This is a genomic window from Pseudomonas parasichuanensis, assembly GCF_021601385.1.
GTDB lineage: Bacteria > Pseudomonadota > Gammaproteobacteria > Pseudomonadales > Pseudomonadaceae > Aquipseudomonas > Aquipseudomonas parasichuanensis.
Window position 1 is genome coordinate 1 of the sequence record NZ_BQHO01000014.1, and the last position, 55,829, is coordinate 55,829.

Consider the following 55,829-nt stretch of genomic DNA (forward strand, 5'->3'; position numbering starts at 1 on the left):
CTCAGTAGTGAAACGATGCATCGCCGATGGTAGTGTGGGGTTTCCCCATGTGAGAGTAGGTCATCGTCAAGATTCATTTCGCAAAACCCCTATCTGCGCATGCAGGTAGGGGTTTTGTCTTTTCCGGCAGAACATTGTGCTGTGCCGGGCGAACGTTTCCTCTCTAGGGGTGGCCCTTTTCCTATGCAAGGCTTCGGGGCGTGGCTATCATGCCAGCCTTATTCCGAGTCGAGACTGGCATGCTGAAGTTGTTGAATCTCCTCAAGGATGGCCGGTTCCATTCCGGAGAAGCGCTGGGGGCTGCCCTTGGCATAAGTCGCAGTGCCGTATGGAAACAGCTGCAGCATCTTGAGAGTGAGCTGAGCCTGACCATTCACAAGGTCCGTGGGCGCGGTTATCAGCTGGCTGCGCCGCTGAATCTGCTGGAATCGCAAGCGATTGCTGCGTTCGTACAGGGCGAGCAATGGCCTGTGTTCATCCATGAAAGTATCGACTCGACCAATGCCGAGGGCTTACGGCTCGCGTCGCAAGGGCAGGCTGCCCCATTCCTGGTGCTTGCCGAGCGCCAGACTGCCGGTCGCGGTCGTCGCGGGCGGCAATGGGTGAGCCCGTTTGCTGAAAATCTCTACTTCAGTCTGGTGTTGCGGGTTGAGGGTGGCATGCGTCAGCTTGAAGGGCTGAGCCTGGTAGTTGGCCTGGCGGTGATGCGTACCCTGCAGGCTTTTGGGCTCAAGGATGTGGGGCTCAAATGGCCTAACGATGTCCTGGTAAGGGGGCGCAAGATTACCGGGATCCTGCTGGAGTTGGTTGGTGACCCGGCCGACGTCTGTCATGTGGTGCTGGGTATCGGTATTAATGTGAACATGCAGTCCAGCGAGCAGATCGACCAGCAATGGACCTCCATGCGTAGTGAGGTTGGTTTGGCAGTTGATCGTAATCAGTTGGTCGCGTTGCTCAGTCAACAACTGCAACACGAGCTGGCGCGTCATCGCCGCTACGGCTTTGCAGCATTCCAGGAGGAGTGGGAGCAGGCGCACCTGTGGCAGGGGCGCAAGGTTTCGCTCGTTGCCGGCAATACCCGGATTGATGGCGTAGCGCTTGGCGTGGATGGGCAGGGCGGCTTGCGTCTTGATATAGATGGTGTGGAAAAGAGCTTCAGCGGTGGCGAGCTCAGTCTGAGGTTGCGTGATGATTCTTGAGCTCGACTGCGGGAACAGCTTTATCAAGTGGCGGGTGATTCACGCTGCAGATGCGGCTATCACTGGCGGCGGAATCGTCGACTCCGATCAGGCACTTGTTGCGGCAATCGGTGCGGTCCCTGCGTTGCGCCTGGCAAGTGGTCGAATGGTCAGTGTGCGAAGCGAGGAGGAAACCACAGCCCTTTGCGCCCTTCTTCAGCAGGCCTTCGCCATTGCTGTGAGGGTGGCTCAGCCAGCGCAGGAAATGGCCGGGGTGCGCAATGGCTACGAAGATTTCCAGCGCTTGGGTATGGATCGATGGTTGGGGGCCCTGGGCGCATTCCACCTGGCCAAAGGTGCTTGCCTCGTCATTGATTTCGGCACTGCAGCCAAGGCCGATTTTGTCGCGGCCGATGGTGAGCACCTGGGAGGCTATATTTGCCCTGGTATGCCGCTTATGCGCAGTCAGTTGCGCACCCACACCCGGCGTATCCGTTATGACGATGCATCGGCTGAGCGCGCACTGAACAGTCTGGGTCCTGGGCGTTCGACAGTAGAGGCGGTGGAGCGTGGTTGCGTCTTGATGCTCCAGGGGTTTGCCCGAACGCAAATCGAGCAAGCGAAAGCCCTGTGGGGTGATGATTTCACAGTCTTCCTCACCGGTGGCGATGCCCCTTTGGTGCATGAAGCCGTTCCCCGGGCGCGAGTTGTGCCAGATCTGGTATTCGTTGGTCTGGCCATGGCCTGCCCATTGAGCTGAGGTGTCTATGCGCTGGTTATTTCTGCTGTTACTCGTGCTCAACGTCTTCTATTACGTCTGGCATCAGCAGGAGGCTCCGCTGAGGGTCAAAGAGGTCGCTCCGCTCTCTTTATATAAGGGCAGTCAGCAAGAGATTCGTCTGCTGCGCGAAACCGGTGTTGCGACGCCCGCCAAGCGTCGAGATGAGTGCCTGGTGGTGGGCGGATTTGCTGGTCGTGAGCAGCTCGATGCGCTACGCCAACGGCTGCTGAGTCTCGATATCGCCTCACAGCCAGTGGAAGGGCAGCTTCCTGGGGCCGAGGGTCTCTGGCTTAAAGTGGCCCCGGAAGCCGAGCGTTTACTGGACCAAACAGTCCTGACCATTCTTTCCAAGGATTTCAAAGACTTAAAACACAAAATTATTTTGTGCGAGGGTATTGCAACTGCTGAATAGCTTGATAGAATGGCGCCCGCTTCACAGGGAACACCACTCAGGTGGCAGAACCGGAAGCAGTGTCAAAGTAGCTAAGCTTCAGATTTGATTGAAAAAATTTGAAAAAAAGCTTGACACTAAGGCGGCAGCAAAATAGAATGCCCGTCACATCTGGAGGGATTCCCGAGCGGCCAAAGGGGACGGACTGTAAATCCGTTGCGAGAGCTTCGAAGGTTCGAATCCTTCTCCCTCCACCAGTTTTAGCGAGAGCCGCAAGCTCCGCGGGTATAGTTTAGTGGTAGAACCTCAGCCTTCCAAGCTGATGATGCGGGTTCGATTCCCGCTACCCGCTCCAAGTTTGCAGTTGTTGCGCAATGTGTTTCGCTCTTGTAGCTCAGTTGGTAGAGCACACCCTTGGTAAGGGTGAGGTCAGCGGTTCAAGTCCGCTCAAGAGCTCCATATAAACAAGGCAGATATGAAAATATCTGCCTTTGTTTTATCGGCGGTATGACTATTTCTTCTGCGGAGGACTGTATCGATGGCTAAGGAAAAGTTTGATCGTTCCCTACCTCACGTCAATGTCGGCACTATCGGCCACGTTGACCATGGTAAGACCACTCTGACTGCAGCGCTGACCCGCGTCTGCTCCGAAGTTTTCGGTTCGGCCGTCGTTGAGTTCGACAAGATCGACTCGGCTCCAGAAGAAAAAGCGCGCGGTATCACCATCAACACCGCGCACGTCGAGTACAACTCGAATATTCGTCACTACGCTCACGTTGACTGCCCAGGTCACGCTGACTACGTGAAGAACATGATCACCGGTGCTGCCCAGATGGACGGCGCGATCCTGGTTTGCTCGGCCGCCGATGGTCCGATGCCACAAACCCGTGAGCACATCCTGCTGTCCCGTCAGGTTGGCGTTCCGTACATCGTGGTCTTCCTGAACAAGGCTGACCTGGTAGACGACGCTGAGCTGCTGGAACTGGTCGAGATGGAAGTTCGCGACCTGCTGTCCACCTACGACTTCCCAGGCGACGACACCCCGATCATCATCGGTTCGGCTCGTATGGCGCTGGAAGGCAAAGACGACAACGAAATGGGCACCAGCGCTGTTAAGAAGCTGGTTGAAACTCTGGACAGCTACATCCCAGAGCCAGAGCGTGCTATCGACAAGCCGTTCCTGATGCCAATCGAAGACGTGTTCTCGATCTCGGGTCGCGGTACCGTTGTTACCGGCCGTATCGAGCGTGGTATCGTCCGCGTTCAAGACCCGCTGGAAATCGTTGGTCTGCGTGACACCACCACCACCACCTGCACCGGCGTTGAGATGTTCCGCAAGCTGCTGGACGAAGGTCGTGCTGGCGAGAACTGCGGCGTTCTGCTGCGTGGTACCAAGCGTGACGACGTTGAGCGTGGCCAGGTTCTGGTCAAGCCAGGTTCGGTCAAGCCGCACACCAAGTTCACCGCAGAAGTCTACGTTCTGTCGAAGGAAGAAGGCGGTCGTCACACTCCGTTCTTCAAAGGCTACCGTCCTCAGTTCTACTTCCGTACCACTGACGTGACCGGTAACTGCGAACTGCCGGAAGGCGTTGAAATGGTAATGCCGGGCGACAACATCCAGATGACTGTCACCCTGATCAAGACCATCGCAATGGAAGACGGTCTGCGTTTCGCCATCCGTGAAGGCGGTCGTACCGTCGGCGCTGGTGTCGTAGCAAAAATTATCGAATAAGTAGTTGATTTACTTGATCAGGCCGGTATAATGGCCGGCCTGATACAGCGTTACAGGTCAGTAGCTCAATTGGCAGAGCGACGGTCTCCAAAACCGTAGGTTGGGGGTTCGATTCCCTCCTGACCTGCCATTCACCTCGGTGTGATGGCTTTCTTCTTACAGGATCCTCCTCGATGACCCCCAAAACTGAAGCCCAAGAATCGCGTTTTGATCTGTTCAAGTGGCTGGCTGTAGTGGCTTTGGTGGTTGTTGCTGTCGTGGGTAATCAGTATTACTCGGCATCCCCGATCCTGTATCGCGTTCTCGCACTTCTTGCCCTGGCTGCGGTTGCTGGCGTTGTTGCCCTGCAGACTGCGAAGGGTAAGTCGTTTTTTGCGTTGGCGAAGGAAGCTCGTACCGAGATCCGTAAAGTCGTGTGGCCGACCCGCCAAGAAACCACTCAGACCACGCTCATTGTCGTGGCTGTTGTTCTGGTTATGGCACTGCTGCTGTGGGGTCTCGACTCCCTGCTCGGCTGGGCGGTCTCCTTGATTGTTGGCTAAGGGTGTCCCGTGGCTAAGCGTTGGTACGTAGTGCATGCTTACTCGGGTTACGAGAAGCATGTGATGCGCTCCCTGGTAGAGCGCGTCAAGCTGGCTGGCATGGAAGACGAGTTCGGCGAGATCCTGGTCCCGACCGAAGAAGTCGTTGAAATGCGCAACGGCCAAAAGCGCAAGAGTGAGCGCAAATTCTTCCCTGGCTATGTTTTGGTCCAGATGGAAATGAACGAAGGGACTTGGCACCTTGTCAAGGATACCCCTCGGGTCATGGGTTTCATTGGTGGTACCGCAGACAAGCCTGCGCCAATCACCGATAAAGAGGCAGAGGCCATCCTTCGTCGCGTAGCCGACGGTAGTGATAAGCCGAAGCCGAAGACGCTGTTCGAGCCAGGCGAAGTGGTTCGTGTCATTGATGGTCCGTTCGCCGATTTCAATGGCAGTGTCGAAGAGGTTAACTACGAGAAGAGCCGCCTGCAGGTTGCAGTGCTCATTTTCGGTCGCTCTACTCCGGTAGAGCTCGAGTTCAGCCAGGTCGAGAAGGTCTAGCCGAACGAAGCATCCCATACCCCGCAGCCCTATGTGCTGCGGGGTTTTGTCGTCACTGGGATAAAACGCAAGTCATCCGGGGAGCCATCTGGCGTTCGTACCCGATATTGGAGTAGCTCATGGCTAAGAAGATTCAGGCTTACATCAAGCTGCAAGTAAAGGCCGGCCAGGCCAACCCTAGCCCACCCGTTGGTCCAGCACTGGGTCAACATGGTGTGAACATCATGGAATTCTGCAAGGCCTTCAACGCCCGTACTCAGGGTCAAGAAGCCGGCCTGCCGACTCCTGTGATCATCACTGTCTACAGCGACCGTAGCTTCACCTTCGAAACCAAGAGCACCCCTGCCTCGGTTCTGCTGAAGAAAGCTGCTGGCCTGACCAGTGGTTCGGCTCGCCCGAACACCGTCAAAGTCGGTACCGTTACCCGTGCTCAGCTGGAAGATATCGCCAAAGCTAAACAGGCTGATCTGACCGCCGCTGACCTGGATGCAGCTGTACGCACCATCGCTGGCTCTGCCCGCAGCATGGGCCTGAACGTGGAGGGTGTGTAATGGCTAAGCTGACCAAGCGCCAAAAGGCTATCGCCGAGAAAATCGAAGCAGGCAAGGCCTACAACTTCGAAGAAGCAGCAGCTCTGCTGGCTTCCCTGCCGAATGCCAAATTCGTCGAGTCGTACGACATCGCCGTAAACCTCGGTGTTGATCCGCGTAAATCCGACCAGGTCGTACGTAGCGCTACCGTGCTGCCGCACGGCACTGGCAAGACCGTACGTGTTGCCGTCTTCACCCAGGGTCCAGCTGCTGAGGCCGCTCTGGCTGCCGGCGCTGACCGTGTAGGTATGGACGATCTGGCTGCCGAAATGAAAGCCGGCGACCTGAACTATGACGTCGTCATCGCATCGCCCGATGCCATGCGCGTTGTAGGTCAACTGGGTCAGGTTCTGGGTCCACGCGGCCTGATGCCTAACCCGAAAGTCGGTACCGTTTCGCCAGACGTAGCCACTGCCGTGAAAAACGCCAAGGCTGGTCAGGTTCGCTACCGCACCGACAAAAACGGTATCATCCACACCTCCGTTGGCAAAGTCGGCTTCGAAGCTGGCAAGCTGAAGGAAAACGTTGAAGCCCTGATCGCTGATCTGAAGCGTATCAAGCCGGCCTCTTCGAAAGGTATCTACGTTAAGCGCGTTACCCTGAGCACCACTATGGGCCCAGGTCTGATGATCGATCAGAGCTCGCTGAACGTGTAAGACAATGCTGGCGGGTGTCATGCCCGCCAGCAGCAAAAATTGGGGTCCCTGCCTGGCGGGGGCTATCCAAGACCGTAGGCGGCGCAAGCCTTAAACGACCAGCCTACGCAGATGGTGCTCCCGGTTCCTTACCGAATCAGACACCAAAACGACATCCGGCTTCGGCCAGATGAAACGGTAACAAGCAGGAGTTTTACCCGTGGCAATTAAACTCGAAGACAAGAAGGCCATCGTCGCTGAAGTCAACGAGGCTGCCAAAGTCGCTCTGTCCGCTGTCGTGGCTGATGCCCGTGGTGTGACTGTAGGCGCAATGACCGGACTCCGTAAAGAGGCTCGTGAAGCTGGCGTATACGTACGTGTCGTACGTAACACCCTGCTCAAGCGCGCTGTTGCTGACACTGAATTCAGTGTCCTCAACGACGCCTTCACTGGCCCGACCCTGATCGCTTTCTCCAACGAGCACCCGGGCGCTGCTGCCCGTCTGTTCAAAGAGTTCGCCAAGGGTCAGAGCAAGTTCGAGATCAAGGCAGCTGCGTTTGACGGCAAGTTCATTGCAGCGAACCAGATCGACGTGTTGGCTACCCTGCCGACCCGCGACGAGGCCATCGCGAAGCTGATGAGCGTGATCCAAGGCGCTACCAGCAAGCTGGCCCGTACCCTGGCAGCTATTCGCGACCAGAAAGAAGCTACCGCCGCCTAAGGCGCGCGAAACTCTTTCGAATCATACGTTTAATTTGATAGCTGCTTAGGCTGTCACCCCAATACAGGATTTAAGTCATGTCCCTGACTAACGAGCAAATCATCGAAGCAATCGGCCAGAAAACCGTTCTGGAAGTTGTTGAGCTGATCAAAGCAATGGAAGAAACCTTCGGCGTTACCGCTGCTGTTGCCGCTGCTGGCCCAGCTGCTGCCGCTGCCGTTGTTGAAGAGCAAACCGAGTTCAACGTTGTTCTGGTTGAAGCCGGCGACAAGAAAGTCAACGTGATCAAGGCAGTTCGCGAGCTGACTGGTCTGGGCCTGAAAGAAGCCAAAGAGAAAGTCGATGGCGCTCCTCAGGTTGTAGCTGAAGGCGTTTCGAAAGAAGCCGCTGAAGACGCTAAGAAGAAGCTGGAAGAAGCAGGCGCCAAAGTCGAGCTGAAGTAATTTCGACTGTGCGATGCCAGCCCAAGCGTTAAGCGAAGGGCTGATGGCTGGTGGCTTATGCCACCGGCCTTTTTCCGTTATTGGTGGCCGATCAGGTCGGCCCCGATAACGAGCGGTAACCACCATGAGGGTGGCGCAAACCAAGGGGTTTGCACGATTTTCTGGCTGCTCCCGCCGGGAGATGCCAAACAAGCAGGTGACCAAGCTGGGGAATGCTGATGGCTTACTCATACACTGAGAAAAAACGTATCCGCAAGGACTTTAGCAAGTTGCCGGACGTCATGGACGTGCCTTACCTCCTGGCAATCCAGCTGGATTCGTATCGCGAATTCCTGCAGGCAGGAGCATCCAAGGACCAGTTCCGCGACATCGGCCTGCATGCGGCCTTCAAATCGGTATTCCCGATCATCAGCTACTCCGGCAATGCTGCCCTGGAGTACGTCGGCTACCGCCTGGGTGAGCCGGCCTTCGATGTGAAGGAATGTGTCCTGCGCGGTGTGACCTTCGCGGTCCCGCTGCGGGTGAAGGTGCGCCTGATCATCTTCGACAAGGAATCGTCGAACAAAGCGATCAAGGACATCAAAGAGCAAGAAGTCTACATGGGTGAAATCCCCCTGATGACTGAGAACGGTACCTTCGTTATCAACGGTACCGAGCGTGTGATCGTCTCCCAGCTGCACCGTTCGCCGGGTGTGTTCTTCGACCACGACCGTGGCAAGACCCACAGCTCGGGCAAGCTGCTGTACTCCGCACGCATCATCCCTTACCGCGGTTCGTGGCTGGACTTCGAGTTCGACCCGAAGGACTGCGTGTTCGTCCGTATCGACCGTCGCCGTAAACTGCCGGCCTCGGTACTGCTGCGCGCCCTGGGTTACAGCACCGAAGAGGTTCTGAACACCTTCTACACCACCAACGTGTTCCATGTTTCCGGCGAAAAACTGAGCCTGGAGCTGGTGCCTCAACGTCTGCGTGGTGAAGTCGCGGTCATGGACATCCATGACGAAACCGGCAAAGTCATCGTCGAGCAAGGCCGCCGTATCACCGCGCGCCACATCAACCAGCTGGAAAAGGCTGGCGTGAAGCAGCTGGACGTGCCGCTGGAGTACATGCTGGGCCGCACCACCGCCAAGGCGATCGTGCACCCTGCTACCGGCGAGATCCTGGCCGAGTGCAACACCGAGCTGACCACCGACCTGCTGGTCAAGGTCGCCAAGGCCCAGGTCGTTCGCATCGAAACGCTGTACACCAACGACATCGATTGCGGTCCGTTCATTTCGGACACCCTGAAGATCGACACCACCAGCAACCAACTGGAAGCGCTGGTCGAGATCTACCGCATGATGCGTCCAGGCGAGCCGCCAACCAAGGACGCCGCCGAGACCCTGTTCAACAACCTGTTCTTCAGCGCCGAGCGTTACGATCTGTCCGCCGTTGGCCGCATGAAGTTCAACCGTCGTATCGGTCGTACCGAGATCGAAGGTTCGGGCGTGCTGAGCAAGGAAGACATCGTCGAGGTCCTCAAGACCCTGGTCGACATCCGTAACGGCAAAGGCATCGTCGACGACATCGACCACCTGGGTAACCGTCGCGTCCGTTGCGTCGGCGAGATGGCCGAGAACCAGTTCCGCGTTGGCCTGGTGCGCGTAGAGCGTGCGGTCAAAGAGCGTCTGTCGATGGCTGAAAGCGAAGGCCTGATGCCGCAAGACCTGATCAACGCCAAGCCGGTTGCGGCGGCGGTGAAAGAGTTCTTCGGTTCCAGCCAGCTCTCGCAGTTCATGGACCAGAACAACCCGCTCTCCGAGATCACCCACAAGCGCCGCGTTTCCGCACTCGGCCCTGGCGGTCTGACCCGTGAGCGCGCTGGCTTCGAAGTCCGTGACGTACACCCGACCCACTACGGCCGTGTGTGCCCGATCGAAACGCCGGAAGGCCCGAACATCGGTCTGATCAACTCCCTGGCGGCCTACGCCCGCACCAACCAGTACGGCTTCCTGGAAAGCCCGTACCGCGTGGTGAAAGAGGGTGTGGTCAGCGACGACATCGTGTTCCTGTCCGCGATCGAAGAAGCCGATCACGTCATCGCCCAGGCTTCGGCCGCGATGAACGAGAAGAAGCAGCTGATCGACGAGCTGGTTGCGGTCCGTCACCTGAACGAATTCACCGTCAAGGCGCCGGAAGACGTCACCCTGATGGACGTTTCGCCGAAGCAGGTAGTTTCGGTTGCTGCGTCGCTGATTCCGTTCCTCGAGCACGACGACGCCAACCGTGCGTTGATGGGTTCGAACATGCAGCGTCAGGCTGTACCTACCCTGCGTGCAGACAAGCCGCTGGTCGGTACCGGCATGGAGCGCAACGTTGCCCGTGACTCCGGCGTCTGCGTCGTGGCTCGTCGTGGTGGCGTGATCGACTCCGTCGATGCCAGCCGCATCGTGGTGCGTGTTGCCGATGACGAAGTAGAAACCGGTGAAGCCGGTGTCGACATCTACAACCTGACCAAATACACCCGTTCCAACCAGAACACCTGCATCAACCAGCGTCCGCTGGTGAGCAAGGGTGACGTGGTCAAGCGCAACGACATCATGGCCGACGGCCCGTCCACCGACATGGGTGAACTGGCACTGGGTCAGAACATGCGCATCGCGTTCATGGCCTGGAACGGTTTCAACTTCGAAGACTCCATCTGTCTGTCGGAGCGCGTGGTTCAGGAAGACCGCTTCACCACGATCCACATCCAGGAACTGACCTGTGTGGCCCGTGACACCAAGCTTGGCCCAGAGGAAATCACCGCGGACATCCCGAACGTGGGTGAAGCTGCGCTGAACAAGCTGGACGAAGCCGGTATCGTCTACGTAGGTGCCGAAGTCGGCGCTGGCGACATCCTGGTCGGTAAGGTCACTCCGAAAGGCGAGACCCAACTGACGCCGGAAGAAAAACTGCTGCGCGCGATCTTCGGTGAGAAGGCCAGCGACGTCAAAGACACCTCCCTGCGCGTGCCGACCGGCACCAAAGGTACCGTCATCGACGTACAGGTCTTCACCCGCGATGGCGTCGAGCGCGATAGCCGCGCCCTGTCCATCGAGAAGATGCAGCTGGACGAGATCCGCAAGGACCTGAACGAAGAGTTCCGCATCGTCGAAGGCGCAACCTTCGAGCGTCTGCGTTCCGCGCTGAACGGCCAGGTGGTTGACGGTGGTGCGGGCCTGAAGAAAGGCACCGTGATCACTGACGACGTGCTGAACGGTCTGGAGCACGGCCAGTGGTTCAAACTGCGCATGGCCGAAGATGCACTGAACGAGCAGCTGGAAAAGGCTCAGCAGTACATCGTCGACCGCCGCCGTCTGCTGGACGACAAGTTCGAAGACAAGAAGCGCAAGCTGCAGCAGGGCGATGACCTGGCACCGGGCGTACTGAAGATCGTCAAGGTCTACCTGGCAATCCGTCGTCGCATCCAGCCGGGCGACAAGATGGCCGGCCGCCACGGTAACAAAGGTGTGGTCTCGGTGATCATGCCGGTCGAAGACATGCCGCACGACGCTAACGGTACGCCGGTCGACGTAGTACTGAACCCGCTGGGCGTACCTTCGCGTATGAACGTCGGTCAGATCCTTGAAACCCACCTGGGCCTCGCGGCCAAAGGTCTGGGCGAGAAGATCGATCGCATGATCGAAGAACAGCGTAAAGCCGCTGAGCTGCGTGGCTTCCTCACCGAGATCTACAACGAGATCGGTGGTCGTCAGGAGAACCTGGAAGAGTTCACCGACGAAGAGATCCTCGCCCTGGCGCACAACTTGAAGAAGGGCGTGCCAATGGCCACTCCAGTCTTCGACGGTGCCAAGGAAAGCGAGATCAAGGCCATGCTGAAACTGGCAGACCTGCCAGAAAGCGGCCAGATGGTGCTGTTCGACGGCCGTACCGGCAACAAGTTCGAGCGTGCTGTGACCGTCGGTTACATGTACATGCTCAAGCTGAACCACTTGGTGGACGACAAGATGCACGCGCGTTCCACTGGTTCCTACAGCCTGGTTACCCAGCAGCCGCTGGGTGGTAAGGCGCAGTTCGGTGGTCAGCGTTTCGGGGAGATGGAAGTGTGGGCGCTGGAAGCATACGGCGCGGCATACACCCTGCAAGAAATGCTCACAGTGAAGTCGGACGACGTGAACGGCCGTACCAAGATGTACAAGAACATCGTGGATGGCGATCACCGTATGGAGCCGGGCATGCCCGAGTCCTTCAACGTGTTGATCAAAGAGATCCGTTCGCTCGGTATCGACATCGATCTGGAAACCGAATAACACGTGACGCGAAGGGGAGTGCGGCAGCTGATGCCCACTCCCTGCTCCGCCAGGAGGAAAGGCCTTGAAAGACCTACTGAATTTGCTGAAAAACCAGGGTCAAGTCGAAGAGTTCGACGCCATCCGTATCGGTCTGGCGTCGCCTGAAATGATCCGTTCGTGGTCGTTCGGTGAAGTCAAGAAGCCGGAAACCATCAACTACCGTACGTTCAAACCTGAGCGTGACGGCCTGTTCTGCGCCAAGATCTTTGGCCCAGTCAAGGACTACGAGTGCCTGTGCGGCAAGTACAAGCGCCTCAAGCACCGCGGTGTCATCTGCGAGAAGTGCGGCGTTGAAGTCGCGCTGGCAAAAGTTCGTCGTGAGCGCATGGCGCACATCGAACTGGCCTCGCCGGTTGCCCACATCTGGTTCCTGAAGTCGCTGCCGTCCCGTATCGGCCTGCTGATGGACATGACCCTGCGTGACATCGAGCGCGTGCTCTACTTCGAGAGCTATGTCGTTATCGACCCGGGCATGACCACCCTCGAGAAGGGTCAGCTGCTCAACGACGAGCAGTACTTCGAAGCGCTGGAAGAGTTCGGTGACGACTTCGACGCCCGCATGGGTGCCGAGGCTGTCCGCGAGCTGCTGCACGCTATCGACCTGGAGCACGAGATTGGCCGTCTGCGCGAAGAAATTCCGCAAACCAACTCGGAAACCAAGATCAAGAAGCTGTCCAAGCGCCTGAAGCTGATGGAAGCTTTCCAGGGCTCGGGCAACCTGCCTGAGTGGATGGTCCTGACCGTCCTGCCAGTGCTGCCGCCGGACCTGCGTCCGCTGGTGCCGCTGGATGGCGGCCGCTTCGCGACCTCCGACCTGAACGACCTGTATCGTCGGGTGATCAACCGTAACAACCGTCTGAAGCGCCTGCTCGATCTGTCGGCGCCGGACATCATCGTGCGCAACGAAAAGCGCATGCTGCAGGAAGCAGTCGACGCCCTGCTCGACAACGGCCGTCGCGGTCGCGCCATCACTGGCTCGAACAAGCGTCCGCTGAAGTCGCTGGCCGACATGATCAAAGGTAAGCAAGGTCGTTTCCGTCAGAACTTGCTCGGTAAGCGCGTGGACTACTCCGGCCGTTCGGTAATTACCGTAGGCCCGACCCTGCGCCTGCACCAGTGCGGTCTGCCGAAGAAGATGGCCCTCGAGCTGTTCAAGCCGTTCATTTTCGGCAAGCTGGAAATGCGTGGTCTGGCGACCACCATCAAGGCTGCCAAGAAGATGGTCGAGCGCGAGCTGCCAGAGGTATGGGACGTTCTCGCCGAAGTGATTCGCGAACACCCCGTACTGCTCAACCGTGCACCGACCCTTCACCGTCTGGGTATCCAGGCCTTTGAACCGGTACTGATCGAAGGTAAGGCTATCCAGCTGCACCCGCTGGTCTGCGCCGCGTACAACGCCGACTTCGACGGTGACCAGATGGCCGTTCACGTGCCGCTGACGCTGGAAGCCCAGCTCGAAGCGCGCGCGCTGATGATGTCGACCAACAACATTCTGTCGCCAGCCAACGGTGAGCCAATCATCGTTCCGTCGCAGGACGTTGTACTGGGTCTGTACTACATGACCCGTGAAGCCATCAACGCCAAGGGCGAAGGTCGCGTATTCGCCGACCTGCAGGAAGTCGACCGCGTATTCCGCGCCGGCGAAGCTGCCCTGCACGCGAAAATCAAGGTTCGTATCAACGAAACCGTGAAAGAGCGTGATGGTTCGGTGGTCAAGAATACCCGCATCGTCGACACCACCGTCGGCCGTGCGCTGCTGTTCCAGGTTGTACCGGCAGGCCTGCCGTACGACGTGGTCAACCAGCCGATGAAGAAGAAGGCGATCTCCAAGCTGATCAACCAGTGCTACCGCGTGGTTGGTCTGAAAGAGACCGTTATCTTCGCTGACCAGCTGATGTACACCGGTTTCGCTTACTCGACCATTTCCGGCGTTTCCATCGGTGTTAACGACTTCGTTATCCCGGACGAGAAAGCCCGCATCATCGGTAACGCTACCGATGAAGTGAAGGAAATCGAGAGCCAGTACGCCTCCGGCCTGGTAACCCAGGGCGAGAAGTACAACAAGGTCATCGACTTGTGGTCGAAGGCGAACGACGAAGTGTCCAAGGCGATGATGGCCAACCTCTCGAAAGAGAAGGTCATCGACCGCGAAGGCAAGGAAGTCGAGCAAGAGTCCTTCAACTCGATGTACATGATGGCTGACTCCGGTGCTCGTGGTTCCGCGGCTCAGATCCGTCAGCTGGCCGGTATGCGTGGCCTGATGGCCAAGCCGGACGGCTCGATCATCGAGACGCCGATCACCGCGAACTTCCGTGAAGGTCTGAGCGTACTGCAGTACTTCATCTCGACTCACGGTGCTCGTAAGGGTCTGGCGGATACCGCACTGAAGACTGCGAACTCCGGTTACCTGACTCGCCGTCTGGTGGACGTTGCTCAAGACTTGGTCGTGACCGAGATCGACTGCGGCACCGACCAGGGTCTGCTGATGACCCCGCACATCGAAGGCGGCGACGTTGTCGAGCCGCTGGGTGAGCGCGTACTGGGTCGTGTCATCGCTCGCGACGTGTTCAAGCCAGGTACCGAGGACGTCATCGTTCCTGCCGGCACCCTGGTCGACGAGCAGTGGGTCGAGTTCATCGAGCTGAACAGCATCGACGAAGTGGTCGTGCGTTCGCCGATCAGCTGCGAAACCCGTTACGGCATCTGCGCCAAGTGCTACGGTCGCGACCTGGCTCGCGGTCACCAGGTGAACATCGGTGAAGCTGTCGGCGTTATCGCTGCACAGTCGATCGGTGAGCCGGGTACCCAGCTGACCATGCGTACGTTCCACATCGGTGGTGCTGCAAGCCGTACTTCGGCTGCCGACAGCGTCCAGGTGAAGAACGGCGGTATGGTGCGTCTGCACAACCTGAAGCAGGTCGAGCGTGCCGATGGCAACCTGGTTGCCGTATCGCGTTCCGGCGAGCTGGCCATTGCCGACGAATTCGGCCGTGAGCGTGAGCGCTACAAGCTGCCTTACGGTGCGGTGATTTCGGTCAAGGAAGGTGAGAAGGTCGAAGCTGGCGCCATCGTCGCCAAGTGGGACCCGCACACCCACCCGATCGTTACCGAGCTGAAAGGTACCGTGACCTTCGTGGGCATGGAAGAAAACATCACCATCAAGCGCCAGACCGACGAGCTGACCGGTCTGACCAACATTGAGGTGCTGGACGTCAAGGATCGCCCTGCCGCAGGCAAGGAAATCCGTCCGGCCATCAAGATGGTCGATGCCAATGGCAAGGATCTGTACCTGCCAGGTACCGACGTACCTGCTCAGTACTTCCTGCCAGCCAACGCCCTCGTCGGTGTGGCTGACGGTGCTCAGATCGGCGTCGGTGACGTTATTGCGCGTATTCCGCAAGAAACCTCGAAGACCCGCGACATCACCGGTGGTCTGCCGCGCGTTGCCGACCTGTTCGAAGCGCGTCGTCCGAAGGAAGCCTCGATCCTGGCTGAAGTCAGCGGCACCATCGCGTTCGGTAAAGAGACCAAGGGCAAGCGTCGTCTGGTCATTACCCCGACCGACGGTAGCGATCCGTACGAAGAGCTGATTCCGAAGTGGCGCCACCTGAACGTCTTCGAAGGCGAACAGGTAAACCGCGGCGAAGTTATCTCCGACGGCCCGAGCGATCCGCACGACATCCTGCGCCTGCTGGGTGTGAGCGCGCTGGCGAAGTACATCGTCAACGAGATCCAGGACGTTTACCGTCTGCAAGGCGTTAAGATCAACGACAAGCACATCGAGACCATCCTGCGTCAGATGCTGCGCAAGGTCGAGATCGCCGAGTCGGGCGATTCCAGCTTCATCAAGGGCGACCAGATGGAACTGACTCAGGTTCTGGTAGAGAACGAGCGTCTCGCCAGCGAAGACAAGTTCATCTCGAAGTTCACCCGTGTGCTGCTGGGTATCACCAAGGCCTCGCTGTCCACCGAATCGTTCATCTCGGCGGCTTCCTTCCAGGAAACCACCCGCGTACTGACCGAAGCGGCGGTAACCGGCAAGCGCGACTACCTGCGCGGCCTGAAAGAGAACGTGGTCGTGGGTCGTCTGATCCCGGCCGGTACCGGTCTGGCCTATCACAGCGAGCGCAAGCGTCGCCGTGAAGCAGACAAGCCGCTGCGTGTGAGCGCCAGTGAGGTGGAAGCCGCACTGACCGAAGCGCTGAACTCCAGCGGTAACTAAGTACAGGGCAGGGCCCCGGCAAGCCTCGCGCGACCATCGATGACATGAAATGTTGCCGATGATCGGGCGGGGAGGGCCGGGGCCTCGTCTTGACTGGGTGCAAGATCCTCCGTAGACTTTTGTACCCTTAAATTTGGTGAGGCTCCGTCTCGCCAATTTTTGGCTTTCTTGCAAGACAATTGAGTCGCAAGGCAATCAGTGGAGCTAGTAGATGGCAACTATCAACCAGCTGGTACGTCAGCCGCGTAAGCGTTCGGTCGAGAAATCGGACGTTCCTGCGCTGCAGAACTGCCCGCAACGTCGTGGCGTGTGCACCCGCGTGTACACCACTACGCCGAAAAAACCTAACTCGGCACTGCGTAAAGTATGCCGTGTGCGTCTGACCAACGGTTTCGAGGTTTCCTCGTACATCGGTGGTGAAGGCCACAACCTGCAAGAGCACAGCGTCGTCCTGATCCGTGGCGGCCGTGTAAAAGACTTGCCAGGTGTTCGTTACCACACCGTTCGCGGCTCTCTGGATACTTCGGGCGTCAAAGGCCGTAACCAGGGTCGTTCCAAGTACGGTACCAAGCGTCCGAAGTAATCGGCCGTTTGCAGACATCCATTTTTTTGAGTCGATAAGAGTAAGGTCGGGCAGGGGTCGAAGACCCACGTCCCGGGCTAACCTGAAGACCGTTTGAGGGCTTATCATGCCAAGACGTCGTGTAGCAGCAAAACGTGAGATTCTTGACGATCCGAAGTACGGATCCCAGATCCTCGCCAAGTTCATGAACCACGTGATGGAAAGCGGCAAGAAGGCCGTAGCCGAGCGCATCGTTTACGGTGCCCTGGATACCGTCAAAGCACGCAAGAACAGCGACCCCCTGGAAATCTTCGAGAAAGCTCTCGACGCCATCGCTCCGCTGGTCGAAGTTAAGTCCCGCCGTGTTGGCGGTGCCACTTACCAGGTCCCGGTTGAAGTTCGTCCATCCCGTCGTAATGCTCTGGCAATGCGCTGGCTCGTAGACTACGCCCGCAAGCGCGGCGAGAAGTCGATGGCTCTGCGCCTGGCTGGCGAACTGCTGGACGCTGCCGAAGGCAAAGGTGCTGCAGTCAAGAAGCGTGAAGACGTTCACCGTATGGCTGAAGCCAACAAAGCGTTCTCGCACTACCGCTTCTAATTCAAGCATCAATCATTTTGCGAGGGCTTTATGGCTCGTACTACAGCAATTAACCGCTACCGTAACATTGGTATCTGTGCCCACGTTGACGCGGGCAAGACTACCACTACCGAGCGGATCCTGTTCTACACAGGTCTGAGCCACAAGATGGGCGAGGTGCACGACGGCGCCGCGACCACCGACTGGATGGTGCAGGAGCAAGAGCGCGGTATCACCATTACCTCCGCTGCTGTTACTACCTTCTGGAAGGGTTCCCGTGGTCAGTACGACAACTACCGCGTAAACGTCATCGATACCCCCGGCCACGTTGACTTCACCATTGAAGTAGAGCGTTCGCTGCGTGTACTCGACGGCGCGGTCGTTGTGTTCTGCGGTACCTCCGGCGTTGAGCCGCAGTCCGAAACCGTATGGCGTCAGGCCAACAAGTACGGCGTTCCACGTGTTGTCTACGTGAACAAGATGGACCGTGCTGGTGCCAACTTCCTGCGCGTTATCGGCCAGATCAAGAACCGCCTGGGTCACACCCCGGTTCCGGTCCAGCTGGCTATCGGTGCGGAAGACGACTTCCAGGGTCAGGTTGACCTGATCAAGATGAAAGCCATCTACTGGAACGACGACGACAAGGGTACTACCTACCGCGAGGAAGAAATTCCTGCTGAGCTGGTGGACCTGGCCAACGAATGGCGCAGCAACATGGTCGAGGCTGCTGCCGAAGCCAACGAAGAGCTGATGAACAAGTACCTTGAAGAAGGTGACCTGTCCGTCGAAGACATCAAGGCTGGTCTGCGCGCCCGTACCCTGGCGAGCGAGATCGTTCCTGCCGTCTGCGGTTCCTCGTTCAAGAACAAGGGCGTTCCCCTGGTTCTCGATGCCGTTATCGACTTCCTGCCTGCGCCAACCGAGATCCCTGCGATCAAGGGTATCCACCCTGATCTGATCGACGTGCCGAAGGACGAAGTCACTGCAGAACAGTACGACGAGCGTCCTGCTGACGACAACGAGCCGTTCTCGGCCTTGGCGTTCAAGATCGCTACCGACCCGTTCGTGGGTACTCTGACCTTCGTCCGCGTTTACTCGGGCTTCCTGACCTCCGGTGACTCCGTCATCAACTCGGTCAAAGGCAAGAAAGAGCGCGTTGGCCGTATGGTTCAGATGCACGCTAACCAGCGTGAAGAGATCAAAGAAGTGCGCGCTGGCGACATCGCTGCTCTGATCGGCATGAAGGACGTCACCACCGGTGACACCCTGTGCAACGCCGACAAGCCGATCATCCTCGAGCGTATGGACTTCCCTGAGCCGGTAATTTCGCTCTCCGTAGAGCCGAAAACCAAGGCTGACCAGGAGAAGATGGGTATCGCTCTGGGCAAGCTGGCCCAGGAAGACCCGTCGTTCCGCGTCAAGACCGACGAAGAAACCGGCCAGACCATCATCTCCGGTATGGGTGAGCTGCACCTGGACATCCTCGTTGACCGCATGAAGCGCGAGTTCAACGTCGAGTGCAACGTCGGCAAGCCGCAGGTTTCGTACCGCGAGAAGATCACCAAGTCCAACGTCGAGATCGAAGGCAAGTTCGTTCGTCAGTCGGGTGGTCGTGGTCAGTTCGGTCACTGCTGGATCCGTTTCTCGGAGCCGGACGTCGACGAGAAAGGCAACATCACCGAAGGTCTGGTGTTCACCAACGAAGTCGTTGGTGGTGTGATTCCTAAGGAATTCATCGCCCCGATCCAGAAGGGTATCGAAGAGCAGATGAAAAACGGCGTTGTTGCCGGCTATCCGCTGCTCGGCCTGAAGGCCACGGTATTCGACGGTTCGTACCACGACGTCGACTCCAACGAAATGGCGTTCAAGATCGCCGCTTCGATGGCGACCAAGCAACTGGCCCAGAAGGGTGGTGGCGTGGTGCTTGAGCCGATCATGAAGGTCGAAGTTGTAACCCCGGAAGACTACCTGGGTGACGTGATGGGTGACCTGAGCCGTCGTCGCGGGATGATCCAGGGTAATGAAGACTCGGTGTCCGGCAAGGTAATCACTGCTGAGGTACCGCTCGGAGAGATGTTCGGTTACGCGACCGACGTTCGTTCCATGTCTCAGGGTCGCGCAAGCTACTCCATGGAATTCTCCAAATACGCCGAAGCTCCGTCGAACATCGTCGAAGCACTCGTTAAAAAACAAGGCTAATCCCCTTTAGGCAAGAGGTTCACTGTCGTGGCTAAAGAAAAATTTGATCGTTCCCTTCCCCACGTTAACGTCGGCACCATCGGCCACGTTGACCACGGTAAGACCACTCTGACCGCAGCTCTGACTCGCGTCTGCTCCGAAGTTTTCGGTTCGGCAGTCGTTGAGTTCGACAAGATCGACTCGGCTCCAGAAGAAAAAGCGCGCGGTATCACCATCAACACCGCTCACGTCGAGTACAACTCGAACATTCGTCACTACGCTCACGTTGACTGCCCAGGTCACGCTGACTACGTGAAGAACATGATCACCGGTGCTGCCCAGATGGACGGCGCGATCCTGGTTTGCTCGGCCGCCGATGGTCCGATGCCACAAACCCGTGAGCACATCCTGCTGTCCCGTCAGGTTGGCGTTCCGTACATCGTGGTCTTCCTGAACAAGGCTGACCTGGTAGACGACGCTGAGCTGCTGGAACTGGTCGAGATGGAAGTTCGCGACCTGCTGTCCACCTACGACTTCCCAGGCGACGACACCCCGATCATCATCGGTTCGGCTCGTATGGCGCTGGAAGGCAAAGACGACAACGAAATGGGCACTACCGCTGTCAAGAAGCTGGTAGAAACTCTGGATGCCTACATCCCTGAGCCAGTTCGTGCCATCGACCAGCCGTTCCTGATGCCGATCGAAGACGTATTCTCGATCTCGGGTCGTGGTACCGTTGTTACCGGCCGTATCGAGCGTGGCATCGTCCGCGTTCAGGATCCGCTGGAAATCGTTGGTCTGCGTGACACCACCACCACCACCTGCACCGGCGTTGAGATGTTCCGCAAGCTGCTGGACGAAGGTCGTGCTGGCGAGAACTGCGGCGTCCTGCTGCGTGGTACCAAGCGTGACGACGTTGAGCGTGGCCAGGTTCTGGTCAAGCCAGGTTCGGTCAAGCCGCACACCAAGTTCACCGCAGAAGTCTACGTTCTGTCGAAAGAAGAAGGCGGCCGTCACACTCCGTTCTTCAAAGGCTACCGTCCTCAGTTCTACTTCCGTACCACTGACGTGACCGGTAACTGCGAACTGCCGGAAGGCGTTGAAATGGTAATGCCGGGCGACAACATCCAGATGACTGTCACCCTGATCAAGACCATCGCAATGGAAGACGGTCTGCGTTTCGCCATCCGTGAAGGCGGTCGTACCGTCGGCGCCGGCGTCGTAGCCAAAATCATCGAGTAATCACTCGACCGATTGAAAAAGCCCCCGCTCAGCGGGGGCTTTTTTTATTGGGTTGACACTAAATTGGGGCGTCTATAGAATCACGCCTCCTTTTAGCGGGCGTAGTGCGTCCGTTGGGAACAGCCTGGAGTCTGAAATCCAATGCAAAATCAGCAAATCCGTATCAGGTTGAAGGCTTTCGACCATCGCCTGATCGACCAATCCACCCAGGAAATCGTGGAAACCGCGAAACGTACTGGTGCACAAGTGCGTGGTCCAATTCCACTGCCTACCCGCAAAGAGCGTTTCACCGTTCTGGTCTCCCCGCACGTCAACAAAGACGCGCGTGACCAGTACGAGATTCGCACTCATAAGCGTGTTCTGGACATCGTCCAGCCAACGGATAAAACCGTTGACGCGCTGATGAAGCTTGATCTGGCGGCCGGCGTGGAAGTACAGATCAGCCTCGGCTAAGACTTCGGTCTGGTCGTGTAACGCTCTGAAATGGGCGGCCATAGCGGGTGAAAGCCCCGTACACTCATGAGGTTTACAACATGACTATTGGTGTAGTCGGTCGAAAAGCGGGTATGACCCGTATTTTCACCGAAGAAGGTGTCTCCATTCCGGTCACGGTCATTGAGATCGAGCCGAATCGTGTCACCCAGTTCAAAACCGAAGAAACTGATGGCTACCGTGCAGTGCAAGTCACTGTCGGCGAGCGTCGTGCTTCGCGTGTGACCGCCGCTCAGGCTGGCCACTTTGCCAAGGCCAACGTTGCCGCTGGTCGCGGTGTCTGGGAGTTCCGTCTTGAAGAAGGCGATTTCCAGGCTGGCGATCTGATCAAAGCTGAACTCTTCACTGCAGGCCAGCTGGTAGACGTAACCGGTCAGTCCAAGGGTAAAGGCTTCGCCGGTACCATCAAGCGTTGGAACTTCCGTGGTCAAGATAACACCCACGGTAACTCCGTATCGCACCGTGTCCCTGGCTCCATCGGCCAGTGCCAGACTCCTGGTCGTGTATTCAAGGGCAAGAAAATGTCCGGTCACATGGGCGCTGAGCGCGTGACTGTGCAGTCCCTGGAAGTAGTACGCGTAGACGCTGAACGCAACCTGCTGCTGATCAAGGGTGCCGTTCCAGGCGCTACTGGCGGCGACGTGGTTGTGCGTCCAGCTGTCAAGGCTCGCGGGTAAGGGGAAGCTGACATGCAACTTAATGTAAATGACGCTCAGGCGATCGAAGTTTCCGAACTGACTTTCGGTGGCGAATTCAACGAGACGCTGGTACACCAAGCAGTCGTGGCCTACATGGCCGGCGGCCGTCAGGGCACCAAGCAGCAGAAGACCCGTTCTGACGTAGCCGGTGGCGGTAAGCGCCCATGGCGTCAGAAAGGTACTGGCCGTGCTCGTGCCGGTACTACCCGTGGTCCGATCTGGCGTGGCGGTGGTGTAACCTTCGCAGCTCGTCCTCAGGATCACTCGCAGAAGCTCAACAAGAAGATGTATCGCGCAGCTCTGCGCTCCATCCTCGCTGAGCTGGTGCGTAGCGACCGTCTGGTCGTGGTTCAGGACTTCGCTGTTGAAGCCCCGAAAACCAAAGACCTGCTGAACAAGCTGAACGGCATGGGTCTGAGCGATGTTCTGATCGTTTCGGACGCTGTTGATCAGAACCTGTACCTGGCTGCTCGCAACCTGCCGCACGTCGACGTACGTGACGTTCAAGGTTCCGACCCGGTCAGTCTGATCGCATACGAGAAGGTGTTGATCACCGTCTCGGCCGTGAAGAAATTCGAGGAGCTGCTGGGATGAACCAGGAACGCGTATTCAAAGTCCTCCTTGGCCCGCACGTTTCCGAGAAGGCTACCGTTCTGGCTGAGAAGAAAGGCCAGTTCGTATTCAAGGTTGCTACCGATGCAACCAAGCTGGAAATCAAGAAAGCTGTCGAAGGCCTGTTCAACGTAAAAGTTGAAAACGTGTCGACTGTTAACGTTCTGGGTAAAACCAAGCGTACCGCACGTGGTCTGGGCAAGCGTAATGACTGGAAGAAGGCGATCGTCTCCCTTCAGCCAGGCCAAGATCTCGATTTCAGCAGCAGTGCTGAGTAAGGAAGGGGTGCATCATGGCAATCGTTAAATGCAAACCGACTTCCCCTGGCCGCCGTTTTGTGGTCAAGGTGGTCAACAAGGAGCTGCACAAAGGCGCTCCTCACGCACCGCTGATCGAGAAAAAATCGAAGTCTGGTGGTCGTAACAACAATGGCCGCATCACCACGCGTCACGTGGGTGGTGGTCATAAGCAGCACTACCGTCTGGTCGACTTCCGTCGCAACGACAAGGATGGCATTCCTGCCACCGTCGAGCGTATCGAATACGATCCAAACCGTACTGCTCACATCGCCCTGCTGTGCTACGCAGACGGTGAGCGTCGCTACATCATCGCCCCTAAAGGCGTGAGTGCTGGCGACCAGCTGATCGCAGGTGCCCTGGCCCCAATCAAGGCCGGTAACTCCCTGCAGCTGCGCAACATTCCAGTAGGTAGCACCATTCACGGCATCGAACTGAAGCCGGGTAAAGGTGCTCAGATCGCTCGTTCCGCTGGTGCTTCGGCTCAGCTGATCGCTCGCGAAGGTGTCTACGTGACCCTGCGTCTGCGCTCTGGTGAAATGCGTAAAGTCCTGGCTGAGTGCCGTGCGACCCTGGGCGAAGTCTCGAACTCCGAGCACAGCCTGCGTTCGCTGGGTAAAGCTGGTGCCAAACGCTGGCGCGGCGTTCGCCCAACCGTTCGTGGTGTTGCCATGAACCCGGTTGACCACCCGCATGGTGGTGGTGAAGGTCGTACCTCCGGTGGTCGTCATCCGGTATCGCCATGGGGCTTCCCAACCAAGGGTGCTAAAACCCGTGGTAATAAGCGTACCGACAACATGATCGTCCGTCGTCGCAAGTAACTAGAGGGATACGACAGTGCCACGTTCTCTGAAAAAAGGTCCTTTTATCGATCTTCACCTGTTGAAGAAGGTCGAAGTGGCGGTGGAGAAGAACGATCGCAAGCCAGTTAAAACCTGGTCGCGCCGTTCGATGATCCTGCCACAAATGGTCGGTCTGACCATCGCGGTACACAACGGTCGCCAACACGTCCCAGTTCTCGTGAACGAAGACATGGTCGGCCACAAACTGGGCGAGTTCGCCGGTACCCGCACCTACCGCGGGCACGTGGCTGACAAGAAAGCCAAGCGTTAAGGGGTAAGGAAATGGAAGTAGCCGCTAAGTTGTCGGGCGCTCGCATCTCCGCCCAGAAAGCCCGCTTGGTCGCCGACCAGATCCGCGGGAAGAAGGTGGGCGAAGCGCTCAACCTGTTGGCCTTCAGCAGCAAAAAAGCCGCTGAAATCATGAAGAAAGTCCTCGAGTCGGCCGTTGCCAACGCCGAACACAACGAAGGCGCAGACGTTGATGACCTGAAGGTCTCCACCGTCTTCGTCAACGAAGGGCGTTCGCTGAAGCGCATCATGCCGCGTGCCAAAGGCCGCGCTGATCGCATCGTCAAGCGGTCTTGCCATATCACTGTCAAGGTTGCGGACAAGTAACGGAGTCGATCAGATGGGTCAGAAAGTACATCCCACTGGCATTCGCCTGGGAATCGTCAAGGAGCACACCTCCGTCTGGTACGCAGACGGCGCGACTTACGCAGATTACCTGCTGAAGGATCTGCAAACTCGCGAGTACCTCCAAGACAAACTAAAAAGCGCGTCCGTAAGCCGTATCGATATTCATCGTCCGGCTCAAACTGCACGCATCACCATCCACACCGCTCGTCCCGGTATCGTTATCGGCAAGAAAGGTGAAGATGTTGAGAAGCTGCGTCAGGACCTGACCAAGCAGATGGGTGTGCCTGTGCACATCAACATCGAAGAGATCCGCAAGCCGGAACTCGACGCTATGCTGGTTGCTCAGAGCGTAGCCCAGCAGCTGGAACGCCGCGTAATGTTCCGTCGCGCCATGAAGCGCGCCGTACAGAACGCCATGCGTATTGGTGCCAAGGGCATCAAGATCCAGGTGAGCGGTCGTCTCGGCGGTGCCGAGATCGCACGTACCGAGTGGTATCGCGAAGGTCGTGTGCCCCTGCACACCCTGCGTGCCGATATCGACTACAACACCTACGAAGCTCACACCACCTACGGTGTGATCGGTGTCAAGGTTTGGATCTTCAAAGGCGAAGTGATTGGTGGTCGCCAGGAAGAGCTGAAGCCTCAAGCACCAGCGCCTCGTAAAAAAGCTGCTAAGTAAGGGGTACGCCAAATGTTGCAACCAAAGCGTACAAAATTCCGCAAGCAGATGACTGGCCACAACCGTGGTCTGGCACTGCGCGGTAGCAAGGTCAGCTTCGGCGAGTTCGCTCTGAAAGCTGTCGCCCGCGGTCGTCTCACCGCTCGCCAGATCGAGTCGGCACGTCGTGCTCTGACCCGTCACGTTAAGCGTGGCGGCAAGATCTGGATCCGTGTGTTCCCGGACAAGCCGGTTACCAAGAAGCCTCTCGAAGTGCGGATGGGTAAAGGTAAGGGTTCCGTGGAATACTGGGTTGCCCAGATTCAGCCAGGCAAAGTCCTGTACGAGATCGAGGGTGTTTCTGAAGAGCTGGCGCGCGAAGCTTTCGCCCTGGCCGCTGCAAAGCTGCCTCTCGCCACCTCCTTTGTTAAGCGGACGGTGATGTGATGAAAGCGAATGAACTTCGTGAAAAATCCGCACAGCAACTGAATGAGCAACTGCTCGGCTTGCTGCGCGACCAGTTCAATCTGCGCATGCAGAAAGCAACTGGCCAGTTGGGGCAGTCGCACCTGCTCTCGCAAGTTAAGCGTGACATCGCTCGCGTGAAAACTGTGCTCAACCAGCAGGCAGGTAAGTGATCATGGCTGAAGCTGAAAAAACCGTCCGTACGCTGACTGGCCGTGTCGTCAGCGACAAAATGGACAAGACCATCACCGTTCTGATCGAGCGTCGCGTAAAGCACCCGATCTACGGTAAATACGTTAAGCGTTCGACTAAGCTGCACGCGCACGACGAAGCCAACCAGTGCAAGATCGGCGACAAGGTTTCCATTCGCGAAACCCGTCCGCTGGCCAAGACCAAGTCCTGGGCACTGGTTGAAGTCCTCGAACGCGCTGTTGAAGTCTAAGGGCTAGGGGTCGGAGAAATTTTATGATTCAGACTCAATCCATGCTCGATGTGGCCGATAACAGCGGCGCTCGTCGCGTCATGTGCATCAAGGTGCTCGGCGGTTCGCACCGCCGTTACGCCGGCATCGGTGACATCATCAAGGTAACCGTCAAGGAAGCAATTCCGCGCGGTAAGGTCAAAAAAGGCCAAGTGATGACTGCTGTTGTCGTCCGTACCCGTCACGGTGTACGTCGCGCTGACGGTTCCATCATTCGTTTCGACGGCAACGCTGCTGTTCTGCTGAACACCAAGCAAGAGCCGATCGGCACTCGCATCTTCGGGCCAGTGACCCGTGAACTTCGTACCGAGAAGTTCATGAAGATCGTCTCGCTCGCCCCTGAAGTGCTCTAAGGAGATCCGACATGCAAAAGATTCGTCGTGACGACGAGATCATCGTGATCGCCGGCAAAGACAAAGGTAAGCGCGGTAAGGTGCTGAAGGTGCTCGCTGACGACCGTCTGGTCATCGGTGGTGTCAACCTGGTCAAGCGTCATACCAAGCCTAACCCGATGGCGGGCGTCCAGGGCGGTATCGTCGAGAAAGAAGCGCCACTGCACGCTTCCAACGTTGCCATCTTCAACAGCGAAACCAACAAAGCTGACCGCGTTGGTTTCAAAGTAGAAGAAGGTAAGAAAATTCGTGTCTTCAAGTCGACCCAAAAAGCGGTTGATGCTTGAACACTGCTAGGTAGAAGACCATGGCACGACTGAAAGAGATTTACCGGAACGAAATCGCTCCTAAGCTTAAGGAAGAACTTAAGCTGTCGAACGTGATGGAAGTTCCTCGCGTTACCAAAATCACCCTGAACATGGGTCTGGGCGAAGCGATCGGCGACAAGAAAGTCATCGAGCACGCTGTTGCTGACCTGGAAAAGATCACCGGTCAAAAGCCGGTCGTGACTTTCGCTCGTAAATCCATCGCGGGCTTCAAAGTCCGTGAAGGCTGGCCGATCGGCGTCAAGGTGACCCTGCGTAGCGACAAGATGTACGAATTCCTGGACCGCCTGCTGGCGATCTCCCTGCCTCGGGTTCGCGACTTCCGCGGCCTGAACGCCAAGTCCTTCGATGGTCGTGGCAACTACAGCATGGGCGTGAAAGAGCAGATCATCTTCCCGGAAATCGACTACGACAAGATCGATGCTCTGCGCGGTTTGGACATCACCCTGACCACCACTGCTCGTTCGGACGACGAAGGCCGCGCTCTGCTGCGTGCTTTCAAGTTCCCGTTCCGCAACTGATTGGAGTAGGAAAATGGCCAAGAAGAGCATGAAAAACCGCGAGCTGAAGCGTCAGCTCACGGTAGCCAAGTACGCCAAAAAGCGTGCCGAGCTGAAAGCGATCATCGTCAACCTGAACGCCTCTCCTGAAGAGCGTTTCGCTGCCGTTGTCGCCCTGCAGAAGCAGCCACGTGACGCTAGCGCCTCGCGCATGCGTAACCGCTGCCGCATCACCGGTCGTCCGCACGGCGTGTACCGCAAGTTCGGCCTCGGCCGTAACAAGCTGCGCGAAGCCGCCATGCGTGGTGATGTGCCAGGTCTGGTCAAGGCCAGCTGGTAATCCCGGTTGGCGTGACCACCGGCGGGAGGGGAGTGATCTTCCGACCGCCGGTGACCTCGCAAAGAAACAAGCCCCTATATGGGGCTTGTTTCGTTTCTGCCTTGTGTCTAGAATGACCGGCTCACCTGAGCCTGGGTTTTTTACCCTGCCTGCCCGGGTGGTTGTGATAGCCGCAAGGCTAATAATTCTTGTATCAGGAGCATCTAGCCCATGAGTATGCAGGACCCGTTAGCGGACATGCTAACTCGCATCCGTAATGCCCAGATGGCTGAAAAGTCTGTCGTAAGCATGCCTTCCTCCACGCTGAAGGTCGCGGTTGCCAAAGTACTGAAAGACGAAGGTTACATCGCCGGCTACGAAGTCAGCGGCGAAGCCAAGCCTTCCCTGTCGATCGAACTGAAGTACTTCGAAGGCCGTCCGGTCATCGAGGAACTGAAGCGCACCAGCCGTCCAGGCCTGCGCCAGTACAAGGCCGTCACCGACCTGCCGAAAGTACGTGGCGGTCTGGGCGTGTCTATCGTCTCCACCAACAAAGGTGTGATGACTGACCGCGCTGCGCGCGCTGCCGGTGTCGGCGGCGAAGTTCTGTGCACAGTGTTCTAAGGGGAGATAGGCATGTCTCGCGTCGCTAAGAACCCCGTTAAGCTGCCAGCAGGCGTCGAAGTCAAATTCGCCGGTCAGCAGCTTTCGGTGAAGGGTGCCAAGGGCACTCTCGAACTGAACGTTCACTCGTCTGTTGAAGTTACCGAAGAAGCTGGCGAGCTGCGTTTCGTCGCTCGCAACGGTGATCAGCAAGCTCGCGCCATGGCCGGTACCACCCGCGCCCTGGTGAACAACATGGTCCAGGGCGTAAGCCAAGGCTTCGAGCGCAAGCTCCAGCTGGTCGGTGTTGGTTACAAGGCACAGGCCAAGGGCACCGTCCTGAACCTGGCTCTGGGCTTCTCGCACCCAGTGGATTACGAACTGCCAGCCGGTATCACCGCTGAAACCCCAAGCCAGACCGACATCCTGATCAAGGGTATCGACAAGCAGCTGGTAGGTCAGGTGGCCGCTGAAGTCCGCGGTTTCCGTCCGCCAGAGCCTTACAAGGGCAAGGGTGTGCGTTACGCGGACGAAGTAGTCCGTCGTAAAGAAGCCAAGAAGAAGTAGGGCCTAGCAAATGACCGACAAAAAAGTTACTCGACTGCGTCGCGCTCGCAAAGCACGCCTGAAAATGCACGAGCTCGAAGCCGTGCGTCTGTGCGTGTTCCGCTCCTCGCAGCACATCTACGCCCAGGTCATCTCGGCCGACGGCAGCAAGGTTCTGGCAAGTGCCTCGACCTTGGACAAAGAACTGCGTGATGGTGCCACCGGCAACATCGACGCGGCCACTAAGGTTGGCAAGCTGGTAGCTGAGCGTGCGAAAGCCGCCGGTGTATCTCAAGTTGCCTTTGACCGTTCCGGCTTCAAGTACCATGGCCGCGTCAAAGCGCTGGCTGATGCTGCTCGTGAAGGCGGGCTGGAGTTCTAAGTTATGGCAAATAACGATCAAAAGCGCGACGAAGGCTACATCGAGAAGCTGGTTCAAGTTAACCGCGTTGCCAAGACCGTCAAGGGCGGCCGTATCTTCACCTTCACCGCGCTGACCGTGGTAGGTGATGGCAAAGGCCGCGTTGGCTTCGGCCGTGGCAAATCGCGCGAAGTACCAGCTGCGATCCAGAAAGCCATGGAAGCTGCTCGTCGCAACATGATTCAGGTTGACCTGAAAGGCACCACCCTGCAGTACGCCACCAAGGCCGCCCACGGCGCCTCGAAGGTCTACATGCAGCCTGCCTCGGAAGGTACCGGTATCATCGCCGGTGGCGCAATGCGTGCCGTCCTGGAAGTTGCTGGCGTTCAGAACGTCCTGGCCAAGTGCTACGGCTCGACCAACCCAGTGAACGTGGTACACGCCACCTTCAAGGGTCTGAAAGCCATGCAATCCCCTGAGTCCATTGCTGCCAAGCGCGGCAAGACTGTTGAGGAGATCCGCTGATCATGGCAACCGTTAAAGTTACGCTGATCAAGAGCGTCTCGGGCCGTATCCCTAACCACAAACTGTGCGTCAAGGGTCTGGGTCTGCGTCGTATCGGTCACACTGTAGAAGTCCAGGATACTCCCGAGAACCGCGGGATGATCAACAAGGCTTACTACATGCTGAAGGTCGAGGGTTAATCGATGAAACTCAATGATCTGAGTCCAGCGCCGGGTTCCCGTCGCGAGAAGCACCGTCCGGGCCGTGGTATCGGTAGCGGTCTGGGCAAGACTGGTGGCCGTGGTCACAAAGGTCAGACTTCGCGCTCCGGTGGCACCATTGCTCCAGGCTTCGAAGGCGGTCAACAGCCGCTGCACCGTCGCCTGCCGAAGTTCGGCTTCGTATCCCTGAAAGCCATGGACCGCGCAGAAGTGCGTCTGTCCGAGCTGGCCAAGGTGGAAGGCGATCTGATCACCGTTCAGTCCCTCAAGGACGCCAACGTGATCGGCCAGCACGTACAGCGCGTGAAAATCATGCTGTCGGGCGAAGTCACTCGCGCAGTCACCCTCAAGGGTATCGCCGTCACCAAAGGTGCACGTGCGGCTATCGAAGCAGCTGGCGGCAAGTTCGAGGAATAAATGGCTAAGCAAGGTGCTCTCTCTTCGCTCGGTAAGGGCGGGATGTCGGAACTCTGGGCTCGTCTGCGTTTTCTGTTCATGGCGATCATCGTCTATCGGATTGGCGCGCACATCCCGGTACCAGGCATTAACCCGGACCGTCTCGCGGATCTGTTCCGGCAGAATGAGGGGACCATTCTTAGCTTGTTCAACATGTTTTCCGGCGGCGCGCTGGAGCGCATGAGCATCTTTGCACTGGGGATCATGCCGTACATCTCGGCGTCGATCATCATGCAGCTCATGACCGCTGTCAGCCCGCAGCTGGAGCAGTTGAAGAAGGAAGGTGAAGCTGGCCGTCGCAAGATCAGCCAGTACACCCGCTACGGCACCGTTATCCTGGCGCTGGTCCAAGCCATTGGCATGTCCATCGGCCTGGCCAACCAGGGCGTGGCGTTTTCTGTTGGCCTCGGCTTCCATGTCGTCGCCGTCTCCACCTTCGTGGCAGGCGCGATGTTCATGATGTGGCTGGGTGAGCAGATCACCGAGCGCGGTGTGGGCAACGGTATCTCGATGTTGATCTTCGCAGGTATCGTTGCCGGTCTTCCGAGAGCAATCGGGCAGTCTTTCGAGTCTGCACGCACAGGCGATATCAACATCTTCGCCCTGGTCGCTATCGGTTTGCTGGCAGTAGCGATTATCGGTTTCGTGGTGTTCATTGAGCGTGGTCAGCGTCGTATCGCCGTTCACTATGCCAAGCGTCAGCAGGGCCGCAAGGTCTTCGCTGCGCAGACCAGCCACCTGCCGCTGAAAGTGAACATGGCGGGCGTAATCCCGGCCATTTTCGCGAGCAGCATCTTGCTGTTCCCGGCTTCGCTGGGTGCCTGGTTCGGTCAGTCCGAAGGTATGGGCTGGCTGCAGGACATCTCGCAGTCGATCGCTCCTGGTCAGCCGTTGAACATTCTGCTGTTTAGTGCAGGGATCATTTTCTTCTGCTTCTTCTACACAGCGTTGATGTTCAACCCGAAAGACGTAGCGGAAAACCTGAAGAAGTCCGGTGCCTTTATTCCGGGTATCCGTCCTGGTGAGCAGTCGGCGCGCTACATTGATGGCGTTCTGACCCGTTTGACCATGTTCGGTGCTCTTTACATGATGGCCGTGTGCCTGCTGCCCCAGTTCCTGGTGGTGGCTGCAAACGTGCCGTTCTACCTTGGCGGGACCTCGTTGCTGATTGTGGTAGTGGTTGTGATGGACTTCATGTCCCAAGTACAATCGCACCTCGTTTCGCACCAGTACGAATCCCTGATGAAGAAAGCCAACCTGAAAGGCTACGGCGGCAGCGGTCTGCTGCGCTGATTTAGCCCCTTAAGGTTCGAGGAGTCGGTAATGAAAGTTCGTGCATCGGTGAAAAAGCTGTGCCGCAACTGCAAGATCATTCGTCGCGAAGGTATCGTGCGCGTGATCTGCAGCGTGGAACCGCGTCACAAGCAGCGCCAAGGCTGAGTGTGATCTGCGTCAAACCCAGCAGCTAGTGTGCTGCTGGGTTGATTATTCGTTTCTACAGCGATATTATCTCGCGCCCTATTTCTTGGCTTCCGGGGCGTAGGTAGCTGTCAATTGGAGTCCCACTGAATGGCCCGTATTGCAGGCGTCAACATTCCAGATAACAAGCATACTGTTATCTCGCTGACCTACATCTATGGTGTCGGTCGCACTACTGCACAGAAAATCTGTGCAGACGCTGGTGTCAACCCAGCCGCAAAGATCAAGGATCTGAGCGACGAGCAAATCGAAACCCTGCGTGGCGAAGTTGCGAAGTTCACCACCGAAGGTGACCTGCGTCGTGACATCAACATGAAGATCAAACGCTTGATGGACCTGGGTTGCTACCGCGGCCTGCGTCATCGTAAAGGTCTGCCGGTTCGCGGTCAGCGCACCAAGACCAACGCACGCACCCGTAAGGGCCCGCGTAAGCCGATCCGCAAGTAATCGCCCAGGAATATAGACATGGCAAAACCTGCTGCTCGTCCTCGTAAAAAAGTCAAAAAGACAGTGGTTGATGGCATCGCCCACATCCATGCGTCTTTCAACAACACCATCGTGACCATCACCGACCGTCAGGGCAACGCACTGTCCTGGGCTACTTCCGGTGGTTCGGGTTTCCGTGGTTCGCGCAAATCCACCCCGTTCGCAGCACAGATCGCTGCTGAGCGTGCTGGTCAAGCTGCGCTGGAATACGGCCTGAAAAACCTCGACGTCAACGTCAAGGGTCCAGGTCCGGGTCGTGAATCCGCCGTTCGTGCACTGAACAGCTGCGGCTACAAGATCGCCAGCATCACCGACGTGACGCCAATCCCGCATAACGGGTGCCGTCCGCCGAAGAAGCGTCGCGTGTAATCAGGAGACAGATAAATGGCACGTTACATTGGTCCAAAATGCAAACTGTCTCGCCGTGAAGGCACTGACCTGTTCCTGAAGAGCGGCGTTCGCGCTCTGGAATCGAAGTGCAACATCGAAGCAGCCCCAGGTATCCACGGCCAGCGCCGTGGCCGTCAGTCCGACTACGGCACCCAGCTGCGCGAGAAACAAAAAGTTCGTCGTATCTACGGCGTACTGGAGCGTCAATTCCGCGGTTACTACCAAGCGGCTGCCTCGAAGAAAGGCGCTACCGGTGAGAACCTGCTGCAGATGCTCGAGTCCCGTCTGGATAACGTCGTCTACCGTATGGGCTTCGGTTCTACCCGTTCCGAGTCCCGTCAGCTGGTTTCGCACAAAGCAATCAGCGTCAACGGCAAGACCGTGAACATTCCATCCTACCAAGTTCGTCCGGGTGACGTGGTCGCAGTTCGCGAGAAGTCGCTGAACCAGCTGCGCATTGTTCAAGCCCTTGAACTGTGCTCTCAGCGTGGCCGCGTTGAGTGGGTAGACGTGGATGCTGCTAAAAAGTCGGGCGTTTTCAAGAACGTTCCTGCTCGCAGCGACCTGTCCGCCGACATCAACGAAAACCTGATTGTCGAGCTCTACTCCAAGTAAGGGCTAGAAAATAGGTGCATCCATGCAGATTTCGGTAAATGAGTTTCTGACACCCCGCCACATTGATGTGCAGGTTGTCAGTCCAACCCGCGCCAAGATCACGCTCGAGCCTCTCGAGCGTGGCTTCGGCCATACCCTGGGCAACGCGCTGCGCCGCATCCTGTTGTCCTCCATGCCTGGCTGTGCAGTAGTCGAGGCCGAGATCGATGGCGTACTCCACGAGTACTCCGCGATCGAAGGTGTACAGGAAGACGTCATTGAAATCCTGTTGAACCTGAAAGGCCTGGCTATCAAGCTGCACGGTCGTGACGAAGTTACGCTGACCTTGTCGAAAAAGGGTTCGGGGGTGGTTACCGCTGCCGATATTCAGCTGGATCACGATGTCGAGATCGTCAACCCCGATCACGTAATCGCGAACCTGGCGTCCAACGGCGCCCTGAACATGAAGCTCACTGTAGCTCGTGGTCGCGGTTACGAGCCGGCCGACTCCCGTCAGACCGACGAAGACGAAAGCCGTAGCATTGGCCGTCTGCAGCTGGACGCTTCGTTCAGCCCGGTGCGTCGTATCGCCTATGTGGTCGAGAACGCCCGTGTTGAACAGCGTACCAACCTGGACAAGCTGGTCATCGATCTGGAAACCAACGGTACCCTGGATCCTGAAGAGGCCATCCGTCGTGCCGCGACCATCCTGCAACAGCAGCTGGCCGCGTTCGTCGACCTCAAAGGTGACAGCGAGCCGGTTGTGGTCGAGCAGGAAGACGAGATCGATCCGATCCTGCTGCGCCCGGTTGACGACCTGGAACTGACCGTACGTTCGGCCAACTGCCTCAAGGCGGAGAACATCTACTACATCGGCGACCTGATTCAGCGTACCGAAGTAGAGCTGTTGAAGACTCCTAACCTGGGCAAGAAGTCCCTGACTGAAATCAAGGACGTCCTGGCCTCCCGTGGTCTGTCTCTCGGCATGCGCCTCGACAACTGGCCGCCTGCAAGCCTTAAGAAAGACGACAAGGCGACAGCCTGATCGTCGTAATCACCGAACGTTGTGTTTGGTAAGGAATGAATCATGCGTCATCGTAAAAGTGGACGTCACCTGAGCCGTACCAGCTCTCACCGCAAAGCTATGTTCCAGAACATGGCTGTGTCGCTGATCGAGCACGAGCTGATCAAAACCACCCTGCCGAAAGCCAAGGAACTGCGCCGCGTTGCCGAGCCGCTGATCACCCTGGCCAAGGAAGACAGCGTTGCTAACCGTCGTCTGGCCTTCGACCGTACCCGTTCGAAGTCCGCTGTTGGCAAACTGTTCAACGATCTGGGCAAGCGCTACGCCACCCGTCAGGGCGGCTACCTGCGTATCCTGAAGTGCGGTTTCCGCGCTGGCGACAACGCGCCTATGGCGTACGTCGAGCTGGTTGATCGTCCGGTCGGTGGTGCTGTAGAAGCTGCCGAGTAAGACGTTCTGTCTGCTACAAAGAACCGGGCCTAGTGCCCGGTTTTTTGTTGTTCGGTGAATTGTTATTTTCTATTGATGCAAGTCAGCTAATGAATTTGTTCGTGTAACACGGCTCGTCAATACTCTCTCCAAGCCGATTAGCCGGCCTTTCAAGACCGATAAGGAGAGCCCATGAGCAAGATTCTCACCACCGCCAGCGGTGCACCTGTAGCCGATAACCAGAACTCCCGTTCCGCCGGCCCACGCGGCCCGCTGCTGCTCGATGATTTCCACCTGCTCGAGAAGCTCGCCCACTTTAACCGCGAGAACATTCCAGAGCGTCGTGTGCACGCCAAAGGCTCGGGCGCCTACGGTACTTTCACCGTTACCCGTGACATCACCGACTACACCAGCGCCAAGCTGTTCAGCGCCGTCGGCAAGCAGACCGAGACCTTCCTGCGGTTCTCCACCGTGGGTGGCGAGCGTGGGTCTGCCGATACCGAGCGCGACCCGCGCGGCTTTGCGGTCAAGTTCTACACCGAGGAAGGCAACTGGGACATTGTCGGCAACAACACGCCGGTCTTCTTCATTCGTGACCCGCTGAAATTCCCCGACTTCATTCACACCCAGAAGCGCCATCCGCAGAGCAACCTGAAGAATGCCCAGATGATGTGGGACTTCTGGTCGCATTCGCCCGAGGCGCTGCACCAAGTCACCATCCTGTTCTCCGATCGCGGCATTCCAGATGGTTACCGCCACATGCACGGTTTTGGCAGCCATACCTACAGCCTGATCAACGACCAAGGCGAGCGCACCTGGGTCAAGTGGCACTACAAGACACAGCAGGGCATCAAGAACCTGGCCCCGGCCGAGGCCGCCCGTCTGGCCGGCAGCGACCCGGATTACGCCCAGCGTGACCTGTTCGAGGCCATCGAGCGTGGCGACTATCCGCGCTGGACCGTGTGCATCCAGGTGATGAGCGAAGCCGAGGCAGCAAGCCGTCAGGAGAACCCGTTCGACGTGACCAAGACCTGGTCGCAGAAGGACTACCCACTGATCGAGGTCGGCGTGCTGGAGCTCAACCGCAACCCGCTCAATTACTTCGCAGAGGTGGAGCAAGCCACATTCGGCCCGAGCAACATGGTCCCGGGTGTTGGGCTGTCGCCGGACCGTATGCTGCAAGGCCGCGTGTTCGCCTACGCTGACGCCCACCGCTACCGCGTGGGTACCAACCACCAGCATCTGCCGGTAAACGCGCCGCGTAGCCCGGTGCACAGCTACCAGCGCGATGGCGCCATGGCCAGCGGCAGCTACGGCAGCGCGCCGAACTACGAACCTAACAGCTTCAGCGATGCACCCAAGCAGTCGCCGCGCCATGCCGAGCCGGCGCTGGCCCTCAATGGTGCGGCTGATCGCTATGATCACCGCGAGGACAACGACTACTACAGCCATGCCGGCGCCCTGTTCCGCCTGATGAGCAACGAACAGCGAGCGCTGCTGATCGACAACATCGCCGGGACCATGGCCAATGTCAGCGAGGACGTCATCCAGCGTCAACTGCAGCACTTCCACAAGGCCGATCCGGCCTATGCAGAAGGCATTGCCAAGGCCCTGGGCATAACCCTCGCCTAACTCGAAGTGATAAGAAGAACCGCCCTCATTTGGGCGGTTTTTCAATGAAAATCACTACTGTTTAGCCGATTATTTGCTGCTTATTGCGCATTTTCCCGTGACCATGCGCAAAAGCTGGTTCACACTGTCAGCTATCGAAGCATTCACAGGGAGAAGCAGGGCGATGCAAGGTCACCCGGACGTAATCAACTACCTCGTCATGTTGCTGAAGGGCGAACTGGCAGCACGCGATCAATACTTCATCCATTCGCGGATGTATGAAGATTGGGGCCTGGGCAAGCTCTTCGAACGCATCAATCACGAGATGGAAGAAGAGACGGAGCACGCCGATGCGCTGATGCGCCGTATTCTCATGCTCGAAGGCACCCCGGACATGCGCGCTGACGATCTGGAAGTGGGCAAGACCGTGCCCGAGATGATCGCGGCCGACCTCAAGCTCGAATACAAAGTCCGCGCCGCGCTGTGCAAGGGCATCGAGCTGTGCGAGCTGCACAAGGACTACATCAGCCGCGACATCCTGCGCGCGCAGTTGGCAGATACCGAAGAAGATCACACCTACTGGCTGGAGAAGCAGCAGGGCCTGATCAAGGCCATTGGCCTGGAGAACTACCTGCAGTCGCAGATGTAAAAGATTGCGGCTGCTTTGCAGCCCTTTCGCGGCACAAGGCCGCTCCTACAGGATCGTGCGAACCGTCAGATCGGTGAGGTCCCGTAGGAGCGGCCTTGTGCTGCGAAAGGGGCGCAAAGCGCCCCCATTGTTTTATGCCCGATCCCGCTCCAGCAGCGGCTTCAGATAGTGCCCGGTATAGGACTGCTGTTTCTCGGCCAGCTCTTCAGGCGTACCGACGGCAATGATCTGCCCACCCTTGGAGCCACCCTCCGGCCCCAGGTCCACCAACCAGTCCGCCGTCTTGATCACATCCAGGTTGTGTTCGATCACCACCACGGTGTTGCCGTGATCGCGCAGGCGATGCAGTACGTCCAGCAGTTGCTGGATATCCGCAAAGTGCAAACCTGTGGTCGGCTCGTCGAGGATGTACAGAGTCTTGCCGGTATCGCGCTTGGACAGCTCGCGTGACAGCTTGACCCGCTGCGCCTCACCACCCGACAGCGTGGTGGCCGACTGCCCCAGCTTGATGTAGGAAAGCCCCACGTCCATCAGTGTCTGCAGCTTGCGCGCCAGTGCCGGCACCGCGTCGAAGAACTCGCGGGCATCCTCGATGGTCATTTCAAGCACCTCGTGGATGTTCTTGCCCTTGTACTTGATCTCCAGGGTTTCGCGGTTATAGCGCTTGCTCTTGCACACATCGCACGGCACGTAGATATCCGGCAGGAAGTGCATTTCCACCTTGATCAGGCCGTCGCCCTGGCACGCTTCGCAGCGCCCGCCCTTGACGTTGAACGAGAACCGCCCCGGCCCGTAGCCACGGGAGCGCGCCTCCGGCACGCCAGCGAACAGCTCACGGATCGGCGTGAAGATGCCGGTGTAGGTCGCCGGGTTCGAACGCGGGGTGCGGCCGATCGGGCTCTGGTCGATATCGACCACCTTGTCCAGGTGTTGCAGGCCATCGATGCTGCTGTGCGGCGCTGGCTCGAGGGTGCTGGCACCGTTGAGCGCGGTGGCCGCCAGGGGGAACAGGGTGTTGTTGATCAGCGTCGACTTGCCCGAGCCGGACACACCGGTCACGCAAGTCAGCAGGCCGATCGGCAGTTCCAGGTCGACATTCTGCAGGTTGTTGCCGCGCGCGCCCTTGAGCTTGAGCGACAGCTTCTTGTTGCGCGGGGTGCGCTTGGCCGGCACGACGATCTTCTTGCGCCCCGACAGGTACTTGCCGGTCAGCGAATCGGGGTGTGCCATCACCTCGTCCGGTGTGCCCTCGGCGACGATCTGCCCGCCATGTACGCCGGCCCCAGGGCCGATGTCCACCACGTAGTCGGCCAGGCGGATGGCGTCCTCGTCGTGCTCCACCACGATCACCGTGTTGCCCAGGTCGCGCAGGTGGTTGAGGGTGGCCAGCAGGCGGTCGTTGTCCCGTTGATGAAGGCCGATGGACGGTTCATCGAGGATGTACATGACGCCCACCAGGCCGGCACCGATCTGGCTGGCCAGGCGAATACGCTGGGCCTCGCCGCCGGACAGGGTGTCGGCGCTACGGTCGAGGGTCAGGTAGTCGAGGCCGACGTTGACCAGGAACTGCAGGCGCTCGCAGATCTCCTTGAGGATCTTCGCCGCGATCTCGCCGCGTCGGCCGGACAGGGTCAGGTCGCTGAAGTAGTTGCTGGCTTCGCCGATCGGCAGGTTGGTCACCGCCGGCAGGGTCTTCTCGCCCACCCACACATGCCGTGCCTCACGGCGCAGGCGGGTGCCGCGGCAGTCGGGGCAGGGCTGGGTGCCGAGGAACTTGGCCAGCTCTTCACGCACCGTGGCCGACTCGGTCTCGCGGTAGCGGCGCTCGAGGTTGGGCACGATGCCCTCGAACGGGTGCGAGCGCTTGACGATATCGCCGCGGTCGTTGAGGTACTTGAAGTCGACGCTCTGCTTGCCGCTGCCGTGCAGGATGACTTTCTGGTCCTCGGCCGACAGCTCGCCAAACGGCTGTTCAAGGCTGAAACCATAGTGCGCCGCCAGCGAGCCGAGCATCTGGAAGTAATAGACGTTACGCCGGTCCCAGCCGCGTATCGCCCCCTCGGCCAGGGTGAGCTCGCTGTTGACTAGGCGCTTGGTATCGAAGAACTGCTTTACCCCCAGGCCATCGCAGGTCGGGCAGGCGCCGGCTGGGTTGTTGAAGGAGAACAGCTTAGGCTCCAGCTCGCTGATCGCGTGGCCACAGATCGGGCAGGCGAAGCGTGCGGAGAAGATCGTCTCTTCGCCTTCCTCGTCATCCATCGGCGCCACCAGCGCGATACCGTCCGCCAGTTTGAGTGCAGTCTCGAACGATTCGGCCAGGCGCTGCTGCAGGTCGGCGCGGACCTTGAAGCGGTCCACCACCACATCGATGCTGTGCTTCTTCTGCTTGTCCAGCTTGGGCACTTCGTCCAGCTCGTAGAGCTTGCCGTTGACCCGCGCACGCACGAAGCCCTGGGCGCGCAGCTCGTCGAACACCGCCAGGTGTTCACCTTTGCGTTCACGGATCACCGGCGCCAGCAGCATCAGCTTGCTGCCTTCGGGGTTTTCCAGCACCAGGTCGACCATCTGGCTGATCGTTTGCGCTTCCAGCGGGATATCGTGGTCCGGGCAGCGCGGCGTGCCCACCCGCGCATAGAGCAGGCGCAGGTAGTCGTAGATCTCGGTGATGGTGCCCACGGTAGAGCGCGGGTTGTGCGAGGTGGACTTCTGCTCGATGGAAATCGCCGGTGACAGGCCTTCGATGGTGTCGACGTCGGGCTTTTCCATCATCGACAGGAACTGCCGGGCGTAGGCCGACAGCGATTCCACATAGCGGCGCTGGCCCTCGGCATACAGCGTGTCGAACGCCAGCGACGACTTGCCGGAGCCGGACAGGCCGGTGATCACGATCAGCTTGTCCCGCGGTAGCGTGAGGTCGATGTTCTTCAGGTTGTGGGTACGTGCCCCACGAATCAGGATCTTGTCCACTGCGGCCTCGCTCGGCGGGCATAAACAAGGGAGTATACGGCGCGCTGCCAGTACGCGGCAAAGCGTCGCGCAGATGCCGTCAGGGCGTCGGACTGATAGAATCGCCGCCGGTTCACACGAGGTTAATCCATGCACGACACCCACAACGAGCGCATGAGTGGCAGCGAAACCCGCGCCGCTAGCGGCCTGGCCCTGGTCTTTGCCTTTCGTATGCTGGGCATGTTCATGGTACTGCCGGTGCTGGCCACCTACGGCATGGACCTGGCCGGCGCCACGCCTGCGCTGATCGGCCTGGCCATCGGTGCATACGGCCTCACCCAGGCCGTGCTGCAGATTCCGTTCGGCATGATCTCCGACCGCATCGGCCGCCGCCCGGTGATCTACCTGGGCCTGGTGATCTTCGCCCTCGGCAGCGTGCTGGCGGCCCAGGCCGATTCGATCTGGGGGGTGATCGCTGGGCGCATCCTGCAAGGCGCCGGGGCGATTTCCGCAGCCGTCATGGCGCTGCTGTCCGACCTCACCCGTGAGCAACACCGCACCAAGGCCATGGCCATGATCGGCATGAGCATCGGCCTGTCGTTTGCCGTGGCCATGGTCGTCGGGCCGCTGCTGACTCGCGCCTTCGGCTTGTCAGGATTGTTCCTCGCCACTGCAGGACTTGCCCTGGTCGGCATCGCCCTGATCGCCTTCGTCGTGCCCAATACCCACAAGACCTTGCAGCATCGTGAGTCCGGCGTGGCCCGCCAGGCCCTGGGCCCGACCCTGCGCCACCCGGACCTTCTGCGCCTGGACGTGGGCATTTTCGTCCTGCATGCCATCCTCATGGCCAGCTTCGTCGCGCTGCCGCTGGCCTTCGTCGAACGCGGGGGGCTGCCGAAGGAAGAGCACTGGTGGGTGTACCTGACCGCGCTGCTGGTTTCATTTTTTGCAATGATCCCCTTCATCATCTACGGCGAGAAGAAGCGCAAGATGAAACGCGTGCTGCTTGGCGCGGTCAGTGTGTTGCTGCTGGTGGAGCTGTTCTTCTGGCAATGGGCTGACAACTTGCGCGGACTGGTGATCGGCACCGTGGTATTCTTTACCGCCTTCAACCTGTTGGAGGCATCCTTGCCTTCGCTGGTCAGCAAGGTGTCGCCCGCCGGTGGCAAAGGGACTGCAATGGGTGTGTACTCCACCAGTCAGTTCCTGGGTGCCGCGCTGGGAGGAATCATCGGTGGCTGGTTGTTCCAGCACGGTGGCCTGAGCATGGTGTTTCTCGGTTGCGCGGGGCTGTGTGCCCTGTGGTTGGTCACTGCGTTGCGCATGAACGAGCCGCCTTACGTGACCAGCCTGCGCATGCCGCTGACGCCAGAGGCAGTCCGGGAAGCCGGGCTGACCGAGCGCCTGATGGCCGTGCCGGGTGTGACCGACGCCGTGGTGGTGGCAGAAGAAGCCGCCATCTATATCAAACTGGATACGAAAATTTTGGACCGTGCGACCCTCGAGCGTCTGGTAAACCCAGCCTCTTCGGCGTGCGAAGCCTAGGAGAACGTTATGGCCCGTGGGGTTAACAAAGTCATTCTGGTCGGTACCTGCGGTCAGGATCCCGAAGTCCGCTACCTGCCCAACGGTAACGCCGTGACCAACCTGAGCCTGGCCACCAGCGAGCAGTGGACCGACAAGCAGTCCGGCCAGAAGGTCGAGCGCACCGAGTGGCACCGCGTTTCGCTGTTCGGCAAGGTTGCCGAAATCGCCGGCGAGTACCTGCGCAAAGGCTCGCAGGTGTACATCGAAGGTAAGCTGCAGACCCGCGAGTGGGAAAAAGACGGCATCAAGCGCTACACCACCGAAATCATCGTCGACATCAACGGCACCATGCAGCTGCTCGGCGGCCGTCCGCAGAACCAGCAGGGCGGCGGCGATCAGTACAACCAGGGTGGTGGCAACAACTACAACCAGGGTGGTGGCAACAACTACAACCAGGGTGGCGGTCAGCAGCAACAGTACAACCAAGTCCCGCCACGTCAGCAGGCCCAGCGCCCGCAGCAGGCTCCGCAGCGCCCAGCGCCGCAACAGCCGGCTCCGCAGCCAGCCGCGGACTTCGATAGCTTCGACGACGATATTCCGTTCTGATCGAAGCGCTTGACGCTACGTCAAGCCAAAAACCCAGGGCCTTCACCCTGGGTTTTTTTATGGCGTTATTGGCCCATGGGCAGCTGGTTTACACGCGAACACCGGCGCAGCCGGTGCCATGCAGCGCGGTGCCTGCTTCGCGGGCAAACCCGCTCCCACGGGTTTCGACTGAACCCATCAATTCCGCGCTGTCCTGTAAGCGCCGGCCCACCACCATCCCCCTTGACCCACGTCATCGCACTTCCCCGATCTTTGGCTAGTCTTAACAGTTGGCGGTCTCTATCCACCGCCACCGTGATGACCAAGAGGCTCCGGCCCCGCGCCAGGCGCCCAAACCTGATCAGGAGTGCACGATGGACCTCAACCGTCGGCAATTCTTCAAGGTCGCCGCCGTCGGCCTTGGAGGCTCGAGCCTTGCGGCGTTGGGCATGGCCCCGACACCGGCATTCGCCGAGCAGATACGCCACTTCAAGCTGGCGCACACCAAAGAGACCCGCAACACCTGCCCCTACTGCTCGGTCGGCTGCGGCCTGATCATGTACAGCCAGGGCGATGCGGGCAAGAACGTCAAGCAGAGCATCATCCACATCGAGGGCGACGCGGACCATCCGGTCAACCGCGGCACCCTGTGCCCGAAAGGCGCGGGCCTGCTGGACTTTATCCACAGTCCGAGCCGCCTCAAGTACCCCGAAGTGCGCAAGCCGGGCAGCAAGGAATGGACCCGCATCGAGTGGGACGAAGCCCTCGACCGCATCGCCGACCTGATGAAAAAGGACCGCGACGCCAACTTCATCGAGAAGAACGCCCAGGGCCAGACGGTCAACCGTTGGCTCACCACGGGCTTCCTTGCTGCGTCCGCCGCTTCCAGCGAAGCGGGCTACCTGACGCACAAGGTGATCCGTTCCACCGGCATGCTGGGGTTCGATAACCAGGCGCGTGTCTGACACGGCCCGACGGTGGCAAGTCTTGCCCCGACGTACGGCCGTGGCGCGATGACCAATCACTGGTCGGACATCGCCAACGCAAACCTGGTCCTGGTGATGGGCGGCAACGCCGCTGAAGCGCACCCGTGTGGCTTCAAGTGGGTGACCGAGGCCAAGGCGCACAACAAGGCGCGGCTGATCGTGGTCGACCCGCGGTTCACCCGTACCGCTTCGGTAGCCGATTACTACGCACCGATTCGCACCGGCAGCGACATCGCCTTCATGGGCGGGCTGATCAACTACCTGCTGAGCAACGACAAGATCCAGCACGAGTACGTGCGCAACTACACCGACGTGTCGTTCATCGTCAAAGAGAACTATGGCTTCGAGGACGGGCTGTTCAGCGGCTACGACGCGGCCAAGCGCGTGTACGCCGACAAGTCCGGCTGGGGCTATGAGCTGGGCGAGGATGGCTTTGCCAAGGTCGACCCGACCCTGCAGCACCCGCGGTGCGTCTACCAGCTGATGAAGCAGCACTACAGCCGCTACACGCCGGAGCTGGCAAGCATGACCTGCGGCATGCCCCAGGACCAGATGATGAAAGTCTGGGAAGAGATCGCCACCTGCTCGGTGCCGGGCAAGACCATGACGATCCTCTACGCCCTGGGCTGGACCCAGCACTCCATCGGCGCGCAGATCATCCGCAGCGCGGCCATGGTGCAGTTGCTGCTGGGCAACGTCGGCATGCCGGGTGGCGGGGTCAACGCCCTGCGCGGTCACTCCAACATCCAGGGCCTGACCGACCTGGGCCTGCTGTCCAACTCGCTGCCGGGCTACCTCACCCTGGCCGGCGACGCCGAGCAGGACTACGCCAGCTACATCGACAAGCGCGCCTCCAAGCCGTTGCGCCCCGGGCAGCTGTCGTACTGGCAGAACTACGGCAAGTTCCACGTCAGCCTGATGAAGGCCTGGTACGGCGCCAATGCCACCGCCGAAAACAACTGGGGCTACGACTGGCTGCCCAAGCTCGACGTGCCGGCCTACGACGTGCTGCGCATGTTCGAGATGATGGGCCAGGGCAAGGTCAACGGCTACATGTGCCAGGGCTTCAACCCGATCGCCGCGCTGCCGGACAAGAACCGCGTCACCGCCGCGCTGGCCAAGCTCAAGTGGCTGGTGATCATGGACCCGCTGGCCACCGAAACCTCCGAGTTCTGGCGCAACGCCGGCCCGTTCAACGACGTCGACACGGCCAACATCCAGACCGAGGTGATCCGCCTGCCCACCACCTGCTTCGCCGAAGAGGACGGCTCGCTGGTCAACAGCAGCCGCTGGCTGCAATGGCACTGGAAGGGCGCCGACGGCCCGGGCGAAACCCGCACCGACGTGCACATCATGAGCGAGCTGTTCCTGCGCCTGCGCAAGCGTTACCAGGCCGAGGGCGGCGCTTACCCCGACGCGATGCTCAACATCAGCTGGCCCTACAAGGTCCCTGAAGAGCCATCCCCCGAAGAGCTGGCCAAGGAGATGAACGGCTGGGCGGTCAGCGACCTCACCGACGCCACCGGCGCCACGCTCAAGGCCGGGCAACAGCTCGCCGGCTTCGCCCAGATGAAGGACGACGGCAGCACCGCCTCCGGTTGCTGGATCTTCGCCGGCAGCTGGACCGAGCAGGGCAACCAGATGGCCCGCCGTGACAACAGCGACCCTTACGGCATGCACCAGGTGCAGAACTGGGCCTGGGCCTGGCCGGCCAACCGCCGCATCCTCTACAACCGCGCCTCCAGCGATCCGCAAGGCAAGCCGTGGGACCCGGAGAAAAAACGCCTGGTGTGGTGGAACGGCAAGGCCTGGACCGGCACCGACGTGCCCGACTTCAAGGTCGACTCGCCACCTGAAGCGGGGATGAACCCGTTCATCATGAACCCCGAGGGCGTGGCCCGGTTCTTCGCCATCGACAAGATGGCCGAGGGGCCGTTCCCCGAGCACTACGAGCCGTTCGAGACGCCGATCGGGATCAACCCGCTGCACCCGCAGAACAAGAAGGCCACCAGCAACCCGGCCGGGCGCATCTTCGATTCGGTGTGGGATACCTTGGGCACCCACGACGAGTTCCCCCATGCGGCGACCACCTACCGGCTGACCGAGCACTTCCACTTCTGGAGCAAGCATTGCCGGCTCAACGCCATCGCCCAGCCCGAGCAGTTCGTCGAAATCGGCGAGGTGCTGGCGAACGAGAAAGGCATCAAGGCCGGCGACCGGGTGCGGGTGTCGAGCAAGCGCGGGCATATCGACGCGGTGGCGGTGGTGACCAAGCGGATCCGCCCGCTGCAGGTCAACAACCAGACCGTGCACCAGATCGGCATCCCGCTGCACTGGGGCTTCACCGGCAGCACGCGGCACGGCTACCTGACCAACACCCTGGTGCCGTTCCTCGGTGATGGCAATACGCAGACGCCGGAGTCCAAGTCGTTCCTCGTCAAAGTGGAGAAACTCTGATGGCCAGCCAAGACATCATTGCCCGCTCCGCCACCACCACCGTGCCGCCCTCGGTACGCCAGCAGCAGGAGGTTGCCAAGCTGATCGACACCACCAAGTGCATCGGCTGCAAGGCCTGCCAGGTGGCGTGTTCGGAGTGGAACGAACTGCGTGACGAGGTGGGCCACAACCACGGCACCTACGACAACCCCCAGGACCTGTCCGCCGAAACCTGGACCCTGATGCGCTTCACCGAGCACGAGCGCGACGACGGCAACCTGGAGTGGCTGATCCGCAAGGACGGCTGCATGCACTGCGCCGACCCAGGCTGCCTGAAGGCCTGCCCGAGCCCGGGGGCGATCATCAAGCACGCCAACGGCATCGTCGACTTCAACCAGGACCACTGCATCGGCTGCGGCTACTGCATCACCGGCTGCCCGTTCAACATCCCGCGCATCTCGCAGAAGGACCACAAGGCGTACAAGTGCACCCTGTGTTCCGACCGCGTCAGCGTGGGCCTGGAGCCGGCCTGCGTGAAGACCTGCCCCACCGGGGCGATCGTCTTCGGCAGCAAGGAGGAGATGAAGGTGCACGCCGACGAGCGCATCGTCGACCTGAAGTCGCGCGGCTATGAGAACGCCGGGCTGTATGACCCGGATGGGGTTGGCGGTACTCACGTGATGTACGTGCTGCACCATGCCGACACGCCGCGCTTGTACGCCGGCCTGCCGGACCAGCCGGTGATCAGCCCGCTGGTGGGGCTGTGGAAAGGCTTCACCAAGCCGCTGGCGCTGCTGGCCATGGGCGCGGCGGTGCTGGCCGGGTTCTTCCACTACGTGCGCGTCGGGCCGCAGCGGGTCGAGGAGGATGAGCACCCCACGCCACCTGACCACAGCGTCCACCCGGTGGACCCCGCGGTGCATGTCTATGATCCGAACCGCCCGGGCGGGCAGGGGGAGCAGCGGCCATGAACGACGACAAACCGATCCTGCGCTACAACGCCAACGAGCGCAGCAACCACTGGGTCGTGGCGATCCTGTTCGTGCTGGCCGGGCTGTCGGGGCTGGCGCTGTTCCACCCGGCGCTGTTCTGGCTCAGCCACCTGTTCGGCGGCGGGCCGTGGACGCGCATCCTGCACCCGTTCCTCGGCGTGGCGATGTTCGTGTTCTTCCTCGGGCTGGTGCTGCGTTTCTGGCGCGCCAACTTCATCACCGCCAACGACCGCCTGTGGCTGCGCCGCGTCGACCGGGTGATGCTCAACCAGGAAGAGGGCGTACCGCCGGTGGGCAAGTACAACGCCGGGCAGAAGCTGCTGTTCTGGACCCTGCTGGCGTGCATGCTGGTGTTGCTGGTCAGTGGCGTGGTGATCTGGCGGGCGTACTTCAGCCACTGGTTCGGCATCGACGCCATACGCCTGTCGGCCCTGTTGCATGCCCTGGCGGCGTTCGTGCTGATCCTCAGCATCATCGTGCATATCTATGCCGGGATCTGGATCAAGGGCTCGATCGGCGCCATGTTGCATGGCTGGGTCAGCCGCGCCTGGGCACGCAAGCACCATGAACTCTGGTATCGCGATGTAACCGGCGACAAGACGCCGGGCAATCACGGCCGTAAGGAAGGATGACCGTTTGAGCACGATTCTCGAACCCGGGCAGATCGAAGCGTCGGCGGTGATGCCGCCGTTCCTGCACCTGCCCCCCGCCAACCTGTTCGAACTGCGGGCCGCGCGCCTGGAGCATCTGGCCGAGGGCCATGCGCTTGGCGAGTACCTGCACCTGGTCGCGCAGCTGTGCCGAGTCCAGCAGCAGCTTGTGGATAACCCGCCCGGCGCCTTGCCGGTGGCCGAAGAACGTCAGCGCCTGTGCATAAGTCATGGCCTGCCGCCCTTGGCGGCGGACAGCCTGGTGCGTGAAGGGCCCTGGCTGCCCTGGTTGCAGGCGCTGCTGGATCACCTCAAGACCGACGCCGAGGGCCCCTTGGCCGATGCAATACGCACGTTGCGCGATGCTGATGACAGCCAGCGCAAGGGCTGGGGCATCGCCTTGCTGGGCGGCCAGTACGATGCGCTGCCGGCGGCGCTGGTGCCCTTCATCGGCGCTGCGTTGCAGGCGGCCTGGTCGAGCTGGTTGCTGGCGCTGCCCGAACCCGAGCTCAAGCCCCCTGGCAGCCTGGCGCAATGCCCGGCCTGCGGCTCGCCGGCCATGGCCGGTGTGGTGCGCAACCGCGGCAAGCACAACGGCCTGCGCTACCTGGCCTGCTCGCTATGTGCCTGCGAATGGCATGTGGTGCGGGTCAAGTGCGTGTATTGCGAGTCGAGCAAGGGCTTGCGCTACAGCCACTTCGAAGACGACCGCTACGCCGCAGGCAAGGCGCCGCTGCGCGCCGAATGTTGCCCGGGGTGCGAGAGCTATCTGAAACAGAGCTACCTGGAGAACGACGCCGCTGCCGAACCGCTGGCCGATGACCTGGCCAGCCTGGCGCTGGATATCCGCCTGGACGAGGAGGGGTTCCATCGGCTGGCGCCGAACCTGCTGCTGGCGCCGGGCAGTGGGTGAGTGACTACACTGCAATATCGAGTTGCCTGCTTCGCGGGTAAACCTGCTCCTACAGGCACAGCGCCATCCATGAGGGTAGCGCCGTACCTGTAGGAGCGGGCTTGCCCCGCGAAGAGGCCAGTACAGACAACGGATCAGTCCAAGGTAGTACTCCGCATGCCTTCCAGCCCCGCCAGCGCCACCCCACGCCTGCCCTCCATCGACACCCTGCTGCGCCACCCCGCCTGCCAGCCGCTGCTCGACCGCCACGGCCGCGACGCTGTGCTGGCCACCCTGCGCCAGTTGCTCGACGACCTGCGCGACCCCGCCCGGCTCGGCCAGCTAAGCGCTGTAGAGCTGGCCGCCGAGGTGCTGCTCGGCCGCACTGGCGAACGCCTGGCTCTCCGGCAACGCAGCCAGGTCCGCCGGGTGTTCAACCTCACCGGCACGGTGCTGCACACCAACCTGGGCCGGGCACTGCTGCCCGAAGAAGCCGTCGAGGCCATGCAGACTGCCGCCCGCTACCCGCTCAACCTGGAATTCGACCTGGCCACCGGCAAGCGCGGTGACCGCGACGACCTGATCGAGGGCCTGATCCGTGAACTGACCGGCGCCGAAGCCGTCACCGTGGTCAACAACAATGCCGCCGCCGTGCTGCTGACGCTCAACAGCCTGGGCGCACGCAAGGAGGGCATCATCTCCCGCGGCGAGCTGATCGAGATCGGCGGCGCCTTCCGCATCCCCGACATCATGGCCCGCGCCGGCGTGAAGCTGCACGAGATCGGCACCACCAACCGCACCCATGCCCGCGACTACGAAGCTGCGATCAACCCGCGCACCGGGCTGCTGATGCGCGTGCATTGCAGCAACTACAGCATTCAGGGGTTCACCACCCAGGTGCCCACCGCCGAGCTGGCGCGTATCGCCCACGATCATCAGTTGCCATTGCTCGAAGACCTGGGCAGCGGCAGCCTGCTCGACCTCACCCGCTGGGGCCTGCCGGCCGAACCCACGGTGCGCCAGGCCCTGGCCGACGGCGCCGATATCGTCACCTTCAGCGGCGACAAGCTGCTCGGCGGCCCGCAGGCCGGGATCATCGTCGGGCGCAAGGACCTGATCGCGAAGATCAAGAAGAACCCGCTCAAGCGCGCCCTGCGCGTGGACAAGATCACCCTCGCCGCGCTGGAAGCGGTGCTGGCGCTGTACCGCAACCCCGACCGCCTGGCCGAGCGCCTGCCCAGCCTGCGCCTGCTGACCCGCAGCCAGGCTGACATCCAGGCCCAGGCGCAGCGCCTGGCCCCCGACCTCAAGGCCCGCCTGGGTGAACAATGGGCCGTTACCGTGGAACCCGCCCTGGGCATGATCGGCAGCGGCAGCCAGCCGGTGGCACGCCTGCCCAGTGCCGCCCTGTGCCTGCGCCCGCAGGTGTCGAAGAAACTGCGGGGCCGCAGCCTGCACGTACTGGAGCGGGCCCTGCGCGATCTGCCGGTACCGGTGCTCGGGCGCATCGACGACGATGCCCTGTGGCTCGACCTGCGCCAGCTCGACGACGAGGCCCAGTGGCTGGCACAACTGCCGGCGCTGCAACTGGGGCCGGTACAGTGATCGTCGGCACCGCCGGGCATATCGACCATGGCAAGACCGCACTGCTGCAAGCCCTGACCGGCCAGGCCGGCGATACCCGCCAGGAAGAGCGCGCCCGGGGCATGACTATCGACCTCGGCTACCGCTACGCAGCATTGGCTGAGGGCGAACCGCTGACCGGCTTCATCGATGTGCCCGGGCATGAGCGTTTTATCCACAACATGCTCGCCGGCGCCCACGGCATCGACCTGGTGCTGCTGGTGGTGGCCGCCGACGACGGCGTCATGCCGCAGACCCGTGAGCACCTGGCGATCATCGAGTTGCTGGGCATCCCACAGGCGCTGGTGGCGATCAGCAAGTGCGACCGGGTCGAGCCGGCGCGGCTGCTTGAGGTGCAGGCGCAGGTTGCCGAACTGCTGGCGCCCGGGCCCTATGCGGGGGCGTTGCAGTTCCCGGTTTCGAGCTTGAGCGGCGAAGGGGTGGAGGCGTTGCGCGAGGCATTGCTCGTGGCTGAACAACAGGTTCATCAGCGCAGTGTGCGAGGGGGCTTTCGGCTGGCCGTGGACCGCGTTTTTGCCGTGTCCGGCGCGGGCATCGTGGTCACGGGTACTGCGTTGGCCGGGCAGGTCAGCGCCGGTGACACACTGCTGCTGGGCAAGGCCGGTAAACCGGTGCGGGTGCGTGGACTGCACGCACAGAACCAGGCCGCGCTGGTGGCCGAAGCCGGGCAGCGGGTAGCGCTGAACATCACCGGCGAACGCCTGGCGATCGAGCAGGTGCATCGTGGCGACTGGTTGCTGCCCGAGTGGCTGCATGCGCCCAGTGTGCGGGTCGATATCGAACTGAGCCTGTTACCCACGGAGACTCGCACCTTCGAGCATTTCAGCGCGGTGCACGTGCACCTCGGCACCCAGGACGTGACGGCCCGGGTGGCGCTGCTGGAAGGTGAAAAGCTGGGCGCCGGCGAGCGCATGTTCGCCCAGTTGCTGCTCAATGCGCCGTTGCAGGCGGTGCACGGTGATCGCCTGGTACTGCGCGACCAGCGCGCCCAGCGCACGCTGGGCGGCGGCCGGGTACTCGACCCGTTCGCCCCGAGCCGGCAACGCCGCAGTGATGTGCGTTTGCGCCAGTTGCAGGTGCTTGGTGATGCCATCGATCTGGAGCAGGCCCTGCCTGCGCTGCTCGAAACCGCCCCCGGAGGGTTCGACCCGCAGCGCCTGGAGCGCCAGTTCAACCGCCGGCGTGAAACCTGGCAGTTGCCGGACCACGTCGTGGTGATCGCCACGCGCCAGGGCCAGCTGTTGTTCGCCCGCCAGCAATGGCAGGGACTCAAGCAACAGCTGCTGGCGCGCCTGGCGCAGTTCCACGAGCAGGAACCCGACCAGCTCGGCCCGGACCGTGACCGGCTACGCCGCTTCTGTGCCTTGCCGCTGGAGCGCCCGGCGTTCGTCAGCCTGCTGGATGAGCTGCTCGGTGACGGCACCATCAGCAGCAGCGGGCCCTGGCTGCACCTACCAGATCACAAGGTTCAATTGAGCGAGGCCGATGCGGCCTTGTGGGCGCGTTTGCAACCGCGCCTGCTGGCGGGCCAGTACGATCCGCCGTGGGTCAGGACCCTGGCCGCTGCAGAGCAACGCGAAGAGGCCGAAGTGCGGTTGTTGCTGCGCAAGTTGGCAAGGCTGGGTGTGGTGCACCAGGTGGTGCGTGACCTGTTCTACCCGCAGGACACGCTAAGGCGCATGGCAGAGCTGCTGTTGCAGCTGGCGGCGGGATCGCCGATAGTACAGGTCGCCGCGTTTCGCGATAGCTTGGGCATCGGTCGCAAACGCAGTGTGCAGATACTCGAATACTTCGACCGCATCGGCCTGACCCGCAGGGTCGCCGACCAGCGTCACATCAGAACCGACAGTGCCCTGGCCCAGCAGCAGGCCGGGCACTGAACGATCCAAGGAAGGCAATCGCGCCCGGTGGCGCGGCCGGGCTTCAAACCCGGTTGGGGACGGCATCCGTTCCCGGGCAGGTTCGACTCCCGCTGCCTTCCGCCATTTACTCTGTTGGGGCCGCGTTGCGGCCCATTCGCGGCACAAAGCGCCCCCAGGATCTATTGGGCGCGCTCCCCACACAGGTCCAGCGCAAACCAATGCTCGGCCGCATCGGCATCCAGCCCCGCGCCCAGCAGCGCAAACAACTTGCCCAGCGCCGCCTCACGGGTCATGCCACCACCACTCACCAGCCCGGTATCGCGCAGGCGGCTACCGGCGGCATAGGTATCGAACACCACCGAACCTTCCGGGCACTGGCTGATGGCGACGATCATCACACCGCCCTGGCGGGCGTCATGCAGCACGTCGAGCAGCGCCTGGTCGTCGGACGGCCCGGTACCGCTGCCATAGCACTCCAGCACCAGCCCCTGGATACCGCTGCCAAGCAGGCCGCGCAGGTGTTCGGCACCCAGGCCGGGGAACACCGGCAGCACCGCCAGGTTGACCGGTTGGCGTGGCTGGCGATAGCCCAGCACCGCCGGCACCGTCGCCGCACGCTCGCCTTCACGGTGGCGGGGCAGGGCGGTGAAGGCGTCGAATGCCTCGCTGCGCAGTTTCGATGCACGGCAGCCGTGCAGCAGCTGGCCATGGAAGTACAGCTGCACGCCGTCTTCCAGGCCGCTTTCGAACAGGCGCAGGGCGCCGGTCAGGTTGGCCCAGGCATCGCTGTCCGGCGCGCCGGCCGGCAGCATCGAGCCGGTCAGCAGCACCGGCACCGGCAGGCCCAGCAGCAGGAACGACAGGGCCGCGGCGCTGTAGGCCAGGGTATCGGTGCCGTGCAGCACCAGCACGCCGTCGTGGCCCTGCTGCTCGACTGCCTCGACGATGGCATCGCGCATTGCCAGCCAATTGGCCTGTTGCATGTTGGCGCTGTCGATCAGCGGGTTCAGTTCACGCAGGGTCCAGTGCACCCGGGGGGCATCGGCGCACTCGGCGAAGTGCTCGCGCATACGGGCGTCGAAGCCACCGGCGGGCGCCAGGCCTTCGGCGGACTGCAGCATGCCGATGGTGCCACCGGTGTAGAGGACGAGGAGATTCTTGACTGCACGCATTGGAACATTCCGTAGCGATGTCAGGCCCTGTCGCAGCGCATGCCCGAGGCAGCGCGATCCCTGTGGGAGCCGGCTTGCCGGCGATGAGGCCTGAAGACAAAGAAGAGGTCAGCCGCCCACGGACGGGGCGGCTGGGGCAGGGGAGAATATCAGCGCTGAGCGTGGGCCGGTGCGGCGGCTTTGTCAGTGGCTGTTTCAACCTGCGGATTGGCCGGCCAGGCGGCGCGGTCCAGGTCCAGGTCGGCGAACTTGCTCGAGTCGAACACCGGCTGCTTGACGCCAGCCTTGCGCTGCGCGTCGTAGTCGCGCATCACCCGCAGGCCAACCTTGAACAGCAGGGCCAGGGCCACCAGGTTGACGAACGCCAGGCAGGTCATGGTGATGTCGGCGAAGGCGAAGACGGTCGACAGGTCCTGCATCGAACCCCACACCACCAGCGCCAGCACCAGGCCGCGGAACGCCATCAGCACAGCGCGGTTGCGGGTCAGGAACTGCAGGCTGTTCTCGCCCAGGTAGTAGTTGTAGAGGATGCAGGTGAACACGAACAGCGACAGCGCGACGCTGACGAAGATACGGCCCCAGTCACCCACCACGGCGGCCAGCGAGTTCTGGGTCAGGACGATGCCGTCACCCTCGAAGCCCGGGGTGTAGAAGCCCGACAGCAGGATCAGCAGCGCGGTGCAGGTGCAGATCACGAAGGTGTCGAGGAACACGCTGAAGGCCTGGACCACGCCCTGGGCGCCCGGGTGCTTCACGGCGGCCACGGCGGCGACGTTCGGCGCACTGCCCAGGCCCGCTTCGTTGGCGAACACGCCACGCTTCACGCCCATGACGATGGCGCTGCCCAGCAGGCCGGCGAACGCAGGGTCGAGGCCGAAGGCGCTCTTGAAGATGGTTTCCAGCATGGCTGGCACGTGTTCGATCTGGGTGCCGATCACGTACAGGGTCACACCGATGTAGGCCAGGGTCTTGATCGGGACCAGCAGGTCGGACACCGCGGCGATGCGCTTGATGCCGCCGATGAAGGTGATGGCCAGCAGCACCGCCAGGACGATACCGGTCTGGCGTGGGTCGAAGGCAAAGGCGTTCTGCAGCGAGTGGGTCACGGTGTACGACTGCAGGCCGATGAAGGCGAAGCCGTAGGTGACCAGCAGCAGGATCGAGAACACGATCGCCATGCTCTTGAGCTTCAGGCCGTGCTGGATGTAGTACGCCGGGCCGCCGCGGTACAGGCCGTCGCCGTCGGCGCGCTTGTAGACCTGGGCCAGGGTGCATTCGAAGAAGCTGCTGGACATGCCCACCAGTGCGGTGACCCACATCCAGAACACGGCGCCTGGGCCGCCGAGGGTCACGGCGATACCGACACCGGCAATGTTACCGGCGCCGACACGGCCGGCCAGGCTCAGCATCAGGGCCTGGAACGAGCTCAGCTGGCCTGCCTGGCCACGCAGGGATTCCTTGAACACACCGAACATGTGGCCGAAGTGGCGGAACTGCACGAACCGCGAGCGGATGGTGAAGTAGCTGCCCAGACCGACGATCAGCACGATGAGGAGCTTCCCCGAAAGGAAATCGTTGAGTGCTTCGAGCATTTTGAAATGACCTCGATTCTTATTGTTCGTGTGGAAAATCTGCGGACGGCAGGCGCACCGCGATTGATTGGGGCGCAGGGTGGGTCATGACAACTGCGGTTACAATTTCGCGGGTTGCTCTGTTTTGGTGCGACTTGATGCTAGAATTGCGTCACTCGCATCATCTGGACCCCGGCATCATGGGCGATCACTTCGCTGACAACCTCAAATTGGCCTGCAGCCACTACCGCTCTATCTCCGAGGTTTGCCGGCAGCTGTCGATCAACCGCGGGCAGTTCAACAAGTACCTCAGTGGGCAAAGCCGGCCGACGCCTTACAACCTCAAGCGCATCGGCGACTTCTTCGGCGTCGAGGATTACGAGCTGGGTTTACCGCCTGAGCAGTTCGCCCGGCTGATCGGCGCACGCAACCCGGCCGCGCAGCAGAACAACCCGATCAGTGAGCTGTTCAAGCCGCTCAACGACCATGTGGTCAACCTGTCGCGCTACTGCGGTTACTACTTCGAATACTCCAACTGCATGTCGGTGCCAGGCTTGATCCTGGTGTCGTTGGTGCACCTGCGCGAAGAGCGTGAGCGCTACCTGTTCGAGCGCCAGGAACGCCAGGAGCGCAGCAGCGCCACCGACCCCCATGCCGAGGTGCGCTGCCGCTACCTGGGGGCGGCGTTCCAGTTGCAGGATCGGCTGTTTTTGGTCGACTACGAGTCGCTGACCTTGAACGAGATGAGCCAGACCATCCTCATCCCCAGCTTCAAGAGCCGCATCACCCGCCTCAATGGCCTGAAAACCGGCGTTTCCAGCGGCGACCGACGCAACCCGGCATGCACCCGCGTGGTCTGGGAGTACCTGGGCGAGGAGATCAACCGGATCAACGCTTTCCGCCAGGTACGGCTGTACCGCCCGGACGACCCGCGCATCGACGACGATATCCGCGACCGGCTGAGCGCCGGCTCGATCAGCAACGGGCTGTTCGAGATCGAGTGACAGGTTCAGCGCGATCCTGTGGGAGCAACTGTCTTGCTCGCGATTCAAACAACTGCGCAATCCCTGTGGGAGCGGCGGTTCGCCGCTGCGATTCACCCGCGAACACGGGCATAGCCCGTGCCAGGCACCGAGGTGTCATCTTCGCGGGTAAACCCGCTCCCACAGGGTTACAGGCGTCAGGCGGATTCAGTCGAGGATGAACGCCCCCACCGCCTGCGCCACCTGGTCCGCCACTTCCGGCCGGTCGCGCAGGTGCGCGGCAATGCCATGGTCGCAGTCGGTGAGCATCAGGCACTCCACATGCGGCGCCGGCACCGAGCGCAGCAGGCTGTGGGTCACTTCCTCGGGTATCGGGCTGTAACGCTCGACACCCGCCATTCGCCGGATCCCCGCCGATGTCCCGGCCCCCTGGCCGTGCACCCGCGAGTTGAGCCCGTCGTATTCACCGATCACCAGCAGCACGCGGCCCTGGAACTGGCGCAGGAAGGCATAGCTGTCGCAATCAAGAAAGGCGTAGGGCTTGCGGATCGCCGCGGTGAACGCGGGGCCGAAGGGCGCATTGTGGGCGGCGTCGGGGTACACCGCCGGGCAGATCAGCACCAGCTTGCGCACATTCGGGCGCTGCGCCGCCAGCTTGAGGGCAATGGCACCGCCCAGGCTGTGGCCGATCAGGGTGTCGCTGCGGTTGTCGAGGTGCTGGTGAAAGCGCAAGGCTTCCTGCAGGTTGCTGGCCAGCGAGGCATCCTTGGCCCCCGGTTCGCTGGCCAGGCTGTGGCCGGACAGGTTGCCGGTCAGCGAGCCGATGCCCTGCTGCTGCAGGC

At 60.4% G+C, this 55,829-nt stretch carries 59 protein-coding genes and 5 tRNA genes (1 of these 64 running past the window's edge); 60 read left to right on the top strand and 4 right to left on the bottom strand.

The window, feature by feature from the left end; translation table 11 throughout:
• Nucleotides 1-239 precede the first annotated feature (239 nt).
• The 50 genes from birA to bfr all read left to right on the top strand — a co-directional run bounded on the left by birA (nt 240) and on the right by bfr (nt 36,741).
• Nucleotides 240-1,199: a bifunctional biotin--[acetyl-CoA-carboxylase] ligase/biotin operon repressor BirA gene (gene birA, locus L6D77_RS12985; RefSeq protein WP_232885647.1), complete on the top strand. Its 960-nt coding sequence runs from the start codon at nt 240-242 to the stop codon at nt 1,197-1,199.
• Nucleotides 1,189-1,938: a pantothenate kinase gene (locus L6D77_RS12990; RefSeq protein ID WP_232885648.1), complete on the top strand. Its 750-nt coding sequence runs from the start codon at nt 1,189-1,191 to the stop codon at nt 1,936-1,938. Before birA ends, L6D77_RS12990 begins: the two co-directional genes overlap by 11 nt.
• 7 nt (nt 1,939-1,945) lie before the next feature.
• A complete protein-coding gene (locus tag L6D77_RS12995) occupies nt 1,946-2,371 on the top strand; it encodes a hypothetical protein (protein WP_232885649.1) in 426 nt (141 codons plus the stop codon).
• A 152-nt stretch (nt 2,372-2,523) separates the two neighbouring features.
• Nucleotides 2,524-2,607: transfer RNA gene (locus L6D77_RS13000), tRNA-Tyr, on the top strand.
• Nucleotides 2,608-2,631: 24 nt separating this feature from the next.
• Nucleotides 2,632-2,705, top strand: a tRNA-Gly gene (locus L6D77_RS13005).
• A 28-nt stretch (nt 2,706-2,733) separates the two neighbouring features.
• A tRNA-Thr gene (locus L6D77_RS13010) sits at nt 2,734-2,809 on the top strand.
• A 79-nt stretch (nt 2,810-2,888) separates the two neighbouring features.
• The gene (gene tuf / locus L6D77_RS13015; protein ID WP_016484647.1) at nt 2,889-4,082 is read left to right on the top strand and encodes an elongation factor Tu; all 1,194 of its coding nucleotides are present in this window, start codon (nt 2,889-2,891) and stop codon (nt 4,080-4,082) included.
• Nucleotides 4,083-4,136: 54 nt separating this feature from the next.
• A tRNA-Trp gene (locus L6D77_RS13020) sits at nt 4,137-4,212 on the top strand.
• 43 nt (nt 4,213-4,255) lie between these two features.
• A complete protein-coding gene (gene secE, locus L6D77_RS13025) occupies nt 4,256-4,624 on the top strand; it encodes a preprotein translocase subunit SecE (RefSeq protein ID WP_232885561.1) in 369 nt (122 codons plus the stop codon).
• Between the two features lie 9 nt (nt 4,625-4,633).
• Complete coding sequence (nusG, locus tag L6D77_RS13030; RefSeq protein WP_110996446.1) at nt 4,634-5,167, top strand: transcription termination/antitermination protein NusG; 534 nt, start codon at nt 4,634-4,636, stop codon at nt 5,165-5,167.
• Between the two features lie 119 nt (nt 5,168-5,286).
• Nucleotides 5,287-5,718: a 50S ribosomal protein L11 gene (gene rplK / locus L6D77_RS13035; protein WP_003255500.1), complete on the top strand. Its 432-nt coding sequence runs from the start codon at nt 5,287-5,289 to the stop codon at nt 5,716-5,718.
• Complete coding sequence (gene rplA / locus L6D77_RS13040) at nt 5,718-6,413, top strand: 50S ribosomal protein L1 (RefSeq protein ID WP_110996445.1); 696 nt, start codon at nt 5,718-5,720, stop codon at nt 6,411-6,413. The genes rplK and rplA overlap by 1 nt, the downstream gene beginning before the upstream one ends.
• Before the next feature lie 199 nt (nt 6,414-6,612).
• Nucleotides 6,613-7,113: a 50S ribosomal protein L10 gene (gene rplJ / locus L6D77_RS13045; protein WP_110996444.1), complete on the top strand. Its 501-nt coding sequence runs from the start codon at nt 6,613-6,615 to the stop codon at nt 7,111-7,113.
• A gap of 77 nt (nt 7,114-7,190) precedes the next feature.
• Nucleotides 7,191-7,556: a 50S ribosomal protein L7/L12 gene (rplL, locus tag L6D77_RS13050; RefSeq protein WP_003255496.1), complete on the top strand. Its 366-nt coding sequence runs from the start codon at nt 7,191-7,193 to the stop codon at nt 7,554-7,556.
• Nucleotides 7,557-7,774: 218 nt separating this feature from the next.
• Nucleotides 7,775-11,848, top strand: coding sequence for a DNA-directed RNA polymerase subunit beta (gene rpoB, locus L6D77_RS13055; RefSeq protein WP_232885562.1), 4,074 nt, complete (start codon nt 7,775-7,777; stop codon nt 11,846-11,848).
• A 64-nt stretch (nt 11,849-11,912) separates the two neighbouring features.
• Nucleotides 11,913-16,112: a DNA-directed RNA polymerase subunit beta' gene (gene rpoC, locus L6D77_RS13060; RefSeq protein ID WP_232885563.1), complete on the top strand. Its 4,200-nt coding sequence runs from the start codon at nt 11,913-11,915 to the stop codon at nt 16,110-16,112.
• A 211-nt stretch (nt 16,113-16,323) separates the two neighbouring features.
• Nucleotides 16,324-16,695, top strand: a complete 372-nt coding sequence (rpsL, locus tag L6D77_RS13065) for a 30S ribosomal protein S12 (protein WP_003255492.1) — start codon at nt 16,324-16,326, stop codon at nt 16,693-16,695.
• A 106-nt stretch (nt 16,696-16,801) separates the two neighbouring features.
• Nucleotides 16,802-17,272, top strand: coding sequence for a 30S ribosomal protein S7 (rpsG, locus tag L6D77_RS13070; protein ID WP_003246741.1), 471 nt, complete (start codon nt 16,802-16,804; stop codon nt 17,270-17,272).
• 30 nt (nt 17,273-17,302) lie between these two features.
• Nucleotides 17,303-19,450: an elongation factor G gene (fusA, locus tag L6D77_RS13075; RefSeq protein WP_232885564.1), complete on the top strand. Its 2,148-nt coding sequence runs from the start codon at nt 17,303-17,305 to the stop codon at nt 19,448-19,450.
• Nucleotides 19,451-19,477: 27 nt separating this feature from the next.
• Nucleotides 19,478-20,671, top strand: a complete 1,194-nt coding sequence (gene tuf, locus L6D77_RS13080; protein WP_010951775.1) for an elongation factor Tu — start codon at nt 19,478-19,480, stop codon at nt 20,669-20,671.
• A gap of 141 nt (nt 20,672-20,812) precedes the next feature.
• The gene (gene rpsJ, locus L6D77_RS13085) at nt 20,813-21,124 is read left to right on the top strand and encodes a 30S ribosomal protein S10 (protein WP_003186070.1); all 312 of its coding nucleotides are present in this window, start codon (nt 20,813-20,815) and stop codon (nt 21,122-21,124) included.
• Nucleotides 21,125-21,204: 80 nt separating this feature from the next.
• Nucleotides 21,205-21,840 (top strand): 50S ribosomal protein L3, encoded by a 636-nt coding sequence (gene rplC / locus L6D77_RS13090; RefSeq protein ID WP_011531887.1) that lies wholly within the window; start codon nt 21,205-21,207, stop codon nt 21,838-21,840.
• 12 nt (nt 21,841-21,852) lie between these two features.
• The gene (gene rplD / locus L6D77_RS13095; protein WP_003255485.1) at nt 21,853-22,455 is read left to right on the top strand and encodes a 50S ribosomal protein L4; all 603 of its coding nucleotides are present in this window, start codon (nt 21,853-21,855) and stop codon (nt 22,453-22,455) included.
• A complete protein-coding gene (rplW, locus tag L6D77_RS13100) occupies nt 22,452-22,751 on the top strand; it encodes a 50S ribosomal protein L23 (protein ID WP_003255484.1) in 300 nt (99 codons plus the stop codon). The genes rplD and rplW overlap by 4 nt, the downstream gene beginning before the upstream one ends.
• Nucleotides 22,752-22,765: 14 nt before the next feature.
• On the top strand, nt 22,766-23,590 hold the full coding sequence (gene rplB, locus L6D77_RS13105; protein ID WP_003255483.1) for a 50S ribosomal protein L2: 825 nt from the start codon (nt 22,766-22,768) through the stop codon (nt 23,588-23,590).
• Between the two features lie 16 nt (nt 23,591-23,606).
• Entirely contained in the window at nt 23,607-23,882 is a 276-nt protein-coding gene (rpsS, locus tag L6D77_RS13110) for a 30S ribosomal protein S19 (protein WP_003255482.1), read from the top strand.
• An 11-nt stretch (nt 23,883-23,893) separates the two neighbouring features.
• The gene (rplV, locus tag L6D77_RS13115) at nt 23,894-24,226 is read left to right on the top strand and encodes a 50S ribosomal protein L22 (protein ID WP_003103908.1); all 333 of its coding nucleotides are present in this window, start codon (nt 23,894-23,896) and stop codon (nt 24,224-24,226) included.
• Between the two features lie 13 nt (nt 24,227-24,239).
• A complete protein-coding gene (rpsC, locus tag L6D77_RS13120) occupies nt 24,240-24,926 on the top strand; it encodes a 30S ribosomal protein S3 (RefSeq protein WP_011531889.1) in 687 nt (228 codons plus the stop codon).
• Between the two features lie 12 nt (nt 24,927-24,938).
• Nucleotides 24,939-25,352: a 50S ribosomal protein L16 gene (gene rplP, locus L6D77_RS13125; RefSeq protein WP_009397508.1), complete on the top strand. Its 414-nt coding sequence runs from the start codon at nt 24,939-24,941 to the stop codon at nt 25,350-25,352.
• Complete coding sequence (gene rpmC, locus L6D77_RS13130) at nt 25,352-25,543, top strand: 50S ribosomal protein L29 (protein WP_002555481.1); 192 nt, start codon at nt 25,352-25,354, stop codon at nt 25,541-25,543. The genes rplP and rpmC overlap by 1 nt, the downstream gene beginning before the upstream one ends.
• Before the next feature lie 2 nt (nt 25,544-25,545).
• A complete protein-coding gene (gene rpsQ / locus L6D77_RS13135) occupies nt 25,546-25,812 on the top strand; it encodes a 30S ribosomal protein S17 (protein WP_003255478.1) in 267 nt (88 codons plus the stop codon).
• A 23-nt stretch (nt 25,813-25,835) separates the two neighbouring features.
• Nucleotides 25,836-26,204, top strand: coding sequence for a 50S ribosomal protein L14 (gene rplN, locus L6D77_RS13140; protein WP_008089810.1), 369 nt, complete (start codon nt 25,836-25,838; stop codon nt 26,202-26,204).
• Between the two features lie 11 nt (nt 26,205-26,215).
• On the top strand, nt 26,216-26,530 hold the full coding sequence (gene rplX, locus L6D77_RS13145) for a 50S ribosomal protein L24 (RefSeq protein WP_023629180.1): 315 nt from the start codon (nt 26,216-26,218) through the stop codon (nt 26,528-26,530).
• Nucleotides 26,531-26,550: 20 nt separating this feature from the next.
• Nucleotides 26,551-27,090, top strand: coding sequence for a 50S ribosomal protein L5 (gene rplE / locus L6D77_RS13150; RefSeq protein WP_003255474.1), 540 nt, complete (start codon nt 26,551-26,553; stop codon nt 27,088-27,090).
• 13 nt (nt 27,091-27,103) lie between these two features.
• A complete protein-coding gene (rpsN, locus tag L6D77_RS13155; RefSeq protein WP_232882624.1) occupies nt 27,104-27,409 on the top strand; it encodes a 30S ribosomal protein S14 in 306 nt (101 codons plus the stop codon).
• A gap of 210 nt (nt 27,410-27,619) precedes the next feature.
• Nucleotides 27,620-28,012: a 30S ribosomal protein S8 gene (gene rpsH, locus L6D77_RS13160; RefSeq protein ID WP_110996348.1), complete on the top strand. Its 393-nt coding sequence runs from the start codon at nt 27,620-27,622 to the stop codon at nt 28,010-28,012.
• 12 nt (nt 28,013-28,024) lie between these two features.
• Nucleotides 28,025-28,558, top strand: coding sequence for a 50S ribosomal protein L6 (rplF, locus tag L6D77_RS13165; protein WP_110739044.1), 534 nt, complete (start codon nt 28,025-28,027; stop codon nt 28,556-28,558).
• 10 nt (nt 28,559-28,568) lie between these two features.
• Nucleotides 28,569-28,919: a 50S ribosomal protein L18 gene (gene rplR, locus L6D77_RS13170; protein WP_011531893.1), complete on the top strand. Its 351-nt coding sequence runs from the start codon at nt 28,569-28,571 to the stop codon at nt 28,917-28,919.
• 3 nt (nt 28,920-28,922) lie between these two features.
• Nucleotides 28,923-29,423: a 30S ribosomal protein S5 gene (rpsE, locus tag L6D77_RS13175; RefSeq protein WP_046857343.1), complete on the top strand. Its 501-nt coding sequence runs from the start codon at nt 28,923-28,925 to the stop codon at nt 29,421-29,423.
• A gap of 2 nt (nt 29,424-29,425) precedes the next feature.
• Nucleotides 29,426-29,602, top strand: a complete 177-nt coding sequence (gene rpmD / locus L6D77_RS13180) for a 50S ribosomal protein L30 (protein WP_011531895.1) — start codon at nt 29,426-29,428, stop codon at nt 29,600-29,602.
• 3 nt (nt 29,603-29,605) lie between these two features.
• Nucleotides 29,606-30,040 (top strand): 50S ribosomal protein L15, encoded by a 435-nt coding sequence (gene rplO, locus L6D77_RS13185; protein ID WP_110996350.1) that lies wholly within the window; start codon nt 29,606-29,608, stop codon nt 30,038-30,040.
• Nucleotides 30,041-31,372, top strand: coding sequence for a preprotein translocase subunit SecY (gene secY, locus L6D77_RS13190; protein ID WP_003257108.1), 1,332 nt, complete (start codon nt 30,041-30,043; stop codon nt 31,370-31,372). It begins immediately after the preceding gene.
• A 30-nt stretch (nt 31,373-31,402) separates the two neighbouring features.
• On the top strand, nt 31,403-31,519 hold the full coding sequence (gene rpmJ, locus L6D77_RS13195) for a 50S ribosomal protein L36 (RefSeq protein WP_032116397.1): 117 nt from the start codon (nt 31,403-31,405) through the stop codon (nt 31,517-31,519).
• 129 nt (nt 31,520-31,648) lie between these two features.
• Nucleotides 31,649-32,005 (top strand): 30S ribosomal protein S13, encoded by a 357-nt coding sequence (gene rpsM / locus L6D77_RS13200; protein WP_003255457.1) that lies wholly within the window; start codon nt 31,649-31,651, stop codon nt 32,003-32,005.
• Between the two features lie 18 nt (nt 32,006-32,023).
• Nucleotides 32,024-32,413 carry a 30S ribosomal protein S11 gene (gene rpsK, locus L6D77_RS13205; RefSeq protein WP_003255454.1) on the top strand — a complete coding sequence of 130 codons (390 nt, stop codon included), beginning with the start codon at nt 32,024-32,026 and terminating at the stop codon, nt 32,411-32,413.
• A gap of 15 nt (nt 32,414-32,428) precedes the next feature.
• The gene (gene rpsD / locus L6D77_RS13210) at nt 32,429-33,049 is read left to right on the top strand and encodes a 30S ribosomal protein S4 (RefSeq protein ID WP_110996351.1); all 621 of its coding nucleotides are present in this window, start codon (nt 32,429-32,431) and stop codon (nt 33,047-33,049) included.
• A gap of 22 nt (nt 33,050-33,071) precedes the next feature.
• On the top strand, nt 33,072-34,073 hold the full coding sequence (locus L6D77_RS13215) for a DNA-directed RNA polymerase subunit alpha (protein ID WP_003255452.1): 1,002 nt from the start codon (nt 33,072-33,074) through the stop codon (nt 34,071-34,073).
• Nucleotides 34,074-34,115: 42 nt separating this feature from the next.
• Nucleotides 34,116-34,502: a 50S ribosomal protein L17 gene (gene rplQ, locus L6D77_RS13220; protein ID WP_003255451.1), complete on the top strand. Its 387-nt coding sequence runs from the start codon at nt 34,116-34,118 to the stop codon at nt 34,500-34,502.
• 171 nt (nt 34,503-34,673) lie between these two features.
• On the top strand, nt 34,674-36,113 hold the full coding sequence (locus L6D77_RS13225) for a catalase (protein ID WP_232882625.1): 1,440 nt from the start codon (nt 34,674-34,676) through the stop codon (nt 36,111-36,113).
• A 163-nt stretch (nt 36,114-36,276) separates the two neighbouring features.
• Nucleotides 36,277-36,741 (top strand): bacterioferritin, encoded by a 465-nt coding sequence (gene bfr, locus L6D77_RS13230; protein ID WP_232882626.1) that lies wholly within the window; start codon nt 36,277-36,279, stop codon nt 36,739-36,741.
• 132 nt (nt 36,742-36,873) lie between these two features.
• On the opposite strand, the gene uvrA is transcribed toward bfr, so the two are convergent.
• Nucleotides 36,874-39,708 carry an excinuclease ABC subunit UvrA gene (gene uvrA / locus L6D77_RS13235; protein WP_232882627.1) on the bottom strand — a complete coding sequence of 945 codons (2,835 nt, stop codon included), beginning with the start codon at nt 39,706-39,708 and terminating at the stop codon, nt 36,874-36,876.
• A gap of 129 nt (nt 39,709-39,837) precedes the next feature.
• On the opposite strand from uvrA, the gene L6D77_RS13240 reads away from it, so the two are divergent.
• The 9 genes from L6D77_RS13240 to L6D77_RS13280 all read left to right on the top strand — a co-directional run bounded on the left by L6D77_RS13240 (nt 39,838) and on the right by L6D77_RS13280 (nt 51,384).
• Nucleotides 39,838-41,232, top strand: a complete 1,395-nt coding sequence (locus L6D77_RS13240) for an MFS transporter (RefSeq protein WP_125462386.1) — start codon at nt 39,838-39,840, stop codon at nt 41,230-41,232.
• 9 nt (nt 41,233-41,241) lie between these two features.
• Nucleotides 41,242-41,820 (top strand): single-stranded DNA-binding protein, encoded by a 579-nt coding sequence (locus tag L6D77_RS13245; protein WP_232882628.1) that lies wholly within the window; start codon nt 41,242-41,244, stop codon nt 41,818-41,820.
• Nucleotides 41,821-42,173: 353 nt separating this feature from the next.
• On the top strand, nt 42,174-45,242 hold the full coding sequence (gene fdnG / locus L6D77_RS13250) for a formate dehydrogenase-N subunit alpha (protein ID WP_232882630.1): 3,069 nt from the start codon (nt 42,174-42,176) through the stop codon (nt 45,240-45,242).
• Nucleotides 45,242-46,192, top strand: coding sequence for a formate dehydrogenase subunit beta (gene fdxH, locus L6D77_RS13255; RefSeq protein ID WP_232882631.1), 951 nt, complete (start codon nt 45,242-45,244; stop codon nt 46,190-46,192). The genes fdnG and fdxH overlap by 1 nt, the downstream gene beginning before the upstream one ends.
• Nucleotides 46,189-46,845, top strand: a complete 657-nt coding sequence (locus L6D77_RS13260) for a formate dehydrogenase subunit gamma (protein WP_232882632.1) — start codon at nt 46,189-46,191, stop codon at nt 46,843-46,845. The genes fdxH and L6D77_RS13260 overlap by 4 nt, the downstream gene beginning before the upstream one ends.
• Before the next feature lie 4 nt (nt 46,846-46,849).
• Entirely contained in the window at nt 46,850-47,776 is a 927-nt protein-coding gene (gene fdhE, locus L6D77_RS13265) for a formate dehydrogenase accessory protein FdhE (RefSeq protein ID WP_236170062.1), read from the top strand.
• A 156-nt stretch (nt 47,777-47,932) separates the two neighbouring features.
• Complete coding sequence (gene selA, locus L6D77_RS13270) at nt 47,933-49,360, top strand: L-seryl-tRNA(Sec) selenium transferase (protein ID WP_232882634.1); 1,428 nt, start codon at nt 47,933-47,935, stop codon at nt 49,358-49,360.
• Nucleotides 49,357-51,279, top strand: coding sequence for a selenocysteine-specific translation elongation factor (selB, locus tag L6D77_RS13275; RefSeq protein ID WP_232882635.1), 1,923 nt, complete (start codon nt 49,357-49,359; stop codon nt 51,277-51,279). The genes selA and selB overlap by 4 nt, the downstream gene beginning before the upstream one ends.
• 9 nt (nt 51,280-51,288) lie before the next feature.
• Nucleotides 51,289-51,384 (top strand) — tRNA-Sec (locus L6D77_RS13280).
• 56 nt (nt 51,385-51,440) lie between these two features.
• Here the strand turns inward: L6D77_RS13280 and L6D77_RS13285 are convergent.
• Nucleotides 51,441-52,433 (bottom strand): asparaginase, encoded by a 993-nt coding sequence (locus L6D77_RS13285; protein ID WP_232882636.1) that lies wholly within the window; start codon nt 52,431-52,433, stop codon nt 51,441-51,443.
• A gap of 149 nt (nt 52,434-52,582) precedes the next feature.
• Nucleotides 52,583-54,025, bottom strand: a complete 1,443-nt coding sequence (locus L6D77_RS13290) for an alanine/glycine:cation symporter family protein (RefSeq protein WP_232882637.1) — start codon at nt 54,023-54,025, stop codon at nt 52,583-52,585.
• 179 nt (nt 54,026-54,204) lie between these two features.
• Here L6D77_RS13290 and L6D77_RS13295 point away from each other — a divergent pair, with 179 nt between their 5' ends.
• A complete protein-coding gene (locus L6D77_RS13295; protein WP_110993334.1) occupies nt 54,205-55,008 on the top strand; it encodes a helix-turn-helix domain-containing protein in 804 nt (267 codons plus the stop codon).
• A 186-nt stretch (nt 55,009-55,194) separates the two neighbouring features.
• Here L6D77_RS13295 and L6D77_RS13300 read toward each other — a convergent pair whose 3' ends face one another.
• Nucleotides 55,195-55,829: the 3' portion of an alpha/beta hydrolase gene (locus L6D77_RS13300; protein WP_232882638.1), read on the bottom strand. Its footprint extends 205 nt past the window's final position; 635 of the gene's 840 nt are visible here — the last part of the coding sequence; the start codon falls outside the window, past its right edge — the gene reads right to left on this strand; its stop codon occupies nt 55,195-55,197.

Bases quoted from the DNA above. Each gene is read 5' to 3' on its own strand.
- birA (WP_232885647.1), top strand. From the start codon at position 240: ATGCTGAAGTTGTTGAATCTCCTCAAGGATGGCCGGTTCCATTCCGGA.
- L6D77_RS12990 (WP_232885648.1), top strand. From the start codon at position 1,189: ATGATTCTTGAGCTCGACTGCGGGAACAGCTTTATCAAGTGGCGGGTG.
- L6D77_RS12995 (WP_232885649.1), top strand. From the start codon at position 1,946: ATGCGCTGGTTATTTCTGCTGTTACTCGTGCTCAACGTCTTCTATTAC.
- tuf (WP_016484647.1), top strand. From the start codon at position 2,889: ATGGCTAAGGAAAAGTTTGATCGTTCCCTACCTCACGTCAATGTCGGC.
- secE (WP_232885561.1), top strand. From the start codon at position 4,256: ATGACCCCCAAAACTGAAGCCCAAGAATCGCGTTTTGATCTGTTCAAG.
- rplK (WP_003255500.1), top strand. From the start codon at position 5,287: ATGGCTAAGAAGATTCAGGCTTACATCAAGCTGCAAGTAAAGGCCGGC.
- rplA (WP_110996445.1), top strand. From the start codon at position 5,718: ATGGCTAAGCTGACCAAGCGCCAAAAGGCTATCGCCGAGAAAATCGAA.
- rplL (WP_003255496.1), top strand. From the start codon at position 7,191: ATGTCCCTGACTAACGAGCAAATCATCGAAGCAATCGGCCAGAAAACC.
- rpoB (WP_232885562.1), top strand. From the start codon at position 7,775: ATGGCTTACTCATACACTGAGAAAAAACGTATCCGCAAGGACTTTAGC.
- rpsL (WP_003255492.1), top strand. From the start codon at position 16,324: ATGGCAACTATCAACCAGCTGGTACGTCAGCCGCGTAAGCGTTCGGTC.
- rpsG (WP_003246741.1), top strand. From the start codon at position 16,802: ATGCCAAGACGTCGTGTAGCAGCAAAACGTGAGATTCTTGACGATCCG.
- fusA (WP_232885564.1), top strand. From the start codon at position 17,303: ATGGCTCGTACTACAGCAATTAACCGCTACCGTAACATTGGTATCTGT.
- rpsJ (WP_003186070.1), top strand. From the start codon at position 20,813: ATGCAAAATCAGCAAATCCGTATCAGGTTGAAGGCTTTCGACCATCGC.
- rplC (WP_011531887.1), top strand. From the start codon at position 21,205: ATGACTATTGGTGTAGTCGGTCGAAAAGCGGGTATGACCCGTATTTTC.
- rplD (WP_003255485.1), top strand. From the start codon at position 21,853: ATGCAACTTAATGTAAATGACGCTCAGGCGATCGAAGTTTCCGAACTG.
- rplW (WP_003255484.1), top strand. From the start codon at position 22,452: ATGAACCAGGAACGCGTATTCAAAGTCCTCCTTGGCCCGCACGTTTCC.
- rplB (WP_003255483.1), top strand. From the start codon at position 22,766: ATGGCAATCGTTAAATGCAAACCGACTTCCCCTGGCCGCCGTTTTGTG.
- rplV (WP_003103908.1), top strand. From the start codon at position 23,894: ATGGAAGTAGCCGCTAAGTTGTCGGGCGCTCGCATCTCCGCCCAGAAA.
- rpsC (WP_011531889.1), top strand. From the start codon at position 24,240: ATGGGTCAGAAAGTACATCCCACTGGCATTCGCCTGGGAATCGTCAAG.
- rplP (WP_009397508.1), top strand. From the start codon at position 24,939: ATGTTGCAACCAAAGCGTACAAAATTCCGCAAGCAGATGACTGGCCAC.
- rpmC (WP_002555481.1), top strand. From the start codon at position 25,352: ATGAAAGCGAATGAACTTCGTGAAAAATCCGCACAGCAACTGAATGAG.
- rpsQ (WP_003255478.1), top strand. From the start codon at position 25,546: ATGGCTGAAGCTGAAAAAACCGTCCGTACGCTGACTGGCCGTGTCGTC.
- rplN (WP_008089810.1), top strand. From the start codon at position 25,836: ATGATTCAGACTCAATCCATGCTCGATGTGGCCGATAACAGCGGCGCT.
- rplX (WP_023629180.1), top strand. From the start codon at position 26,216: ATGCAAAAGATTCGTCGTGACGACGAGATCATCGTGATCGCCGGCAAA.
- rplE (WP_003255474.1), top strand. From the start codon at position 26,551: ATGGCACGACTGAAAGAGATTTACCGGAACGAAATCGCTCCTAAGCTT.
- rpsN (WP_232882624.1), top strand. From the start codon at position 27,104: ATGGCCAAGAAGAGCATGAAAAACCGCGAGCTGAAGCGTCAGCTCACG.
- rpsH (WP_110996348.1), top strand. From the start codon at position 27,620: ATGAGTATGCAGGACCCGTTAGCGGACATGCTAACTCGCATCCGTAAT.
- rplF (WP_110739044.1), top strand. From the start codon at position 28,025: ATGTCTCGCGTCGCTAAGAACCCCGTTAAGCTGCCAGCAGGCGTCGAA.
- rplR (WP_011531893.1), top strand. From the start codon at position 28,569: ATGACCGACAAAAAAGTTACTCGACTGCGTCGCGCTCGCAAAGCACGC.
- rpsE (WP_046857343.1), top strand. From the start codon at position 28,923: ATGGCAAATAACGATCAAAAGCGCGACGAAGGCTACATCGAGAAGCTG.
- rpmD (WP_011531895.1), top strand. From the start codon at position 29,426: ATGGCAACCGTTAAAGTTACGCTGATCAAGAGCGTCTCGGGCCGTATC.
- rplO (WP_110996350.1), top strand. From the start codon at position 29,606: ATGAAACTCAATGATCTGAGTCCAGCGCCGGGTTCCCGTCGCGAGAAG.
- secY (WP_003257108.1), top strand. From the start codon at position 30,041: ATGGCTAAGCAAGGTGCTCTCTCTTCGCTCGGTAAGGGCGGGATGTCG.
- rpmJ (WP_032116397.1), top strand. From the start codon at position 31,403: ATGAAAGTTCGTGCATCGGTGAAAAAGCTGTGCCGCAACTGCAAGATC.
- rpsM (WP_003255457.1), top strand. From the start codon at position 31,649: ATGGCCCGTATTGCAGGCGTCAACATTCCAGATAACAAGCATACTGTT.
- rpsK (WP_003255454.1), top strand. From the start codon at position 32,024: ATGGCAAAACCTGCTGCTCGTCCTCGTAAAAAAGTCAAAAAGACAGTG.
- rpsD (WP_110996351.1), top strand. From the start codon at position 32,429: ATGGCACGTTACATTGGTCCAAAATGCAAACTGTCTCGCCGTGAAGGC.
- L6D77_RS13215 (WP_003255452.1), top strand. From the start codon at position 33,072: ATGCAGATTTCGGTAAATGAGTTTCTGACACCCCGCCACATTGATGTG.
- rplQ (WP_003255451.1), top strand. From the start codon at position 34,116: ATGCGTCATCGTAAAAGTGGACGTCACCTGAGCCGTACCAGCTCTCAC.
- L6D77_RS13225 (WP_232882625.1), top strand. From the start codon at position 34,674: ATGAGCAAGATTCTCACCACCGCCAGCGGTGCACCTGTAGCCGATAAC.
- bfr (WP_232882626.1), top strand. From the start codon at position 36,277: ATGCAAGGTCACCCGGACGTAATCAACTACCTCGTCATGTTGCTGAAG.
- L6D77_RS13240 (WP_125462386.1), top strand. From the start codon at position 39,838: ATGCACGACACCCACAACGAGCGCATGAGTGGCAGCGAAACCCGCGCC.
- L6D77_RS13245 (WP_232882628.1), top strand. From the start codon at position 41,242: ATGGCCCGTGGGGTTAACAAAGTCATTCTGGTCGGTACCTGCGGTCAG.
- fdxH (WP_232882631.1), top strand. From the start codon at position 45,242: ATGGCCAGCCAAGACATCATTGCCCGCTCCGCCACCACCACCGTGCCG.
- L6D77_RS13260 (WP_232882632.1), top strand. From the start codon at position 46,189: ATGAACGACGACAAACCGATCCTGCGCTACAACGCCAACGAGCGCAGC.
- selA (WP_232882634.1), top strand. From the start codon at position 47,933: ATGCCTTCCAGCCCCGCCAGCGCCACCCCACGCCTGCCCTCCATCGAC.
- L6D77_RS13285 (WP_232882636.1), bottom strand. From the start codon at position 52,433: ATGCGTGCAGTCAAGAATCTCCTCGTCCTCTACACCGGTGGCACCATC.
- L6D77_RS13290 (WP_232882637.1), bottom strand. From the start codon at position 54,025: ATGCTCGAAGCACTCAACGATTTCCTTTCGGGGAAGCTCCTCATCGTG.
- L6D77_RS13295 (WP_110993334.1), top strand. From the start codon at position 54,205: ATGGGCGATCACTTCGCTGACAACCTCAAATTGGCCTGCAGCCACTAC.